We start from the raw sequence: 48,385 nt of genomic DNA on the forward strand, positions 1-48,385 counted from the left end.
ACACCCCGCAGATGCTCTTCTTCTCCGCGCTCGCCCTCCTCGCCGCCTCCCTCGTGCACATCCGCCGCGAGGCCAGGCACGAGGTCAGCGTCCAGCGGACCGTCACCGAGATGGAGCGCGGCAGGCGCACGCTCCTCGAGGAGCGGACGACCATCGCGCGCGAACTGCACGACGTGGTCGCGCACCACATGTCCGTGGTCGCCATCCAGGCGGAGGCCGCCCCCTACCGCGTCGAGAACCCACCCCCGGAGCTGGAGCAGGCCTTCGTCACGATTCGCGAGAACGCCGTGGCCGCCCTGACGGAGCTGCGCCGCGTCCTCGGTGTCGTCCGCGCGGAGGACTACGAGGCGCCGGACGCCCCGCAGCCCACGCTGGCCGACCTGGACCGGCTCATCGCGAACGTCCGCGAGACCGGCCTCGACGTCGAGAAGATCGTCACCGGAGCCGTCCGCGAACTCCCGCAGGGCGTCGAGCTCTCCGCGTACCGCATCGTCCAGGAGGCGCTGAGCAACACCCTGCGCCACGCACCCGGCGCCACGGCCCGCGTCGAGGTCGGCTATGTGCTCGGCGGCCTCGGCCTGCGCGTCGTCAACGGGCCCGCGACCGGCCTGGTCAAGCCCTCGCCCGGCGCGGGCCACGGCCTGACCGGCATGCGTGAGCGTGTCACGATGCTGGACGGCGAGATGACGACCGCGGAGACGGCCGACGGGGGCTACGAGGTCACCGTCTTCCTCCCGGTCGCTCACACGCAGGAACCCACCGGAGGCCAGGAATGACGATCCGCGTACTGATCGCCGACGACCAGATGATGGTCCGTGAAGGCTTCTCGGTCCTGCTCAACGCGATGCCGGACTTCGAGGTCGTGGGCGAGGCCGTCAACGGCCGCGAGGCGGTCGACCGCGTCCGCGAGCTCAACCCGGACGTCGTCCTGATGGACATCCGCATGCCCGAGCTGAACGGCATCGAGGCCACCCGCGAGATCGTCGCGGCCGACGTGACGTCGAAGGTCCTCGTCCTCACCACGTTCGACCTCGACGAGTACGTCTACCAGGCGTTGCGGGCCGGGGCCTCCGGCTTTCTGCTCAAGGACGCCTCCGCGCGCCAACTGGCGGACGGCGTACGGGTGGTGGCCGCGGGCGAGGCCCTGCTCGCGCCCTCGGTGACGCGCCGCCTCATCACGGAGTTCTCCAAGCTGGGCGAGACGCCGCGCCTCTCGGCGACGGTGCAGGCGCAGCAGTACGGCGAGCTCACCGAGCGCGAGACGGAGGTGCTCGTCCTCATCGCGCAGGGCCTGTCCAACGGCGAGATCGCCTCACGTCTCGTCGTCGCCGAGTCGACGATCAAGACCCACGTGAGCCGCGTCCTGGTGAAACTGGGCCTGCGGGACCGCACCCAGGCCGCGGTGTTCGCGTACGAGGCAAGGCTGGTCACACCGGGCTGAGCGCCACTACCGTCCCTCCATGGACGCGCCCGAGCACCCCTTCGCCCCCTGGTCCCCGGAGTTCGTCGCCGACCCGTACCCCGCCTACGCGCACCTGCGGGCCACCGGACGCGCGCACTACTTCGAACCCACCGACCAGTGGCTCGTCCCGCACCACGCCGACGTGTCCGCGCTGCTGCGGGACCGGCGCCTCGGGCGCACCTATCTGCACCGCTTCACGCACGAGGAGTTCGGGCGGCAGGCCCCGCCGCCCGAGCACGAGCCGTTCCACGTCCTGAACGACAACGGCATGCTCGACCTGGAGGCCCCGACCCACACCCGCATCCGGCGCCTGGTGTCGAAGGCGTTCACCCCGCGCACGGTCGAGCAACTCAAGCCTTACGTGGAGGAATTGGCCGACCGGCTCGTACGGGATCTGGTGGACGACGGCGGCGGGGACCTCGCCGCCCGCGTCGCCGAGCCGCTGCCCGTCGCGGTGATCGCGCAGATGCTCGGCATCCCGGAGAGCGACCGGGACCAGCTGCGGCCCTGGTCGGCGGACATCTGCGGGATGTACGAGCTGAGCCCGTCCGACGAGACCGCGGACCGCGCGGTCAGGGCCTCCCTCGCATTCTCCGCGTACCTGCGCGAACTCATCGCCGTGCGCCGCGAGAAGCCGGGCGACGACCTGATCTCGGGGCTCATCGCCGCGCACGACGAGGGGGAGTCCCTCAGCGAGCAGGAGATGATCTCCACCTGCGTGCTGCTGCTCAACGCGGGGCACGAGGCGACGGTCAACGCCACCGTCAACGGCTGGTACGCGCTCTTCCGGAACCCCGGCCAGCTCGCCGCCCTGCGCGCGGACCCCGGGCGCCTGATCCCCACCGCCGTGGAGGAGCTGATGCGGTACGACACCCCGCTCCAGCTCTTCGAACGGTGGGTCCTGGACGACATCGAGATCGGCGGCACCGTGATCCCGCGCGGCAGCGAGGTCGCCCTCCTCTTCGGCTCCGCGAACCACGACCCCGCGGTGTTCACCGCCCCCGCCGAACTGGACCTGGCCCGCGCCGACAACCCGCACATCTCCTTCAGCGCGGGCATCCACTACTGCATCGGCGCACCCCTGGCCCGGATCGAACTCGCGGCGTCGCTGGGCGCGTTGCTGCGCCGGGCGCCCGGTCTGACGCTCGCCGCGGAGCCGGAACGCAAGCCGAACTTCGTGATCCGGGGACTACGGGAGCTCGTCGTCGAGGTGTGAGTCCGGCACCCTCAGAACGCCAGCTGGGCGATCTCCTCCGCCACCACCGCGCACGCGTCGGCCGCCGGGTCGATCAGCGGGAAGTGCCCGACCTCTTCGAGCAGCGTCACCCCGACGACCTCGCCCGCCTTGGCAGCCGCGTCCGCGTACGCCTCGGCGACGGCCTGCGGCACGACGATGTCGGTGCGCCCCTGGACGACGGTCGTGGCGATGCCGGTCGGCAGCAGGGCCGCCGGGTCGGCGTGCGGCAGCCGCTCCTCGAACCTGGCCTGTCCACCGAGGAGTTGCAGGGACGCGTCCGAGCAGACGCCGAGCTCCTGCGCCGCCCGCAGGTCGGCGATGGGCGCGAGGGCCACGACACCGCGGAAGGGCGCCGGACGCCCGATGCGCCACGGGGACCCCTCGGGCAGGACATGGCGTGCGGCGGCCCACAGGGCGAGGTGCCCGCCCGCGGAGTGGCCGGTGACGACGGTGCGGCGCGTGTCGGCGGACGGCAGATGCTCCCGTACGAGACCCGGCAGCGCGTCGAAGGCGGCGGCCACGTCGTCGAAGGTCTCGGGCCAGCGCCCCGCGACGGGCCCCTCGCCCTGGGCGGGGATCGAACTGCCGCGGCGGTACTCGACATTGGCCACGGCGAAACCGCGCCGCGCGAGGAAGTCCGCGAAGGGCGTGATGTGCAGACGGTCGTACGGGGCACGCCAGGCGCCGCCGTGCAGCACGACGACCAGTGGGGCCGGGGCACCGCCGCCGGTCCGGGGTTCGTAGAAGTCGATCACCTGGTCGGCGTGTTCGCCATACGCGGCGGTGGTGTCGGGAGTCACCGCTGGGTGCGAGAAGGCGGCGTCGGCCTCGGCGGCATCGCGGGCCACGGCGGCGTCGTCCGGCATGCGAGAACCTCTCTGCGGGGTGGGTGCCAGGAGCTGGGGCGGGGTGTTCGTTCGATCTTCCCAGCGGGGTGTCCGTGTGATCTTCCCCTACCCCGCCCCTGCCCGGTAACGGCTGCCGCCGTCAGCTCACGGAGTCGCCCAGCGTCGTCGCGAGCACCCGCGCCGCCCGCTCGACGTCGGCGAAGCCCACGTACAGCGGCGTGAAGCCGAACCGCAGCACGTCCGGCGCCCGGAAGTCGCCCACCACGCCCTGCTCGATGAGGCGCCGCATCACGTCACCGGCGTCGCGGCACCGCAGGGCGACCTGGCTGCCGCGCTCCGCGTGCGCCTCCGGGGTGAGCACCTCGACCCGCCCCTCGGGGACATAGGCCCGCACGCACTCGACGAAGAAGTCCGTCAGGGCGAGGGACTTGGCCCGCACCGCCTCGATGGACACCCCGTCCCAGACGTCGAGCGCCGCGTCCAGCGCCAGCATCGACAGGATGTCCGGCGTACCGACCCGCCCCCGCAGCGCACCGTCCGCCGCCTCGAACTCCGGCCGCATCCCGAAGGGCTCGGCGTGCGAGTTCCAGCCGGGCAGCGGGGAGTCGAAGCGGGCCTGCAGATCCGCCCGTACGTAGAGGTACGCGGGTGCGCCCGGCCCCCCGTTCAGGTACTTGTACGTGCACCCGACCGCGAGGTCGACGCCGTGCGCGTCGAGCCCGACGGGCAGCGCGCCCGCGGTGTGGCACAGGTCCCAGACCACGAGCGCACCCGCGTCGTGCACGGCCGCCGTCAGGCCCGGCAGATCGTGCAGCCGTCCCGTGCGGTAGTCGGCGTGATTGAGCAGGACCACGGCCGTGCGCGGGCCGAGGACCTCGCGCACCTCGCCCGGGGCGACCGGCACCAGACGGCAGCCCGTCATCCGTGCGGCGGACTCGGCGATGTACCCGTCCGTGGGGAAGGTCGTCGCGTCAACGACGATCTCGTCCCGCCCCTCGCCCGGGTCACCCACCATGCGTACGGCGGCCACCAGCGCCTTGAAGACGTTCACGCTCGTGGAGTCGCCGACGACGATCTGGCCGGGGGCGGCGCCCACGAGCGGGGCTATGCGGTCGCCGATGCACTCGGGGGCAGTCCACCAGCCGCTCTCGTCCCAGGAGCGGATGCGCAGCTGCCCCCACTGCCGGGAGATGACGTCGGCGAGCCGCTCCTGCACGTGTCCGGGCAGGGCGCCCAGCGAGTTTCCGTCCAGGTAGACGGTGTCGTCGAGGACGAACTCCTCGCGCTTCGCGCGGAGTTCATCGTCAGCGTCCCTTTTTGCCGCTTGCGCCTTGAGGTCGGCCTCAGACATGGCTCCTCGCAGTCCACAGTTCGGGGAACACGTTCTTCTGCGCGCGCTTCTCCAGCCAGGCGACGCCGGCCGAGCCGCCCGTGCCCGTCTTGGAGCCCATCGCGCGCCGGGTCGCCACCAGGTGGTCGTTGCGCCAGCGCCACACCAGCTCGGCGACATCGGTCAACACCTCGCCGAGGCGCGCCAGTTCATGGCTCTCGTCACCTGCGTAGAGGTCCGTCCACACCTTCTCGACCTCGGGCGACGGCTCGTACTTCTTCGTCAGGTCGCGCTGAAGCACGGCGTCCGGGACGGCGTGGCCGCGGCGGGCGAGCAGGGCGAGCACCTCGTCGTACAGGCTCGGCTCCTGGAGCGCCTTCTCCAGCTCCGCGTGGACGCGCGGCGCGCCCCGGTGCGGCACCAGCATGGACGCGGACTTGTCGCCGAGCAGGAACTCCATGCGGCGGTACATCGCGGACTGGAATCCGGACCCCTCGCCGAGCGCACCACGGTAGGAGTTGAACTGGGCGGGGGTGAGCTGCGCCAGCGGGCGCCAGGAGGCGTTCAGCGCCTCCAGCTCGCGCAGGCTGCGCTTGAGCGCGGCCACGGCGGTGGGGATGTCGTCGCGGCGCAGGGCGTGCGACGCGGTCTCCCACTCGTGCACGATGACCGTGAACCACAGCTCCATGACCTGGGTGGTGACCAGGAAGACCATCTCTCCGGGATCATCGGAGCGCAGGTGCTGGAGGTGCGTGAGGACGTCCGCCTGGACGTAGTCCTCGTACGGGGTGGTCCCTGCGAAGTCGAGGTTCGGGGTGTCCACGTCTTGGGACATCGCGATCTCCTTGATACGTACTCCGGGTAGCGGTCCGCCCCTGCCGTTACCGACACGGGGGCCCCGGTCCCCACCGGCATCCTCCGCAACATCCCACAAAACGGCAAGACCTGCCTGGTCACAGCGGCGTCCAGGCAGGTCGTACGCGTGCGGGGGCTAACCCAGGGTGTCCGCCGCCGTCTGCGAGGAGTCCCGCAGGAAGCCGGCGCAGCGCTCGTACTCCTCCTGCTCGCCGATCGACTGCGCGGCGCGCGCGAGGGCGTGCAGGGCCCGCAGGAAGCCGCGGTTCGGCTCGTGCTCCCACGGCACCGGGCCGTGGCCCTTCCAGCCGCTGCGGCGCAGCGAGTCGAGGCCGCGGTGGTAGCCGGTGCGGGCGTACGCGTACGACTCGACGACGCTGCCCCGCTCGAACGCCTCGTCGGCGAGCTGCGCCCAGGCGAGCGAGGAGGTGGGGTACTTCGCCGCGACGTCCGCGGGCGCCGCCCCGTTCGCGAGCAGCTCGCGCGGCTCCGGGTCGTCGGGCAGGTGGGTCGGGGGCGGTCCCCCGAGCAGATCCTTGTGAATGGCCATGGGTTCCAGTCTGCGGCATGGCGCGACGCGAAGGGCCCGGTACCCCCTCCTGGGAGGGAGTACCGGGCCCTTCGGCGAGAGCGGCCGGGCTTGCTTGCCGGGCCTACTTCAGCTTCGTGCCCGTGGAACGCAGGTTCGCGCACGCCTCGGTGACGCGCGTGGCCATGCCCGCCTCGGCGGCCTTGCCCCAGGTGCGGGGGTCGTACGTCTTCTTCGAGCCGACCTCGCCGTCGACCTTCAGGACGCCGTCGTAGTTCTTGAACATGTGGTCGGCGACGGGACGCGTGAAGGCGTACTGCGTGTCCGTGTCGAGGTTCATCTTCACGACGCCGTTCTCCAGGGCGGTCGCGATCTCCTCGGCGGTGGAGCCGGAGCCGCCGTGGAAGACGAAGTCGAACGGCTGCGAGCCCGCGGCCTTGCCGTACTTCGCGGCGACGCCCTCCTGGAGGTCCTTGAGGAGCTCCGGGCGCAGGACGACGTTGCCCGGCTTGTAGACGCCGTGGACGTTGCCGAAGGACGCGGCGAGGAGGTAGCGCCCCTTCTCGCCGAGGCCGAGGGCCTCCGCCGTACGCAGCGCGTCGTCGACCGTCGTGTACAGCTCGTCGTTGATCTCGTGCGTGACGCCGTCCTCCTCGCCACCGGTCGGGGTGATCTCTACCTCGAGGATGATCTTCGCGGCGGCGGCCTTCGCGAGCAGCTCCTGGCCGATGGCCAGGTTGTCGGCGAGGGTCTCGGCGGAGCCGTCCCACATGTGCGACTGGAAGAGCGGGTCACGGCCGGCCTTGACGCGCTCGGCGGAGACGTCGAGCAGCGGACGGACGTACGTGTCCAGCTTGTCCTTGGGGCAGTGGTCGGTGTGCAGCGCGACGGTGATGTCGTACTTCGCGGCGACGATGTGCGCGAACTCGGCGAGGGCCACGGCGCCCGTCACCATGTCCTTGTTGTGCTGGCCGCCCAGGAACTCCGCACCACCGGTGGAGATCTGGATGATGCCGTCGCTCTCGGCCTCCGCGAAACCACGCAGGGCGGCGTGCAGCGTCTGCGAGGAGGTCACGTTGATGGCCGGGTAGGCGAACTTGCCTGCCTTCGCCCGGTCCAGCATCTCGGCGTAGACCTCGGGGGTTGCGATGGGCATGTGTCCGCTCCTTGTGATGTGCGGGTGTGTGCTTGGCCCTGACCTAAGGGGGCGACGTCATCGTCGCCCCCATCTTTCCAGATCCGCCGGTCGGCTCAGGCCGAACGTGGGTCCTCAGTCGCTGAGGCCGAGGTCGTCCTTGGAGTACGCGAAGAGGTACGGCACCCCGGCGCCGTCGGTGATCTTCTCGCCGGCGCCGGTGGCGCGGTCCACGATGGTCGCGACGCCCACGACCTCGGCGCCCGCCTCACGCACGGCCTCGACGGCGGTGAGCGGGGAGCCACCGGTGGTGGAGGTGTCCTCGACGACGAGTACGCGGCGCCCCTTGATGTCGGGCCCTTCGACCCTCCGCTGCATGCCGTGCGCCTTGGCGGCCTTGCGCACGACGAAGGCGTCCAGGCGCTTGCCGCGGGCGGCGGAGGCGTGCAGCATCGCGCCCGCGACGGGGTCGGCGCCCATGGTGAGGCCGCCCACGGCGTCGAAGTCCAGGTCGGCGGTGAGGTCGAGAAGCACCTGGCCGACCAGGGGCGCTGCCTCGCCGTCGAGGGTGATGCGGCGCAGGTCGATGTAGTAATCGGCCTCGAGACCCGAGGAGAGGGTCACCTTGCCGTGCACCACGGCCTTGTCCTTGATCTGCTGCAGCAGCGCGCCACGTACGTCGTCAGTCATGCCTGCCAGCTTAAAGCCGCGTACAGCGGCTCAGAGCCGCGTCCAGGTCCAGGTCGTCGACGCCTCCAGGGGCTCGATGGGGGTGACGAGGCGGGGCAGGGCGTTGAGCCCGTTGGGCGGGCCGGTCTGCGGCTCCACGCACACGGCGGCCTCCTGCTCGTCGTACACCACGACCCACTGCTCACGGCTCTTCACGGTGAGCGCGAGCTGCTCCGGCCAGGTCAGGGTGACGTCGACGCCGTCGGGCATCCCGAAGCAGTCGTCCCAGGGGCTGGGGAGGGGCGCGATGCGGTTGCCGGTGGGGAGGTGATCGTCACCGCGCTCTTCCTGCCAGGCGGGGGTGAAGTCGATCTGCACGTCCTCGCCCTCTCCCCCGAGGCTCCGGTTGAACCAGGGGTGCCAGCCCACCTGGGCGGGGAAGGAGTCGCCGTACGTCTCAATGCCGAGCGTGAGGGTGAGGGAGTCCTCGGTGAGGGCGACGATCTGCGTGACGCGGCCTTCGTAGGGCCAGGGGTCGGTCAGGTCGTACGTGAACACGGCCTCGCTCTTGCCCGCGCGGGCCGTGCGCCAGGCGGCGTCCCTCGCGAAGCCGTGGATGGCGTGGGGCGGGGAGTTGAGGGGCATCTGGTGGGCCGTGCCGCCGTTGCGGAACTTTCCCTCACGGATGCGGCCGGCCCAGGGGGCCATGGGGAAGCAGCCGTAGCGCGCCCCTTGCCTCAGCAGTTCCCTGCCGCCGAGCTTGAGGCTCCCCACTCGGCAGCCGTTGCCCGGCTGCACGACGACTTCCGCGTCACCCGCGGTCAGTGTCACGTCTTCTTCGCTACTCACGGGGTGAGCCTACGGTTTCAGCCCGTCCGGCGTTTGAGGACGAACTCGGCGAAGCCGGTGATCAACGGCAACCAAGGCCCCCGCGCCAGAGCGGGTTTTCGGGAAGGGGCGGGGTTGGGGATAAAGAATCAGCGCCTGCGCCGAAGCACGCGCCCCGCGACAATCGCCGAGGCCAGCACCACCGCAGCCGCAGGCGCCGCCCACCGCAGCGTGGCGGAACTGGACAGCGACTCGGCCGCCGGAGCGGGCGCGTACCGCCCACGCGGGGGCGCGTGATCGACCTCCTCGGCACTCCGCCCGATCATCGTCCGCCGCGCATGCGCCGCCTCCGCGGGCGGCACCAGAATCTCCTCGACGCCGTCCTCGCCGTCCTCGTCCTCCGCGTCGAACGACGACGGCGGCACATCCGTCTCGAAGACGGAGGCCACCTCGACGGACTCGGGTTCGGACTCGGCCGCCGCAGGCGCCGGCTCAGGCTCCGACTCCGGCTCACCCGCCCGCCCCAGCCCCTCCGCGAACCGCTCCAGGAGCCTCCGCACCGCCCCCTCCACAGCCTGTGGAGAAGCCTCCGTGACGCGCCCCTCTCCGGCGCCCGTCCCGGCGAAGACCAGCCGGGTCCCGGCGCCGCCCTCCTCCTCGGCGGATTCGAGCCGCACCGTCAGCGAGAGCTTCACGGTGCCGCCGCCCCGCACCTCCACGCCCTCGCCCTCGATCGCGAAGGAACCGTCGCCGCGCGAAGCGACCCGCGCCGCGCCCCGGTACGTGATCGTGTGCCCGCCGACCCGCACCTTGAGCCGGCCGGAGAGCGGCGACGCGGATTCATCGGCGTCGCGCTGCAGTCCGGGCACCGCCCCGGCGACCTGCTCGGGATCGCTCAGCACCTGCTGAAGGCGGTCGACGGCAACCGGAACGAACACCTCATGCTCCATGGCAGTCGAGCCTACCCACGTGGCCGAGAACATGTACGTCAGTTCGTCAGTTCGCGTACCGCGGGTGCACCAGTGTGGAGGGGGGCAGACCCCGCATCCGCGTCCGTTCGGCGGACTCCACGCTCACCCGCAGCAGCGCCGCCGTCCCGGGCGGCGGCGCCGCGAGGGGCGGGCGGGACCTGGCCGCCAGGACGAAGCCCCAGTCGCGGGGCGCGGACGCGCCGTCCGGCTCCGGTTCGGGGCCCGCCGCGAATCCGGAGAGCCTGCCGTCCACGCGATACGGCGCGGTGCGCAGCCCGGCCGCCCGGAGCGTGGCCTCCACTGTCCAAAAGACGTGGGGCCGGTCGGCCATCGGCCCGGCGTGCACGGCGAGGCGACCGCCGTCGGCCAGGGCCTGCGACGCCAGGCCGTAGAACTCCTGGGAGTAGAACTTGGCGCTCGCGGTGATGCCGGGGTCGGGCAGATCGGAGATCACCACGTCGTACGTACGAGGGGGTGAGCGCAGCCAGTGGAACGCGTCGGCGTGCACCACCCGCACCCGGGGGTCGCGGTACACGTGTTCGTTCAGCTCGCTCAGCGCCGGGTCCCGGCGGGCCAGCCGCACGACCCCCGGATCGAGTTCGACGACGTCCACCCGCCGCACCCCGGGATGCCGCAGCACCTCGCGCGCCGCGAGGCCGTCGCCGCCGCCGAGCACCAGCACGCGCGCGTGCCGACCGGTCATCGCGGGGCCGACGAGCGCCCGGTGGTAACGGTGCTCGTCCCGGCCGCTGACCCGCAGGCGCCCGTCGAGGTAGAGATCCAGAGAATCGTGCCTGCCGCCGGTCAGGACGACTTCCTGGACGTCGGTCTGCACCGCGACCCGGACGTCCTTGCCGTAGACCGCCCGGCGGGCCGCCGCCTCGAAGTCGCCGACGAGGACGGCGGCGGAGGCGAGCAGGCCGAGAACCGTGACGTTCGCGACGAGGAGGACCCAGCGGCCGCGCGCGCTCAGGTCGCGCCGGAACAGGCCGAACACGAGCGCGCTTCCCGCGATCACGTTGACCGCGCCGGTGATCAGCGCGCCGGTCAACTGGCCGAGCAGGGGGAGCATGAGGAAGGGGAAGGCGAGCCCGCCCACCAGCGCGCCCACATAGTCCGCGGCGAAGAGGTCGGACACGGCGCCGCTGGGGTCCTGCCGTCTGATCCGCTGCATGAGCACCATGAGCAGCGGCACTTCGGCGCCGATGAGCAGACCGATGGCGAGCGAGAAGGCGACGAGGAGATACCGCGAGCCGCCCGCCCAGACCTCGCCCTGATCGCCGGTCCAGGCGAACGCCGCGTACAACGCCATCGCGCTCAGTCCGCCGACCAGCGCGAGCGCCGCCTCGACCAGGCCGAACCCGGCGGCGGCCCGGCACCGCAGGCGCTTGGCGAGCAGCGAGCCGATGCCCATGGCGAAGACCATCACCGACAGGACCACCGACGCCTGGGTGACCGAGTCACCGATCAAGTACGAGGCGAGGGCGACGAGTTCGAGTTCGTACACCAGACCGCAGGCCGCGCAGATGAAGACGCCCACCAGGACGAAGAACCGTCCCGTCCTGGGCGTCACCGGTAAATCCGTTGACGGCTCGATCATCTTGGGAACGCTACGTCACCGGACTCGCACACCTGGTCACCCACAAGGGTGCATCTCGGCGTCAGAGGTGTATATGGGGCGCGACCGTCAGAGCACTGCCGGCATGCGCACACCCAAGCGGGTGCGGGTCGCCACGAGTTGCCCGTCCTGCGGGTAGGCGTGCCAGGTGCGCCATTGCACCGCGCCTTCGTGCCGCTGCGCCAGCATGGCCGTGAACGCGTGCGGGCTGCCGGGGAAGACCCCGGCGAGACCGTGCGGATGCTCGGCCACCAGGGCGAGTAATTCCTGTGCGCGGCCCGCGAACTGGCCGCGCGAGAGGGTCTCGACGCGCGCCGCGAATTCGTACTCCCACTCACCGAGGCGCTTGGAGACACCGAGCGGGAGCGGCGTACTGCTGCCGGGGATGCAGGCGACGGTCTCGGAACAGGTGCCCTGTTCCTCTTCGAGGAGCACTTGGTGCGAGGCCCCGAGGAGCCTCAACTCCATTTTCGCGTCGGCAAGCTCCAGTTCGAGTGTGGCCAGCGCGGGCAGCGGCTCGCGCCCAAGGGTCCAGGCGAGGTCCGCGGCGCACGTGTCGGTATAGACAGTCTTCAGGGTCGTGAGCATGGGTCGGCTCCGCTAACACGCAATGGAGGGAGTGCCGGCGCACCCGGTCGGAGAACGGGTGGTCGGAATGCCGGCTCGTGCCCACGCGAACGTCCCTGGTGTCCAAGTCGTCCGTTCGAGGGCGGTGCTGACGGTTAAGAGGGAATCATGGACTGCTGCCCTGCCACAGCGCTTTTACCCAACTTCGGAGGGTTTCCACCCCCGCGGGGGCTGCACAGTTCAACTGTTCAATGGGTCAACGACGAAGTGCCCGGCAGGAGTTGTCTCCCGCCGGACACTTCAACAGATGGACGGACCAGCTGCCCCGTGTCAGCTGCCTCCGCCACCGCCACAACCGCCGCCGCCGCCACACGAAGAGCTGCTGCCGCAGGACGAACCGCCGCCACAGGAGCTGCCACCGCTGTCACCGCCACCGGCCCACCAACCGCCGCTGGAGCCCGACGAGCCCGACGACCCGGAGTACGTGCCGCTGCTGCTCCCCCGGCCGGCATACACCGCGAGTGCGATAACCAGGACCACCGCGACAAACACGAAGACCAAGATCATGACCTTCACGCCCCTTTCGTTCCCCCGAAGCAGGCCCCCCGTGGGTCCGCCTTTTCTGTACCGCTCGTGCATGTTGTTCTCGTGTGAAAGGGGAATGCCCTCGCGTAACCCGGCCCAAAGCAGAGTTGAGCGAATCCAGAGGTTCGGCGCAGGATGGCGGCCATGACCTCCACATCCGGGAGCGGGCGCCCGCTGCTCAATCGCCGCCTCGCCGAGTTCGGGACCACGATTTTCGCCGAGATGTCCGCGCTGGCGGTGAAAACGGGGGCCATCAACCTCGGCCAGGGCTTCCCCGACACGGACGGCCCCGAGGAGATCCGCGAGGCCGCGGTCCGCGCCCTGCGCGACGGCCGCGGCAACCAGTACCCGCCGGGCCCCGGCGTCCCCGAGCTCCGCGCGGCGGTCGTCGCGCACCAGCAGCGCAGGTACGGCCTCGCGTACGACCCCGACCGCGAGGTCCTGGTCACGGCGGGCGCCACCGAGGCGATCGCCGCGTCCCTGCTCGCCCTGGTCGAGCCCGGCGACGAGGTCATCGCCCTGGAGCCGTACTACGACTCGTACGCGGCGTCGATCGCCCTGGCCGGCGGCAGGCGGGTCCCTGTGACGCTGCGCCCGGACGCGGCAGCGGGCCGCTTCCGCCTCGACCTGGACGAGCTGCGGGACGCGATCACGCCCCACACCCGGCTGCTGCTCCTGAACACCCCGCACAACCCGACCGGCACGGTCCTGACCCGCGCCGAGCTGGCCGAGATCGCGCGGCTCGCGGTGGAACGCGACCTGCTCGTGGTCACCGACGAGGTCTACGAACACCTGGTCTTCGACGACGGCGAGGGCACCGAGCACATCCCCCTCGCCTCCTTCCCCGGCATGCGCGAGCGGACGGTGACGATCGGCTCGGCCGGCAAGACGTTCTCGTACACCGGCTGGAAGGTCGGCTGGATCACTTCCTCGCCGGAGCTCGTGACGGCGGTCCGCTCGGCGAAGCAGTTCCTCACCTACGTGTCGGCGGGCCCCTTCCAGTACGCCATCGCGGAGGCCCTTGCCCTGCCCGACTCGTACTTCACGGACTTCCGCGCGGACATGCTGGCCAAGCGCGATCTGCTGGCGGCGGGGCTCGCGGACGCGGGCTTCGCCGTCTTCCGCCCGGCCGGCACCTACTTCATCACCACCGACATCCGCCCCCTCGGCGAGAGCGACGGCTTCTCCTTCTGCCGTTCACTTCCGGAGCGCTGCGGGGTGGTCGCGATCCCCAACGCGGTCTTCTACGACCACCGCGAACAAGGCGCACCCTTTGTCCGCTTCGCGTTCTGCAAGCGCACAGGCGTTCTGGAGGAGGCGGCCTCCCGGCTCAAGACGCTGGCCGCCTGACAGCCGGAGACGTGGTCGGCCAGGACACCGGTGACCGGTGCCGCCGGGGCCGGCGACAGCACCCCCGGATCATCAACGACAGGGGCAAGGAGTCATACCGGCCCCGAAGGCCACGAGCCCGAACCGGGCTCTATGACGGGAGTAATGGGCAGGCGGTGTTGCCCGGTCAGCGGCGCCGCTTGCGGCCGCTCTTGCCTGAGGAGCGCCGCGCCTTCCGGGCGCGGGCGACGCGGGCGCCGTGGGTACCCAGTGCCCGTGCCGCCAGCCGCCTGAGCTCGTCGAGTCCGGCCCGGTCCGGGTGCGCGGAGTCCAACGCGGCGGCAACCGCGTCCCTGGCCCGGGAGCCCTGGGCGCGCAGCGCCTCCTCGGCGCCGTCCCCGCCGCCCGCCAACTCCACGAGCTGAAGCAGGCTCTCGGCGAGCACCAGCAGAGACTCTGCGTCGGTCATGTCCTGTGGGGACAGCAACTCACGGTGCGCCAGCGCGTTCAGCGCCAGCGGCGCCAGCTGTGTGTCCCGCCGCAGCGTGCGCAGCAGCCGCTCGCCCTCACCGTCCGGCAGCGCCGCCGGCAGCACGTCGAGCATCGCCTGCGCACGCGTGCGGAAGGTCATGGTCCTTACGGCGTCGGTCAGTTGCCGCAGGGCACCTTCCCGCTCGCCGCGTGCTGTGATCCAGCCGGCCAGCTCCGTGCGGGCGGCGTCCGGGTCGTAGTCCTCGGCCAGGACCCCCAGCAGGCCGGCCGCCGGCGCCTGGGTCAGTTCACCGACCAACGGTGCGTCCCGGCCGGCCGCCAGCAACCGCTGTCGTACGGCCCGGGTACCGAGCTCGGTGAGACGGATGAGTTCGACCGGTCCGGCGGTCATCTCCTCTCGCCGGGCATCGGCACGCTCCCGCGCCGCCAGGTCCGTTGCCGCCCCGGCGACGCCCAGCAGCTCCGCGAGCTCGGGCGGCATGTCCGCGAGCATCTCGGGACCGGCATCGGAGAGGTCGACGTCGAGGAACACCGGATCGGCCATCCCACGGGCACGCTCGATCGCGCCCAGGTCGTCCAGCAGGTCGAGCACCGCGTGCAGGTCCCGGTCGGCGTGCTCGAACCACGTCCGGTGCTGAAGGTCCGACCCGGCGTCGAGCTGGAAGGAGCTCCGATAGGCCAGGTGTACGGTGTCGCGCAGCCGCGGCCAGGGCATCGGGTACGGCAGGCTGTAGAGCGTGTTCAGCACGTCGTCCAGGATGTCCTCGTAGACGTCGAAGAGCATCGACTCGATGTGCCAGCCGCTGCGTGCCCCGATCAGGGCCTGCCGCAGCTCGAAGCACGCGTCGAAGGCGCGCAGCCACAGCCTGAGCGGGTCGGCCAGCACCGGCCGGGCCTTGGCCACCGCGTACAGACGCCCCTTGACCACCCGGACCAGCCGTGCCTTCTTCGCCCACTCCACCAGCAGTCCCAGCCGGGGCAGGTCGGCAGAGGAGCGCACCCCCTCGGCCTTGTCGCCGGTACCGAGTACGTCCACCAGCTCGCGGGCCTCCGCCAGCCGCAGCCGTCCCGTCGCCGTCACCGGGCGGCCGCCCTGCCCCGCCCATTCGGCGAGTCCGCGCAACTGCGCGACGGCCGTCGACGCCTCGGCCCGTCGGCGCAGTTCGTCGTCCGGGGGAAGCATCACGGGCAACTGAGGCTCGGCCCGGGCCACGCCGGACAGCGCGCGGCCGGTCAGCCGCCCTTCCATGATCGCGGCGAGAGCCTGCTGGTCGTAGACGACCTCCCCGCGCTGCGCCCGGTCCGCGAAGCGCTGGAACGCGGCCCCGTCCTGGACGTCCACGCCCTGCTCGGCGGCCGTCATCGCCCAGAACTTCGCCAATCCCCAACGCGTACGGTCCGTCATAGCCGCGAGATGCTGTTCCGCGACCCTGTCGACCGCGGCAAGGGAATCCTGGAGTGAGGGGCCGCGCGGGTCCGCCAACTGCGCGGTGTGCAGATAGCGCAGTAGCGTGCGCAGTGTGCCCGGGGCGTCGGCGCGTTCCTGCCCGGGAAGCTCGGTGACCTGCTGGGGAAGCCAGGAAAGCAGTAGCTCCTCCACATGGCCCGACTCCCACAGCCCCAGTCGGCCGTCGGCAGTCGCCAGGTGCCGGTAGTCCAGCGCCGCCTCGGCCATGTACCCGTCCACCGGCAGACCCTGCTCCCCGGCCCACCGAACCAGGCGATCGACCAGCAGCCCACGCGCCGCCTCGAACTCCTCCTCGGCCTCGGGCTCGAACCGCATCCGCATGAAAACCTCGTCCGCCTGTCTGCAGCAGTCGTTGCCGTGCCACGCTACCGCCGAACCGTTGCCGGCAAAATCGGACTTCGGAGCGGCAGTCGCGGCAGCATCCGGGTTCCGGCGCGCGGAACGCCCGCTCGCAGCCCTCGACCGGACCCTCACGGACAAGGGCCCGGTGAGTCCGTAAGGCGGGCTGCGGCCAGGAGTCGGCTGCCTCAGTGACGGTCGTGCCCGGCCTTCAACTCGCCTATGAAATAGGCCCACGAGCCGGCTTCGAAGCACAGTGCGGGGCCGTGCGGGGTCTTGCTGTCACGGACCGGGACGATGCCCCGGAATCCGTCGGCCACCTCTACGCAGTTGCCGCCTTCCTGATTGCTGTAGCTGCTCTTGCGCCAAGCGGCGCCGTTCAGATCGGGACGGGACCTTCGCTGCACGGTGGTTGTCCTCCATCACGGATCGGATCATGTCCAGAGACATGAGCGGGGGCAGAGCTGCCGCCCGCACACGATCGTAGGACAGCGAAAAGCGTCTGATCTCGTCCGGATCCTCGATGAGTTGGCCGTAGTGCGCTCCTTCTGTGTAGGCGCCCTCCGAGTCGTCCGGCATGGTGAGCACCGTGAGCGAGCCGCCCATGACTTCGTGCTCGCCCTGGTCGAACGGCAGTACCTGCACGGTGATGTGCGGCTCCGCCGCTGCGTCGACCAACCGCGCCAACTGCGCACGCATCACCTCGAGGCCGCCGACCGGTCGCCTGAGTACCGCCTCGTCGAGAACTACCCACAGTTCAGGTCGATCCGGCGAAGTAAGCCGCCCCTGCCGCCCCATGCGAAGCCTGACTCGTTCCTCCAACTGCTCTGTAGTGCCGAGCGTTCGGCCGACTCGCAGCACAGCCCGCGCATAGTCCTCCGTCTGCAACAGACCCGGCACCACATGAGCCGCGTACTCACGGATCGTCACCGCCCGCTCCGAGTACTCCATGAACCTCCGTGACCAGTCCGGAAACGCCTCCCGGTACACGTAGGGCCACAGCTCCACCAGCAAGTCGTCCGCGACGAGAGCGGCATCCAGCGCACGCGCCAGTTCCAGCGTCGGTTTCGCTCCGGATGCCCGCTCGATCTGCGTGATCCGCGTGCTCACCACGTGTGTCATGGCGCCGAGTTCGGCCTGGGTCAGTCCGGCCGCCGTGCGGAGCTTGCGCACCCGCGTACCGAACAGCGCCGCCATCGACGTACTGGGGTCAATTCCGTTGGCCAAAGCGTCACTTCCGTCCTTACGGCCTGAAAAGTAAGGCTGTGTCACCTGTCGAGCGTAGGGCGACCGGACGACTCTTGGACACGGAACGTGACGAAGCGCGTACGTCACGGGATGACCCGGCTCGACAGCGAAGGACGGACAAGCCGTGCTGACAGGAACGATCACCCCGGAAGACGAGCCCTTCGCGCTCGCCCAGCAGTTCACGTCCTCTCCACGAGGCGCGAGGCTCGCCCGGCGTCTCGCCGTCCGGCGTATGGAGGAGTGGGGCTACCCACCCGCGTCCGACGCGTCATGCACGGTCGCCCTCGTCGTCGGTGAGCTCGCGGCGAACGCCGTACAGCACGGGCGGGCTCCCGGACGTGGCTTCGGCCTCCGGCTCGACCTCGAAGCGGCTGCGGGCGTCGTGCGCGTCGAGGTCGCGGACGCCGCCTCCGAGAAGCTGCCGCTCACGGCCTCTCCCTTGTCGTGCTCCGAGGGGGAGTCCGGTCGGGGGTTGCTCATGGTGGACGTCCTGGCCGTGCGATGGGGGACGGCGCCACGCCGGCCCCTCGGCAAGACGGTGTGGGCGGAGGTGCCCGTCCCGGTCACGAGCCCCGGCACCGGCACCGAGACATGACGAGAGCCCGGTCGGACCACCCGTGGTGGGCGTCCGGCCGGGCCCTCGTCGCGACGTGGCTCAGGCCTGGTCGTCGCCGGGCTTCTCTTCACCCTCGGTGCCGTCGACCTCGGCCTCCAGGCCGAGCTGCTCGACCAGCCAGCGGTCGAACTCGATCGCGGCGCGCACCCAGCTCACCGTGGACGACACGAAGTGCTCCAGCGCGACGCCCGTGCCGATCAGCATCTGGGCCTCGCCGATGAGGCGGACGGTGCCGTCGTCGTGGGTGTGCGTGTAGACCTTCGGCCACAGGGTGCGGCGGTTCCAGTCGTCGATGGCCTCGAGGATCTGGGCCTTCTCCTCGATGCCGTGCGCGCGGTCGTAGAACGTCCGCACCGAGAAGACCTGCTGGTCGTCCTCGCCACGGAACATGAAGTACGTGCGGAACTCCTCCCACGGCGCCGCGAGGTCACCCTCTTCGTCGACGACGTGCTTGAGCTCCATCTGGTCCAGGAGCTGCTTGACCAGGTCCTGGTCGGGGACAACGGGGCCCGCCGGTCCATCGCCCTGCTGCGGTTCGGGCTGTCCCCCGAAATTCGGAATCGAGGACGGGTCGATGCTCACGTGCTTAGTCCCTTCGTACGGATTCCGCCATCCTGCCCCATGTCGGGCGGGGGCCCGCAACCCCCGCCCCAGATGTGACCGGGTTATGCCGTCTCGGCCGTCGCCGGACCGACGATCAGACCGTCCTCGAAGGTGTCCACGCGGACCGTGTCCCCGTCCTTGACCTCGCCCGCGAGGATCTCCTTGGCGAGCCGGTCGCCGATGGACGTCTGGATGAGACGCCGCAGCGGCCGCGCGCCGTACGCCGGGTCGTTGCCCTCGTCCGCCAGCCAGGCCAGCGCGTCGGGCGAGACCTCCAGGGTGAGCCGCCGCTCCGCGAGCCGGGCCGCGAGGCGGTCGATCTGGAGCTGGGCGATGTGCGCGAGCTCGTCCTTGCCGAGCGCGGTGAAGACGACGAGGTCGTCGAGCCGGTTCAGGAACTCCGGCTTGAAAGAGGCACGTACGACTTCCAGGACCTGCTGCTTCTTCTCCTCCTCGGAGGTCAGCGGCTCGACCAGGTACTGGCTGCCGAGGTTGGAGGTCAGGACCAGGATGGTGTTGCGGAAGTCCACCGTCCGCCCCTGCCCGTCGGTGAGCCGTCCGTCGTCGAGGACCTGGAGCAGGACGTCGAAGACCTCCGGGTGCGCCTTCTCCACCTCGTCGAGCAGCACGACGCTGTACGGGCGCCTGCGCACCGCCTCGGTGAGCTGGCCGCCCTCCTCGTAGCCGACGTACCCGGGCGGGGCGCCGACCAGCCTGGCCACGCTGTGCTTCTCGCCGTACTCGCTCATGTCGATGCGGACCATGGCGCGCTCGTCGTCGAAGAGGAAGTCCGCGAGGGCCTTGGCCAGCTCGGTCTTGCCGACACCGGTCGGGCCGAGGAAGAGGAAGGAGCCGGTGGGGCGGTCGGGGTCGGCGATCCCGGCCCGGGTGCGGCGCACGGCGTCGGACACCGCGCGCACGGCCTCGGTCTGGCCGATGAGCCGCTTGCCGAGCTCGTCCTCCATGCGGAGCAGCTTCTGCGTCTCGCCCTCGAGAAGCCGTCCGGCCGGGATGCCCGTCCAGGCGCCGACAACGTCGGCGATGTCGTCGGGGCCGACCTCCTCCTTGACCATGGTGTCCTTGGAGACCTCCTCCTCGGCCTCGGAGGCGACCTCCAGGTCGTGTTCGAGGGTGGGGATCTCGCCGTAGAGCAGCTTGCTCGCGGTGTCGAAGTCGCCGTCGCGCTGGGCGCGTTCGGCCTGGCCGCGCAGCTCGTCGAGCTTCTCCTTCAGCTCACCGACGCGGTTGAGGGACTGCTTCTCCTTGTCCCAGCGCGCGTTGAGCCCGCGCAGCTCCTCCTCCTTGTCGGCGAGGTCGCGCCGCAGCCTTTCGAGGCGCTCCTTGCTCGCGGGGTCGGTCTCCTTGCTGAGCGCGAGCTCCTCCATCTTCAACCGGTCGACGGAACGCTGCAGTTCGTCGATCTCCAGGGGGGAGGAGTCGATCTCCATGCGCAGCCGGCTCGCGGCCTCGTCGACGAGGTCGATGGCCTTGTCGGGCAGGAAGCGCGAGGTGATGTACCGGTCGGAGAGCGCGGCAGCGGCCACGAGGGCGCTGTCGGCGATCTGGACCTTGTGATGGGCCTCGTAGCGCCCCTTGAGGCCACGGAGGATCGCGATGGAGTCCTCGACGGTGGGCTCGTCCACGAGCACCTGCTGGAAGCGGCGCTCCAGGGCGGGGTCCTTCTCGATCCGCTCGCGGTATTCGTCGAGGGTGGTGGCGCCGACCATCCGCAGCTCGCCGCGGGCGAGCATGGGCTTGAGCATGTTGCCGGCGTCCATGGCGGAGTCACCACCGGCTCCGGCACCCACCACGGTGTGCAGCTCGTCGATGAAGGTGATGATCTGCCCGTCGCTCTCCTTGATCTCGGAGAGGACGGTCTTGAGCCGCTCCTCGAACTCACCGCGGTACTTCGCGCCCGCGACCATGGCGCCCAGGTCGAGGGAGACGAGGCGCTTGTTCTTCAGCGACTCGGGGACGTCGCCCTTCACGATGCGCTGGGCGAGCCCTTCGACGACGGCGGTCTTGCCGACACCGGGTTCGCCGATGAGGACGGGGTTGTTCTTCGTGCGCCGGGACAGGACCTGCACCACACGCCGGATCTCCTGATCACGGCCGATGACGGGGTCGAGCTTTCCCTCCCTGGCGGCGGCGGTGAAGTCGGTGCCGAACTTCTCCAGGGCCTTGTACTGACCCTCCGGGTCCGGTGTGGTCACCCGACGTCCTCCCCTTGCCTTCTCGAACGCGTCGAGCAGTTTCTTGGCGGTGGCCCCGTGCTTGCCCAGGACCTCGGCGGCGGAGCCGCCCTTGGCGGCGATGCCGATCAGCAGATGTTCGGTGGAGAGGTAATCATCGCCCAGCTCCTTCGCCCGCTGTGAGGCGTCGGCGATGACCGCGAGCAGGTCGCGGTTGGGCTGCGGCGGTGCGACGGTCGATCCCGTGACGCTGGGCAGGCCGCTCAGCGCCCGTTCGGCGTCGGCTCGGACGGCGGCCTGGTCGGCCTCGACCGCGGCGAGCAGGTCGGTGATGTTCTCGTTGTCCTGCCCCTTCAGCAGCGCGAGCAGCAGATGCGCGGGGGTCAGGTCGGGATGCCCGTCCTTCACGGCCAGGTTGCTGGCCGCGTTGATCGCGTCCCGGCTCCTGTTGGTCAGCTCGGCGTCCACGGGTGTCGTCTCCTCCTTGCGATCCGTATGTCCGGCGGGTCTCCCGTCCCACCTGACTTAAACAGCGTACATAAAGTTGAGTCTATTCCACTCAAGGGGAGAGCGGGGCGTCCGAGCGGCTAGGTTCCACTCCATGGCCATGGATCCACACCACCCCACCCCCGCCTACCTCAGCTTCTGGCGTGAACGGCACCTGTGCACGCTGACGACGCCACGACCCGACGGCACCCCGCACGTGGTGCCGGTCGGCGTGACGTACGACCCGGAGGCGGGTGTGGCCCGCGTACTCGCGAGCAGGACGAGCGCGAAGGTGCGCCACATCCTGGCGGCCGGGGAGGCGGGAGCGCGGGTGGCGGTCTGCCAGGTCGACGGACGGCGCTGGGCGACGCTGGAGGGGCGGGCGCGCGTGCGCGTGGAGGCGGCGGAGATCGCGGAGGGCGAGCGTCGCTACGAGGAGCGGTACGGGCGGCCACCGCGGCCGAATCCGCAGCGGGCGCTGATCGAGATCACGCTGAAGCGGGCGATGGGCCAGAAGGCTCTGCTCACACCATGATCACGGTGGCGTTGCTGCCCCCCACACACACCACAGCGGCGCCACCGTGTTCAGGTCCACGGTGGCGCCGCTGCTGGGGGAAGCACCTGCGCGATGTACAACGACGGGGGATCGCGTCAGGCGCTGCGGGGGGTGGCTGTGATGGCTCTTGTAGTGGTGGAACTCTGCTGGTCCTGCTGCTGCCGGCCGCCCGGCTGCCCCGGCTCACCGACCAGCTGGTGATCGCGTCGGTCAAGATTGACGAAGACCATCCCGTACCGGATGGCGCACCGCACGGGCTGGGGGGCTCCACGCGGCTTGCGAAGGCACCGGTAGGCCCGGATCTCCTCCTCGTCGTCCCGGGTGACGACCACCGGCTCACCGAGAAGCGTGACCATCAACGAGTCGCCGGCGTGGGGTATCGCGGTGGCGAGATCGATGAAGTGCCAACCGGAACGGTAGGCGGTGGCCATTTCTCGGCGGAAGGTGCGGTCGTCGGGGGGAGTACTCATGCGCCTGCTCCCGCCGCCGGGGCGACGTTCCAACCCAGGTCCGTCGTCGGCGCTGAAACGGAATTCGTACTCGTCGGCTCGCTGTTCCACCCGAGATCGAGAGTGCTCAGCGCACCCAACGTCAGCCCTGCGGAGAAGGTGGTGACAAGCACCGAGCGAAGCATGCGCTTAAACATGGTCGGCTTCGTCCTCACTTGGTAGGTTCCTCTCCCCCGGCACAACAAGACGATGTCTCAATCGAGCACGTCAAAGCCACAGGGTGGATGCATCATGTTCCTGCACGTACAGGACCCTGGGGGGTGGAGATTTGCTTACAACAGGTGCGAAACCGACACATCCTCACCCTGCCGTCCCCCTTTGTGACGAGGGGTCAAGGTTGTACGCGAGTGCTCTCAGCAACGGTCGCCTGCCGCGCGAGGAGGCCGAGAACGCTCCCTGTCTACTGGAATCCGCTCTTCTCCACCCGGATCCGGACGACGCGAACTGGCTGCGGCCCGTTTCGCCGTCCGCGGCGCTCGCACAGCGGCTCCACCCCATCGAGCAAGAAATCAAGGACCGCCGGGTCCTGGCCGTTCAACTGGCCGATATTTTCGAGCCATTCATGGCCATCGCCGCACGTGAGGAACCGGCTACCCACGCGATAACCGTCCTGGAGGGCGAGGCCCGGATCAACGCGGCCATCGAACGCGCGACGGAGGAGTGCCGTACGGAGGTGCTCACCGTCCAGCCGGGCGGCGGCCGCAGCGAGCAGACCCTCAACATCGCGCTGAAGCGCGGGCAGAGCGTCCTGGACCGCGGTGTCTCGATGCGCACCATCTACCAACACACCATGCGGCACAGCCAGGGCACCCTTGCCTACGCGGCGCGCATGGCCCAGGAGAACGTGGAGATACGGACCCTGGAAGAGGTGATCGACCGGATGATGATCTTCGACCGGGGGATCGCGCTCATCCCAGCCCGTGCCGATCGCGCCGTCGCCCTGGAACTCCGCCATCCCGCCCTGGTCGAGTACCTGGCCAAAGTCTTCGAGCAGCAGTGGCAGTCGGCGACCCCGCTCCTCGAGGAAGTTCCGTACGCTCCCTCGACCGACGGCATCACCGGTGTGCAGCGCACCATAGCCAAGCTCCTCATCGAAGGTCACGTGGATGAGGCCATCGCCCGCCGCCTGGGCATGAACGTCCGCACCTGCCGCGCCCACATAGCCAAGATCGCCGCCGCCCTGGGCAGCGGCAGCCGCGCGCAACTCGGCTTCCTGATCGCCCAGTCCGGAATCCTGGACCAGGACCGCCCCAGATGACGGCGGAACCCCACTCCCACGCCTCCGGTGAGCTGTGCGAGCAGGGGGCAGAGCTGTACATCCAGGCCCTACGGGAGAATCGCGTCGCGAGCCGGGATGCCGAGCCGGTCCCATGTCTGGTCGACTTCGGCCTGCTGTACCCGGACGAGTCAGACCCGCAGTGGCTGAGACCGAGGGCCCCCGCCGTCGCCCTGCCGCAGCTCCTGGCGACGGCCGCCGAACACATCGCGGATCAACGCCGCCGTGAGGCCCGACTGGCCGCGGCGTTCGAGCCGCTCATGACGATCAGGACAGGCACCGTCCCGGCTGCGCACGACTCCGCCATCACCGTGCTGAGGAGCCTTTCTCAGATCAACGAAGCCATCGACCGGGCGGTGGAGGCGACTTCGGAAGAAGTCCTCACGATCCAGCCCGGTGGTGCCCGGCCGGCAGACCTGCTGCCGGACGCCGTCCCACCCGAGCAGTCGATGCTCACCCGAGGGGCCCGGATGCGGACCCTCTACCAGCACACGACGCGCCATTCCCTGGCGACCCTGGCCCACTTCGAGCAGCTCGATGGCGACGTCGAAGTGCGCACTCTGGACGAGGTGACAGATCGGCTGCTCGTCTTCGACCGCACCGTTGCGTTCATTCCCGCCACCACGGACCGCTCCATCGCCCTGGAACTGCGTCATCCCGCCGTCATCGACTTCCTCGTCACGACGTTCCACAGCCTGTGGCGCCTTGCGACGCCCATGTTCCCGAACACGGAACCGCAGCCCACGAAGAATGGCATCACCGCCCGCCAGCGCGCCATAGCCACTCTCCTCATCGAGGGCCTGACCGACACCGAGATAGCCACCCGGCTCGGCATGAACGTCCGCACAGTACGCGTCCACATCGCCAAACTCGCCACCACGCTCGGCAGTGAGAGCCGCACCCAACTCGGCTATCTCATAGGCCAGTCCGGGATTCTCGACCGCTAGCCATGAGAACGGAAGCACGGAGAAAAACACACTCCAACCGTGCCGCCCCCTCCGAAAAGCGCTTGGCCCCTGCATAGAATCGCGTCGCTTCAACCAGGACAGGAGGGAGCGCGCATGGCCGTGCAGCACGTACCGCACACCGTCGAGCAGCTCTGTGGGGCCGGCTTGGACGTCTATACCCGCGCTTTGCGTGCGGGCCGCATCCGGAGCGAGGACGCGGAGGAAACTCCCTGCCTCATCGATTTCGGTCTCCTTCACCCGAGCCTGGACGACATGCGGTGGCTGCACCCCACTGCTCCCGCCGTCGCCCTGCCCCGCCTGCTTCGCACCTTCGAGGACCGCATCGAAGACCAGCGGCAGCTCGAGGCACGGCTCACCTCGGCGTTCGAGCCCTTCATCGCCCTGGACGCGGAGCCCGAATCCGCAGAAGAGGCACCCGCCATCACCGTCCTGGACGGTTTCGAGCGCATCAACGCGGCCATCGACCGGGCCATGCGTGACGTCACCGAGGAGTTCCTCGCCGTCCAGCCCGGCGGCACCCGCCCTCCGGAGGCCTTGGCCGAAGCGTTTCCTCGAGACCAGGCGATCCTCAGCCGCGGCTGCCGCATGCGCACGCTCTACCAGCACACGACGCGTCATGCCCTTCCCGTGCTCGCGCACTTCGAGCAGCTCGACGGCGACGCCGAGGCCCGCACCCTCGACGAAGTCACCGAGCGCCTCTTCGTCTTCGACCGAACGGTGGCCTTCATCCCGGCCAGCAGGGACCGCAGCATGGCCCTCGAACTACGCCATCCAGGCCTCGTCGAGTACTTCGCCACCTCCTTCTGGCGGCTGTGGCGCCTGGCCACCCCCCTGTGGCCCCAGGCCGCTCCCCAGCCCTCCGAGAACGGCATCACGCCCCGCCAGCGCGCCATAGCCACCCTCCTCGTAGAGGGCCTCACCGACGCCGAAGTCGCCGCCCGACTCGGCATGAACATCCGCACGGCCCGCGTCCACATCGCCAAACTCGCCACCACCCTCGGAAGCCGCAGCCGGGCCCAACTCGGCTATCTCATAGGCCAGTCCGCAATTCTCGACCCCGAAGCCTGAGCCATCGAGAACGCGAACCATCCCACCCATGCGCCCGCATCTGCCCCATTTGCGCCCGCCTCAGTGAGATGCAGTGCAACAAGATGACGCTAGCGACGCACCCGCCGACCGCCGCAAAGTGATGTCGGCGGGGAGTCCCGATCGGGTCGATCCGCCAAGCGATCGGCCTTGCCGAACGACCTTGTGCAGGGCCTCACTTCCATCGTCGATCCCCAGGGGGAAATGGAAATGAGTTCTTTTGTAAGCCGAATAACAACCACCAAGGCCGCGAAGGGTTTTGTCGTGGCGGCTTTGGCGGTCACGGCCATCGGCCTTACGGCTCCAGCGTCGAGCGCCTCCAACGAGCGCTCGTGGACTGACGGTTGCCGAGGATACTGGTACTCGACCGCCGGTCACGGTTACTGCAAGAAGGCAAACACGTGGTACTCCGACGGCTGGTACACCGGCTACAACTGCAGCAGCGAGATTGACACGCAGCACTACGACACGCTGCGCAACGGCTACAGGGGCAAGTACGACACCCACGAGTGCACGTTCAACATAACCAGCACCGACGTACACCACTAGCACCGGCGCTGCGGTGGGCCCACCGTTCTGGTGGGCCCGCCGCGCGATTTGGGAACCCAAATCTATGACGACTCATCCCATCGCCCGGCTGACGAACCTCACGCAGGGGTACGGTGACCGGCGCATCATCGAGGGTCTCGACCTGTCCATTCAGCCTGGCGTCACCGGATTGCTGGGGCCCAACGGGGCTGGAAAGACCACCCTGTTCCGTACTCTCGCCACGATCGCGCCACCGCGGAGCGGCGGACTTGAGCTCTTCGGCAAACCCGTCACCAGCGAACGCGATGTCCGGCGGGTTCGTCCTCGAATCGGCTATCTCCCACAGGACTTCGGCTTCTATCCCGCCTTCTCCGTCACCGATTTCGTCCGCTACTGCGCCTGGTTGCGAGAGGTCCCGTCCAAAGAGGCCGGATCGGCGACCGAGGAGGCGCTGGCCGCCGTCGGGCTGAGCAACCGGGCCCGCGACCGTATGAAGTCTCTTTCCGGTGGCATGCTCCGTCGAGCCGGTATCGCCGCAGCCATCGTCGGCTCCCCTTCCCTGCTCCTCCTCGACGAGCCCACCGTCGGTCTCGATCCCGCGCAGCGCCTCGACTTCCGTGACCTCATTCGGTCCCTCGCCCGCGCCGGTGCGGCCATCGTGCTCAGTACGCATCTGGTGGAGGACGTGGGTGCCGCTTGCGACTCCGTCCTCGTCCTCAGCGAAGGCCAAGTGGTCCACAGCGGTACGCCTCAGCAATTGGCCGCGCTGTCCACGCCCACCGCCCCCGGAGACAGCCCGCTGGAGCGCGGCTACATGACGGTTCTGGGGAGCCGCAGAGGTAACCGCGGGGGAAACCGCGGGTCGACCGAGGAAGCCGCATGCTGAACGCCTACCGCATCGAACTGCGCCGCTCGCCCCTGCTCACCGCCTTCCCCGTGATGATCGCCGTGGACCTGCTGGTGCTCTTCGGGCGCTCCCGGTACTGGATCGGCGTGTGGCCCGAGGCCAGCGTCGCCGCACAGATCGTCACGCTCTTCCTGGTGCCCGTCCTCGCCGGCGTCTCCGCCTGGCAGGCCGGACGTTCCTCCCGGGCGGGCATGCCCGAGTTCCTTCTCGCGGCCGCCCGGCCGGTCTGGCGGATCGAGGCCGCGCGGCTGGCCGCCACCCTCACGCTCGGCTTCCTCGCGTACGGGATCGGGTGCCTCACCGCTGCGGCCGTCTCGTTCGGCGACGCGGGACCGGGCTTCCTGTGGCCGTCCTACCTGCTGCTCGGCGCCTCGACCCTGATCATTTTCGCGTCCGTGGGACATCTGGCCGGCCGCTGGTTCCCCTCGGCGGGATTCACACCCGTCGTATGCGCTCTGGGCTGCTTCATCAGCATGTTGGCCCTGCCGTTCAAGTTCAACGTCCTTGCGGGGCCGCCGGACACCCACATGAATCCGCTGCCGGTCGCCCTTCGCCTCCTGTGCGCTCTCGCTCTCGCAGTCCTGGCGGTGACGGCACCACCGCTGAAGAGAAGGGCCGAGCGCCAGACGCCCCGCCGGGAGCTGCCTCGGCACATACGCGCTGTCGCCGTCGGGTCGGTGGCCTGTTCCTTCACCGCGCTGGCCGCGGTCCCGGCCGCCGGCGAACTGCGCGTGGAGCGTCCGGCCTCGGCGACCACGCCGCTGTGCGACCGTGCCGACGACGGCGCCCCGCGGGTGTGCGTCTGGCCCGAGCACCGGAAGTATCTGCCGGAGCTGACGCGGATGGCTCAGCGTCTCGACCAGACCCGTCAGTCCTGGATCAAGTTGCCCGCCACGTTCTACGAATTCGGCCTCCGGCGGACCGACCTGGGGGACCGGGGATTCGACATCGCCGAAGGGCACGTACGCACCGCGGCGATTGCCATGTCCGACCAGGTGTTCACCGAGTCGTTCGGTGACTGCAGCCCGCCCGAGGACGAGCGCCGTGCGTGGCAGTCCATGGACAACATCGCACTATGGCTCGAATATCAGGCCGTGGGACAGGACCCGGCCGTCGCCGACGAGGGACTCCACATGGAAGGAGTCGACACCGCCCAGCGCGAGGCGACCAAGGCTGTGCGGATGCCGTCCGCCGAGCAGCAGAAGTGGGTCGAGCAGGAGCGCAGCCAGGTCCTTCGTGAGAGCTCGTGGTGCAAGCCTGATGCATGGCGCTGATCTGCTCCGCTACGCAAGAGTCCACCGGGCCGCAGCCGTCCTGGCCGGAACGGCCGTCGTCGCGCTGCTGTCAGCGGTCTTCGGTGGTACCAACATCGCGCTTCCCTCCATCGGCAGCGGAGGAGTCACCACAGGCGTGCCCTACCGGCATGAGCTTCCGCTCCTGTCGGCTGTCTTTCTCGCCGCCGCCCTCGACGGAGCCATGTCGGCACACGACGCGATGGGTGCGGCCACGATGCACCGGCTGCGCGCCGCCTACTGCACCGCGCTCACGTCGACGGTCTGCGCCTTCTCGTTCGGCGCGGAAGCCCTCGCCAACGGACCGGAATCCGGGACCGTCTTCGTCCGGTCCCTCTTGATCTGGCTGGGCCTCGCCCTGCTGTCCGCCGCCGTGCTGGGGCAGCAACTCGGCTGGGTCATCCCGCTGACCTCGGTCCTCTTTCTGGTCTGGTTTCCGCTCAACTGGTGGGACTGGACCGCCAACCCGGCCACTGACCTCTTCAGCTGGGCTGTTGCCGCCATCGCTCTGAGTCTCGGAGTCGCTTCGACCGCGGCAACTCCCTGGCGTAGGAAGGCCTTCTTCCGCAGAACGGCGACGGCCTTCACCCGCGCCGCGCCCCCGTGATCGCCTCGCTGATCGTGAACCCCTTGGCAGGCCCCTCGGGGATCGCGACCTCCGTGCCGTACGGGACTCGGTGGACGCCGATCCAATCCGCCTTCTCCGGCTGCGGCTCTGTCAGGATGGTGACGGTGTCTTCGCCGTCGTAGTCGTCGATGATCACGTATACGGGGATCCCGGCGCGGGCGTACTCGCGACGCTTCTTCACCCTGTCGCGCTCTTGGTTGCGTGTTCCAGGAGAAACCACTTCGACGACAAGACGCACGGCTGCAGCGGTTACCCCGACTCCGTCTGCGGTCACGTAACGCTCCCTGTCGCGGGGCACGACGTACAGGTCGGGAATCCATACTCGCCCCTCGTGAACGATGTTCCCGTCGTTGCGTGCGACGAAGTCACCGCCGCTCAGGAATACCACCAGCTCGTCCCGGAACAGATTGGCGGTCTCGGCATGCGAATAGCGACCGGTGGGCGACACCTCGATGGCTCCCTCGATGATTGCAGCGCGGTAGCCCTCGGGGAGTTCCATCGCCTTCCATGCCTGCCACAGCACCTCGTCCAGCTCGACGGCGGACGGGGCCGGCTCGGTCTCGGTGTCAGGCATGGTCTTGGGCCTCTCAGCTGCAAGAGCGGTCATGATGGCGCACCTCCGTGTGGGCTCGGCGTCCTCGCGGCACAAGCAACGCGATCACAGTAGGTACGTGGGTGGGGCCGACCAGGGGAATCTCCCCCGGTCACCCGATGCGGTGAGGGCGGAACGGTTCCCCCGCCCCGGCTTCCCCCAGCTCGAACCAGACCCCCTTCGCGTACCGCCCCGCCCTGTCGTCCGCGACGCCCCACGTGTCGGACAGGTCCGCGACCAGGGCGAGCCCCCGCCCCCAGCAGGCGGCCGCCCCGGCTGCGGGGTGCGCCACCACGATCGGGGGGTCCGGGCTCTCGTCGAAGACGGTTACCCGTAGGCGGGTGAGGGTCAGGAGGATGCGGAGCATCGCGGAGCCCTTGGTGTGCAGGTGCACGTTCGTGATGAGTTCCGAGGTGCAGAGGGTCGCCGGCATGGCCAGCGCTTCTCGGTCCAGGGTGTGGAGCACCGTGCGTACGAAGTCCCGGCAGACCTTGGGTGATGTCGCGTCGCCCCGGTTGAACAGGCTGTAGTCGTAAGCGAGTTGGGCGGGGCGGTAGGCGGTGGCGTGGGGGCGGTCTGGTGGCATGACGGTTGCTCCCGTCGGGAGGGGGTGAGGGGCCCTGCCGGGCGACGATGGCGTTGCCCACGCGTGCCTGGGGGGTGCGGTGGGTGCCTTTCGGCTTGTGGGCAGGGGAGACTGGGCGGCTCCGGTGAGTGACCGATGCCACACAGAGCGTAGAGTCAGGGGGCGTTAATTGACAACCTGATCGACGCTTTCAATGGACCAACTCCCTTGTGCGAGGCAGACTTTGGTGACGCCATCGAGGAGACATCCGTGGGACTGCGCACCATCATCAGCGAACGCCAGCGGCGGCTCGGCTGCGAGCTCAAACAACTGCGCGAGCAGGCGGGGTTCAGTGCTGGAGAAGCTGCCGAGCGGGTCGGTATGGGCCGAGGGCAGCTGAGCCAGATCGAGACCGCGAAGACGACCATCCTGACGGAGCGGCTGCGCGAACTCGCCGACCTGTACGGCTGCACCGACAGGGCATACATTGAAGCCCTGGTAGAGCTGTCCGAATCCACGGGCAAAGGCTGGTGGAGCGCTTACAGGAAGCGCATGCGGCAGATCTCGCTCAACTTGGCGGAGCTGGAAGCCGGAGCCGTAGCGCTGCGGACGCACCAGTCACTGTTCATCCCCGGGCTGTTCCAGACACCCGCGTACGCGCAAGCCATCTTCGCCAGCCCGAAGCTGGGCTTCGAGAGCATCGAGGGCGCCCTGGACTTCCGGATGGAGCGGCAGCACATCCTCACCCGTGAGGATCCACCAACCGTCCACGCCGTGATCCATGAGGCTGCCCTGCACATGCGGTTCGGCGGAACCGAGGTCGTTCGCGCGCAGCTACTGAGGCTTCTCGAGCTGGCTCGCCTGCCCCATGTGACCATCCAGGTATACCCGTTCAGCGCTCAAGCGTACGCAGCTCTGAGCGGCAACTTCGTTCACGTCATTCCCAAAGTGCCGGAGTTGAGCACACTCATCCTGGAGCAGGCCGCCGGGCCTCAGTACGTTGGCGACCGTGATCAACTGGACCGGTACAGCTCGCTGTTCGAGCGACTGGCCGAGAACGCCCTCGCTCCCATCGACGTATCGTTGGCCCCCGAAGCACACTCAGTGAAGGACTCGCTGGGCCTCATCCAGCACCTGCTCTACACCCTTTAGGAGGCCACGGTGCCCGAACTGCATTGGCAGAAGTCCTCGTTCAGCGGTGGCCCCGAGGGCGAATGCCTCTACGTCGCCACCGCCCCCGACGGAACCATCCGTCTGCGCGAGAGCGACACCCCGGAGACGATCCTGACCACCGCCCCCCGCACCCTCGCCGCGCTACTGAAGGCCCTCTCCGAAGAGGGCTAGGCGGCGTCCCCGCCGCACCACTCCCGCAGCAACGCCTCCCTCTCGCTCCCCCGGGGCGAGCCCCCCTCCCGTGCTCGTCCCCACTGCGCCATCGTCGCCAGCGTCGTGCGCAGGGTGGCCTCGCCCTGTGTCATGCGGGTCAGGAGCGTCTGGGACAGGTCGTACTCCGTCTGGGAGTAGCCGGCGGCTGTGGCGGCGATGTAGGCCGCCAGCTCGGTCTCGCCGGACGGTGATGTGAGACGTACCGTCATCAGCGGCGCCTCGTCCGCGCCGCCCAGGCCCACGGTGAGGGCCAGGTCCACCAGCGTGACCACCTGCCGCTTCACGGACTTGAGCAGCACGGCGCCCTGGCCCTTCAGGGACTTCACCGGCACGTCCTCCACCGTCAGGGCGCTCACCTCGTCCCAGGGGTAGAACCCCGACTGCTTGTCGCCGAGGGCCACGATGCCCTCCGGCGTCAGCCGCACCCCCGCCGCCAGGCCGGACGGCTTCGCGCCCACGTACACATCGCCCTCGGCGATCCAGAACAGGCCCACCATGGCCATCGTCGCTCAACTCCCCCGGAGAATCCGTCCGACTACGCGCAGGGGCCGGGAGGTTGCCACCTCCCGGCCCCTGCTCAGACTACTAAGCCCCTAAGAGCTACCGCGCTACTGCTCCGTCGTCCTCTTCGGGCGCCACACCACCAGCGCGCTCGCCTGCTGCACGTCCTGGTACGGGACCAGGTCGCGGCGGTACGACGCGTGGACCGCCGCCTCGCGCTGCTGCATCGCGGCAGCCGCGCCCTCCACGGCGCTGGACAGCTCCACCACTCTCGCCTGCAGCGCCGCGACCTGGTTCTCCAGCTCGATGATGCGCTTGATGCCGGCGAGGTTGATGCCCTCTTCCTGCGACAACTGCTGCACCGTGCGCAGCAGTTCGATGTCGCGGGCCGAGTAGCGGCGGCCACGGCCCGCCGTGCGGTCCGGGGAGACCAGACCGAGGCGGTCGTACTGCCGCAGGGTCTGCGGGTGGAGGCCCGAAAGCTGGGCGGCCACCGAGATGACGTAGACCGGCGTCTCGTCGGTCAGTTGGTACGCCCGCCCAAAAGTGGACTGTCGACGACGGCCGTCCATCTCATGCTCCCTTCGCGGCCTGGAACAGTTCTGCCCGCGGATCGTCGTCCGCAGTCGCCTCGCGGTACGTCTCCAGGGCTTCCCTGGCGGAATCGGAGAGGGTGGTCGGGACCGACACCTCCACCGTCACCAGCAAGTCGCCCCGCGAGCCGTCCTTGCGGACCGCGCCCTTGCCCCGCGCCCGCATCGTACGACCGTTGGGCGTGCCCGGAGGCAGCTTCAGGGTGACCGGCGGGCCGCCCAGGGTGGGGACCTTCACCTCGCCGCCCAGTGCCGCCTCGGCGAACGTCACCGGCACCGTCACCGTCAGGTTGTCGCCCTTGCGGCCGAAGACCGGGTGGGTGTCGACGTGCACGACGACGTACAGGTCGCCCGCCGGGCCGCCCCGCTCACCGGGGCTGCCCTTGCCGCGCAGGCGGATGCGCTGGCCGTCCGAGACGCCCGCCGGAATCCGCACCTGCATCGTGCGCGACGACTTCGCCCTGCCCGACCCCTTGCAGATGTCGCACGGGTCCTGGGCGATGAGCCCACGGCCCTTGCAGTCCACGCAGGGGTCGGTGAGGGAGAAACCGCCGCCTCCGCCCCGCGTGACCTGGCCCGTGCCGACGCAGGTCGGGCACACGCGCGGTGTGCCGTTCTTGTCGCCGGTGCCGGAACAGGCCTTGCAGGGCGCCTGGGAGGACATCCGGAGCGGGACCGTGGCCCCGTCCACCGCCTCCGTGAAACTCAGCGTGACCTCGGACTCGATGTCCTGGCCGCGCCGGGGCTGCGTACGCGTGCCCGCGCCGCCCGCACCCGTGCCGCCTCGGTTGAACAGGCCCCCGAAGACGTCACCCAGACCGCCCCCGAAGCCGCCGGCACCGCCCGCTCCACCGCCGCCCTGGGCGCCGCCTCCGAAGAGGTCGCCCAGGTCGAAGTTGAACGAGCCGCCGCCGGGGCCTCCGGGACCGGCCCTGAAGCCGCCGTTGCCGAAGAGAGCACGCGCTTCGTCGTACTCCTTGCGCTTCTTGGGGTCGCCGAGGACGTCGTTCGCCTCGGAGATCTCCTTGAAGCGCTCTTCGGCCTTGGTGTTGCCCTTGTTGGCGTCCGGGTGATTCTCGCGTGCGAGCTTCCGGTAGGCCTTCTTGATCTCGGCTTCGGTGGCGTCCTTGGGGACGCCGAGGACCTTGTAGTAGTCCTTCTCGATGAAGTCCTTGGTGCTCATCCCCGACGTCCCTCCTCTCGCTTCACGGCAACTCCGATGTGTCAGCCCTCGTCCGGGCCGCCACCGCTCTCCTTGTCCTCCGCCTTGTCGGCGGAGTCCGTGGATGCGGCGGTCTCGGAGTCACCCTTGACCGTCTGCGCGCCCGGCTGCGGCTCGGCCACGGCCACCCGCGCGGGGCGGATGGTGCGCTCCCCGATGCGGTACCCCGGCTGCAGGATCGCGACGCAGGTCGTCTCGGTGACGTCCGGTGCGTAACTGTGCATCAGGGCCTCGTGGATCGTCGGGTCGAAGGGCTCGCCCTCCTTGCCGAACTGCTGGAGGCCCATCTTGGCGACGACCGTCTCCAGGGCCTCCGCGACCGACTTGAAGCCGCCGACCAGCTCGCCGTGTTCACGGGCGCGGCCGATGTCGTCCAGGGTCGGCAGGAGCTCGGACAGGAGGTTCGCCGCGGCGATCTCCTTGACCGTGACCTTGTCCCGCTCCACACGACGGCGGTAGTTCTGGTACTCCGCCTGCAGTCGCTGGAGGTCCGCCGTGCGCTCGCCGAGCGCCGTACGCACCTGGTCCAGCTGGGCGATCAGACCGACGTCCTGGGCGGACGGGGCGGACTGAGCCGACTGGCCCGACTGGGCGGATGCCTTGCTTGCGTCCCCGGCCGGGGCCGCCGTGCCCTCCTCGACGGAGGGCTCGGCGGCCTGCGGCGCCGCGTCATCAGGGGTGGCGCCGGAGGGGACGTCAGGCTGCTCGGCGTTCTCGCCGAAGCCCGGAGTCTCCTCGGTCATGCGGCGCCGCCCTTCGAGTCACCGGGCTTCTCGTCGTCGACGATCTCGGCGTCGACCACGTCGTCGTCCTTGGACATGTTCGGGGCCTCGGCGCCCTCGGCACCCGGGGCAGCGCCCTCGGCACCGGCGGCCTGCGCGTCCGCGTACATGGCCTGGCCGAGCTTCTGCGAGACGGCGGCGACCTTCTCGGTGGCCGTGCGGATCTCGGCGGTGTCCTCGCCCTTGAGCTTTTCCTTCAGCTCTTCGACGGCGGACTCGACCTCGGTCTTCACGTCACCCGGAACCTTGTCCGCGTTGTCGGTGAGGAACTTCTCCGTCTGGTAGACGAGCTGCTCGCCCTGGTTGCGGGACTCGGCGGCCTCGCGGCGCTTGTGGTCCTCGTCCGCGTACTGCTCGGCCTCCTGGCGCATGCGGTCGACCTCGTCCTTCGGCAGCGAGGAGCCGCCGGTGACGGTCATCTTCTGCTCCTTGCCGGTGCCGAGGTCCTTGGCCGTCACGTGCATGATGCCGTTGGCGTCGATGTCGAAGGCGACCTCGATCTGCGGGACACCGCGCGGGGCCGGCGGCAGACCGGTCAGCTCGAACATCCCGAGCTTCTTGTTGTACGCCGCGATCTCGCGCTCGCCCTGGTAGACCTGGATCTGGACGGACGGCTGGTTGTCCTCGGCCGTCGTGAAGATCTCGGAGCGCTTGGTCGGGATCGTGGTGTTGCGCTCGATGAGCTTGGTCATGATCCCTCCCTTGGTCTCGATGCCGAGGGACAGCGGGGTGACGTCGAGGAGCAGGACGTCCTTGACCTCGCCCTTGAGGACACCGGCCTGGAGGGCGGCGCCGATGGCGACGACCTCGTCCGGGTTCACGCCCTTGTTGGCGTCCTGGCCGCCGGTCAGCTCCTTGACGAGCTCCGCGACGGCGGGCATACGGGTCGAGCCACCGACGAGAACGACGTGGTCGATCTCGGAGAGCTGGATGCCCGCGTCCTTGATGACGTTGTGGAACGGCGTCTTGCAGCGCTCCAGGAGGTCGGACGTGAGCTGCTGGAACTGGGCGCGCGTGAGCTTCTCGTCCAGGTGCAGCGGGCCCTCGGCGGACGCCGTGATGTAGGGCAGGTTGATCGTGGTCTCCGTGGAGGAGGACAGCTCGATCTTGGCCTTCTCGGCCGCCTCGCGCAGGCGCTGGAGCGCCATCTTGTCCTTGGAGAGGTCCACGCCGTGGCCGTTGTTGAACTGCTTGACCAGGTAGTCGACGACGCGCTGGTCCCAGTCGTCACCACCGAGGTGGTTGTCGCCGTTCGTGGCCTTCACCTCGACGACGCCGTCGCCGATCTCCAGGAGGGACACGTCGAAGGTGCCGCCACCGAGGTCGAAGACGAGGATCGTCTGGTCGTCCTTGTCGAGGCCGTACGCGAGAGCGGCGGCCGTCGGCTCGTTCACGATGCGCAGGACGTTCAGGCCCGCGATCTCGCCGGCCTCCTTCGTCGCCTGACGCTCCGAGTCGTTGAAGTACGCCGGGACGGTGATGACCGCGTCGGCCACCTTCTCGCCCAGGTAGGACTCCGCGTCGCGCTTCAGCTTCTGCAGGATGAACGCCGAGATCTGCTGGGGGTTGAACCCCTTGTCGTCGATGTCCACCTTCCAGTCAGTGCCCATGTGGCGCTTGACCGAGCGGATGGTCCTGTCGACGTTCGTGACCGCCTGGCGCTTGGCGACCTCGCCGACAAGCACCTCGCCGTTCTTCGCGAAGGCGACGACGGACGGCGTGGTCCTGGCGCCCTCGGCGTTGGTGATGACGGTGGGCTCGCCGCCTTCAAGAACGCTGACGACAGAGTTAGTCGTGCCCAGGTCGATGCCGACCGCACGTGCCATTTCGGTTCCTCCAGATGTACTTCTTGAGTGGATCTGACTCAACCATGCATCAGCGCTTCGCTGGAGTCAACAGAGATGAGTCGAGGAGGCTCAACTCTTATCCGGCGCTTACGCGCAACCCGGGCTCCGCCGGTTCGCCGCCTGCGGGTCCGCCGTGGCTGGTCGCGCAGTTCCCCGCGCCCCTTTGGGGCGCCCCCACAGGGGCGCCGCGCGGCAAGGGTTGCCTGAGCGACGCAGATCACCGCCCTGCTGGCTACAGTGCGGCTGAGTAAGTGGGTAGTCTCAGACGGACTGCATAAGTTACCGCTTAGTAATAGTTCGCCTCGCAGGCCCGAGGAGCCCCCAAATGCAACTCGCCGCGATCATCGTGTCGCTGGTCCTAATCGCGGTCGGCGTCGCGCTGTTCGGCCGTGCCATCGTGCAGATCTACCAGTACATGCGGCTCGGCCAGCCCGTCCCCGCCGGTACCCGCACCGATCAGCCCGTGCAGCGCACCGTCACCGTGGCCAGGGAGTTCCTCGGCCACACCCGCATGAACCGCTGGGGCGTCGTCGGCGTCGCGCACTGGTTCGTGGCGGTGGGCTTCTTCTCGCTCCTCCTCACCATCGTCAACGCCATCGGCCAGCTCTTCAAGGCCGACTGGATGCTGCCGATCATCGGTGAGTGGGCGCCGTACAACATGTTCGTCGAGTTCATCGGCACGATGACGATCGTCGGCATCCTGACGCTGATCGTCATCCGGCAGCTGAGCAAGCCCGACAACAACCCGGGCCGCAAGTCCCGGTTCGCGGGCTCCAAGAAGGGCCAGGCGTACTTCGTCGAGGCCGTCATCCTCATCGTCGGCATCTGCATCTTCACGCTGCACGCCCTCGAGGGTGCCCAGCACCACGTGGACAGCTACGAGGCGTCGTTCTTCATCTCGTACCCGTTCGTCTCGTGGTTCGCCGGCATGGATCTCTCCACGCTGCAGAACCTCACGTACTTCTTCGCCATGGTGAAGATCGCGACGTCCTTCATCTGGATGATCACCGTCGCGCTCAACACGAACATGGGCGTCGCCTGGCACCGCTTCCTCGCCTTCCCGAACATCTGGTTCAAGCGCGAGGCGGACGGCTCCACGACCCTCGGCGAGCTGCAGCCCATGACGTCCGGCGGCAAGCCGATCGACTGGGAGGACCCGGCCGAGGACGCCGTCTTCGGTGTCAGCCAGGTCGAGCAGTTCTCCTGGAAGGGCCTCCTCGACTTCAGTACGTGCACCGAGTGCGGCCGCTGCCAGTCGCAGTGCCCCGCCTGGAACACCGGCAAGCCGCTCTCCCCGAAGCTCCTGATCATGTCGCTGCGCGACCACGCGCACGCCAAGGCCCCGTACCTCCTCGCGGGCGGCGGCAAGGACATGGAGGGCAACGAGAAGGCGACGGAGGAGCAGCTCAAGGACGTTCCGGCGGCCGCGATCGCCGAGGCCGAGCGCCCCCTCGTCGGCACCGCCGAGGAGAACGGCGTCATCGACCCCGACGTCCTGTGGTCCTGCACCAGCTGCGGCGCCTGCGTCGAGCAGTGCCCGGTGGACATCGAGCACATCGACCACATCGTCGACATGCGCCGCTACCAGGTGATGATCGAGAGCGCGTTCCCGTCCGAGGCCGGGACGATGCTCAAGAACCTGGAGAAGAAGGGCAACCCCTGGGGTCTGGCCAAGAAGCAGCGCCTCGAGTGGCTCAAGGAGCTCGACTTCGAGGTGCCGGTCGTCGGCAAGGACATCGAGGACCTCACCGAGGTCGAGTACCTCTACTGGGTCGGCTGCGCGGGCGCCCTCGAGGACCGGGCGAAGAAGACCACCAAGGCCTTCGCGGAGCTGCTCCACATGGCGGGCGTCAAGTTCGCGATCATGGGCGGCGACGAGAAGTGCACCGGTGACTCCGCACGCCGCCTGGGCAACGAGCCGCTGTTCCAGCAGCTCGGCCAGGAGAACGTGATGGCGCTGAACATGGCGTTCGGCGAGGAGCTCGACGACGACGGCAAGGTCACGCCCGAGTCGGCCAAGCCGAAGACCGCGAAGAAGATCGTCGCGACCTGCCCGCACTGCCTCAACACGCTCGGCAACGAGTACCCGCAGCTCGGCGGCGACTACGAGGTCATCCACCACACGCAGCTGCTCCAGCACCTCATCGACGAGGGCAAGCTGATCCCGGTGACGCCCGTCGAGGGCCTCATCACCTACCACGACCCGTGCTACCTGGGCCGGCACAACAAGATCTACACGCCCCCGCGCGAGATCATGTCCGCCGTCCCCGGCCTGCGCCAGCAGGAGATGCACCGCCACAAGGAGCGCGGCTTCTGCTGCGGTGCCGGTGGCGCGCGGATGTGGATGGAGGAGCGGATCGGCAAGCGCATCAACACGGAGCGGGTCGACGAGGCGCTCAGCCTCAACCCCGACATCGTGTCGACCGCCTGCCCGTTCTGCCTGGTGATGCTCACCGACTCCGTCAACGGCAAGAAGAACGACGGCAAGGCCCAGGAGTCCCTCCAGGTCGTGGATGTCGCGCAGTTGCTGCTCGACTCCGTGAAGACCCCGGTGGACCCCGCCGGGACGGCCGAGACCGCGGACGAGCCGGAGCCCGAGCCGGTGAAGTAACCGCTTCTGGCGTACGTGAGGCCGGTTCCGCCCCTCGGGGCGGGACCGGCCTTTCGTGTCATACGGAAGGGGGGCATCATGTGCTGGTTGTTGTCGGGTGGGGCGGTCGGGTCGGGAGTTGGGCATGCGGAGTGCCGGGATGCGTGGCATACGTGGCGGCAGACGCGGGGGCGCCGCGCGGCGCCGGAGTGTCATGGGCACGGCAGCCGCCGTGAGCTGTGCGCTGCTGCTCGCCGGGTGCGGCGGCGGTGACGAGGCGGCCAAGCCCGACGCCCGGCACAAGCCCGTCAGCATGGCCGGCAAGGGCGCCCCCCAGCAGCCCGTCCCCCAGGGCAAGGGCAGCAAGGCCGACGACGACTTCAACGGGGACGGCGCCCCCGACCTCGTACTGGACGACCTGGTGCACAGCGGCCACGGCGACGACGCGGGCATCGGCGTCGTCTACGGATCGGAGAGCGGACTGCGGCCCGGAGCGCGGCAGTTGCTGAGCGCGCGGGCCAACGGAGCGCGTACGAAGGGCGAGCTGCCCGCCGCCTTCGAGTCGGAGGCGGCCTGCGACCTCGACAAGGACGGCTTCACCGACCTGCTGGTCTCCACCGACCCGCCCTACGACGGTCTGGGCCAGCCGCCCGTACCCCTGCAGATCCTCTTCGGCTCGCCCCAGGGCCTGAAGGGCAAGGCCGTGAAGGTGAAGGTGCCCAAGCAGTCCCGCATCGGCAACGACTGGTCCGACCAGCCGGTGTGCGGCGACTTCGACGGGGACGGCGCGAGCGACCTCGTCCTGCACGCGAGCGGCGCCCGGCTCACCTTCCTGCGCGGCCCCTTCAAGCGGACGGGCGCCCCGCGCGCGGCGGGCAAGCCGCTGGCCGCGCCCGGCAACGACCTCGTGACCGGCAGGGCCACCGACGTCGACCGCGACGGCTACGACGACGTCCTCGTCCGCAAGGCGGCGAACGCGTCCGGCGCCGCCGCCGGAGCCCTCGTCCTGGGAGGTCCGAGGGGCCCCGTCGAGACCGGGGTGCTCTTCCCCGCGGGCACGGACACCGCGTTCGGGCGCTTCGGCAGGGGCAAGGGCACGGACGCGGCCGTCGCGGGCCCGAAGGGCGTCGCCCTGCGCTATGACGTGCCCGGCACCGCGCGCGCCACCATGGAGTCCAAGAACGTCGCCGTGGACACGGGCGACCTCGACGGCGACGGCCTGAGCGAGCTGATCCTGAGCGGCGGGAGCAGCGGGGACGGCGGCGGCACGGGCGAGGTGCGGGTCTTCAGGGGACGCACGACGGCGCTCGACAGCAACGCATCGGCGCTCGTGGTCCCTTCGGCCAAGGGCACCACTCAGGTACTCGCCGTCGCGGACTTCGACGGGGACAAGCGGGCCGATCTGGTCCTGCGGACGTACCGGGGAGACGGCGAGGACACCATCGGGGTCTATCCGGGGGTGGAGACCGACCTGGTCTCCCGCAAGGCCCGGCTGACGTTCTCCAGCGCGGAGTTCCTCGCGTTGGGGGACGGCGGCTGAGGGGTTCTGCGGTCGGCTGACGGGCCCGGCGTTCACCCACCGGACACCTGGCCTCTCCCGTCGCACAACCATTCGTACGCCCCGCATGTCACATCCCCGGAAGCAGTGCTCCGAGCAGTTCTCCACGCAGTCCTCCACTCCCGGGAGTCCCACGTGCGCGTACGTAATCTGGCCATCGCCGCGAGCGTCGCGGCCCTCGCCGCCACGGGCCTGACGCTGCCCCTCGCGGGCACGGCGAGCGCCGCGTCGACGCTCAAGGACGACTACAACGGCGACGGCTACCGCGACCTGGCCGTCGGGACGCCCCGCTCCAACTCCGTGACCGTGACGTTCGGTTCGGCCTCCGGTCTCTCCGAGGGCCGCTCCGTGACCGTCACCCAGGACACGGCCGGAGTGCCCGGAGTCATGGAGGACGAGGACGAGTTCGGCGAGAACGTCACCAGCGGCGACACGAACGGCGACGGGTACGCCGACCTGATCGTCGGCGCCCCCGGCGAGCAGGTCGAGGGCAAGCCCTCCGGCTCCGTCACGGTCATCAAGGGCGGCAAGAACGCCTTCACCTCCGGCGGCCACGTCCTGAACGCCCCCGGGGGAACAGCGGGCCGCTTCGGCGAGGCCACCGTCTGGACCGACTTCGACGACGACGGCGCGCCCCAGCTGGCCGTGATCAGCGGCGACAACTGGTGGTACTACTCCGGCGCCCAGGGCCAGGCGTACGGCCTTGAGGTCGACTTCATCCCCGAGGGCGCCCACCTGGACGGCATGGTCGCGGGCAACTTCAAGCGCAAGGACGGCATCGGCCTCGTCCTGTACGGGGAGCGCGCGGACGGCGGCGCCTGGACCGCGCACATGAACGGCGGCGCCGGTGACTACGGCTACCGGGCCGAGATCCTCGGCGAGGGTGCCGACGCCACGGCCACGCGCGACGCCGCCGCCACGGGTGATGTCAACGGCGACGGCTACGCCGACCTGGTCACCGGCAACCCCCGTGATGCCAAGGGCGGTTCGGTCACCGTGCGGTTCGGCGGCGACGGCAAGTTCGGCGCCCCGGTGACGTACGACCAGGCCAGTGCGGGCATCCCCGGCGCCGACGAGGCGGACGACGGCTTCGGCTGGTCCGTGGCCGCGGGCGACGTCACGGGCGACGGCCTCGCGGACCTCGCGGTGGGCGCGCCCGGCGAGGAGGTCGGCACGGTGGACGGCACCGGCAGCGTGACGCTCCTGAAGTCCATCGCGGGCACGTTCACCTCGGGCAAGGCCTGGCATCAGGAGACCGCGGGCGTACCCGGCGTCGCCGAGGCGGGCGACAGTTTCGGCGCGTCCGTACGCCTCAAGGACATCAACAGGAACGGCAAGGCGGATCTGGCCGCCGGGGCGGTCGGCGAGGACATCGGCACGACGGTGGACGTCGGCGCCGTATGGGTCCTGCGCGGCACGACGACGGGCCTGACGTCGTCGTACGCGGCGTCCTTCAACGGCACGGACTTCGGCCTGGGCGCCACGAGCTTCGGCGAGACGCTGCGCTGAAGCAGCCTCGGCGAGACCCTGCGCTGACAGGCGGGAAGGGTAGAACCGACCGAACCCCCCTATCGCACCCGCAACACCCGTAACACTCCCAACACCCCCAACACCCGTCCCCCATACAACCCTTGACCCCCTCCGTGAGTCTCCCGTTCGCCAACAAGGCGTGACGCCAGGGACAAGGCCCGGCAAACACGCCTTGTCGGCACCACATCGACTGCGGATGTCCGCCAGACATCCCCGCATGCAGCAGGAGACCCACGGAATGGCCAAGCACAAGCGCACTTCCCCGCTCGCCCGATCCAGACGCGGCCGCCTCGCGGCGGCCACGGCCACGGCCGCCGCGCTGACGGGCGGACTCCTCACTCTCACGGCCACGACGGCGACCGCCGCGCCCGCGGCGGCCACCCAGCCGGACGACGCCGACTTCAACGGCGACGGCGCGGCCGACCTCGCCACTTCCGCCGCGGGCGCCACCGTCGGCGGCAAGGGCGGCGCGGGTCAGGTCGTCATCACGTACGGCGGCGCCGAGCAGCGCCACGTCACCTACAGCCAGAACAGCGCGGGCGTGCCCGGCACCGCCGAGACGGGCGACGTCTTCGGCGCCGACACCGCGTACGGGGACTTCGACGGCGACGGCTTCGACGACCTCGCCGTCGCGGCCCCCGGGGAGGACGTCGGCTCGGACGTCGACGGCGGCACGGTCCAGGTGCTGTGGGGCTCCCCCGGCGGCCTGTCCGGCGGCGCCACCATCACGGACCCGCGGCCCACCAAGCACGACCGGTTCGGCGCCCCGATGCAGGCGGGCGACTTCGACGGCGACGGCAAGGACGACCTCGCCGTGGGCTCCTCCTCGGGCGCCGCCACCCTCGACATCTTCGACGGCGGGATCTCCCGCAGCGGCGCCACCGGCGACCGCTACACCGTGCTCCCGCCCATCCACAGCGGCGAGGACGCGGGCCCCTTCAACCTGCACTCCGGGGACGTCAACGGCGACGGCAAGGACGACCTGCTCGTCAACGGCTTCTCCACCGCCGACGACTACAACGCCAACCTCTGGCTGCCGGGCAGCGCGAACGGCGTCACCACGAACGGCGTCCAGCGGCTGCCCGCCGGTTACATCACTGACGTGGGTGACACGGACGGCGACGGCTACGGCGACGTCATCATCGGCCTCACCTGGGACGAAGGCATCGCCGGCGCCCATAAGGGCGGCACCGTGTACGTCGTGAAGGGCAACGCGAACGGCCCGTACGGCGACAGCCAGGCCATCACGCAGGACACGGCGGGTGTCCCGGGCGGCAGCGAGAACGGCGACTCGTTCGGCGCGGAGCTGGACCTCGGCGACATCAACGGCGACGGCCACCTCGACCTCGTGGCGAGCTCCCCCGGCGAGGACCTGGAGGGCGTCTCCGACGCGGGCTCGGTCACCGTCATCTACGGGGCGGCGGACGGCTCCGGCCTCTCCACGCAGGATTCCGTGCTCTACAGCCAGAACACCCCCGGCGTCCCCAACTCCAACGAGAAGAACGACTTCTTCGGGTCGGACGTCCACATCGACGACCTGAACGCGGACGGCCGGGGCGACGTCTCCGTCGGCGCGTACGGCGAGAACGGCTCCAACGGCGCGGTCTACGTCCTGGACTCCCTCCCGGACGGCTCCCTCGCGGGCACCTCGGGCGTCTACACGTCCACGGTGGGTGTCTCCTCGGCGGGCACCCCCCGCTTCGGCGCCAACTTCGCGGACTGACCCGCCCTCCTCCTCACCCCCTCTCAGTACACCGGGCCCGCACCCCTCCGTGCGGGCCCGGCCCTTCCCCCGGAGCTTCCGTGCGCATACGCACCTTCATCCTGGCCGCATCCCTGGCAACCACCGGCCTGCTCGCCCTCCCCGCGACAACGGCCACCGCGGCCCCCGCCAAACACACCGACGACTTCAACGGCGACGGCTACCGTGACCTCGCCGTAGGCATGCCGGAGAAGACCATCGGAGGCAAGAAGCGCGCCGGAGCCGTTCTGGTGACCTTCGGCTCGGCCTCCGGGCTCACGAGCAAGCGGGTGTACGTCACCCAGAACTCCGCCGGTGTTCCCGGAGACGCGGAGACGGACGACCTGTTCGGGACGGAGCTCTCCAGCGGCGATCTGGACGGCGACGGATACGCCGACCTGCTCGTCACCAGCGAGGGCGAGAGCGTCGGCGACCTCTCCCTTCGTGGTGCCGTCACCGTCCTGTGGGGCGGCCCCACGCCCCTCGGCAGCGGCACGAACCTCGCTGACCCGGGCGCCTACGACCAGCAGTTCTACGGTGCCGACACCGCGGTCGGCGACTTTGTGGGCGACGCCGCACCCGAGGTGGTGATCGCGGACGCGTCAGGTCTCTGGCTGCTCGACGGGACCTTCAGCCGTACGTCGCTTCCGGTACCGGTGCCGATGGACACCCGCGGAAGCAACAACGGCGTGGGCTGGGGCACGTTGGCGGTGGGGAACTTCTCGGGCGGCGGCAAGGACGAACTCGCCGTCACCGTTCCCGGCACTACCGTGATCTACGGCAGCGGTCCGACGGGCGAGGCCTCGGAGTTCTACGACCGCGCGGCACTCGCGGGCGGCACCACCTCGGCGGCAGGCGACCTGAACGGCGACGGCTGTGACGACCTCGCCGTGGGCCTGGCCAATCCCGACATGTACAGCAGCGGCGTCACGGACCCGAGCCGCGAGGCGGGCTACGTCATGGTTTTCCACGGCGTCGAGGAAGGTGACGCCACCGGCGGGCTCAGCCGCACCCGCCACACCTACCACCAGGGCACCGCAGGCATCCCGGGTGACAACGAGGCCGGCGACCAGTTCGGCGCCGACCTCTCCATCGCCGATGTCACCGGAGACGGCCGCGCGGAGCTCGCGGTAGGTGTCTCGTACGAGTCCCTGGACGGCCGCACCCGCGCCGGTGACGTCCTTGTGCTGCGCGGCGCCGCCACCGGCGTGACCACGTCCGGCGCGAAGCGCTTCTCGCAGAACACCGCGGGGGTGCCGGGCGCAGCGGAGTCGAACGACGAGTTCGGTGCGCAGCTCCGGCTCGCCGACTTCGACCGCGACGGCAAGGCCGACCTCGCCGCGACGGCTCCGTACGAGGACTCCGGGAACGGCGCGGTGTGGCAGCTGCACGGGGCAGGCTCGAGTCTCTCGACATCCGGGGCCGACGCCTTCAGCGCGGCGGACTACGGCCTCGCGGCCGGCTCGCAGCTGGGCGATGCGGTCAATGAGTGAGTAACGGCGGGGCGTGGGTGCAGGGCAACCCTTACCCAACCCCGGGTGTCACACAGGTGAACAAGTACAGCTGACTCGCCACGTCCGGCTTTCCGCCAACTCCCCGTACCCATGAACAAGTTGGAGCCCCTCGTGCCCCTGCGCCCAACCGCCCGCACCCTCGCCCTGGCCGCCACCACGGCCCTCGCCGCCACCGCCCTGACCCTCCCCCTCGCACCCCCCGCCACCGCAGTCCCCGCCCCCGCTCCCCTCACCGCCGACTTCAACGGGGACGGGTACGACGACCTATTCGTCGGTGTGCCCAGTGGCAGTGTCGGTGGCGAGGCCAAGGCGGGGTACGTGAGCGTGGTGTTCGGTGGGGAGTACGGGCCCGGGCCGCACGGTGTGCGGCGGATCACGCAGGCCACCGTCGAGGTGCCCGGCACCCCGGAGTCCGGTGACCGGTTCGGCGGTTCCGTCGTCGCCGCGCACATCGACGACGACCAGTACGCCGACCTCGTCATCGGCGCCCCCGGCGAGGACATCGACGCCAAGACCGACGCCGGTTCCGTCACCGTCCTGTACGGGACCGGCGACGGCTTCGCCCTGGCCAACACCGCCGCCCGCGGCGCGAAGTCCGGTGACGTGTACGGAAACGCCCTCGCCGCCGCCGACTTCACCGGTGACACGGACGTCGACCTCGCCATCGGCGGCAAGGACCAGGTCGTCGCCAACTTCAACCCGCTCACCGCCGACACCCAGCCGGTGATGGGCGACCGGATGGGCGGCCGGGCACCCGTCATGACCACCGGCGACTTCAACAACGACAGCCGCCCCGACCTGGCCCTCGGCTACTACACGAAGAACCAGCCCTACACCCAGTCCCACCTCCGCCTCTACGGCTGGAACAAGGAGGAGGGCACCATGGCCAACTTCTGGAACAACTCCAACGGCGCCGCCAACGCCCTCGCGTCCGGCGACTTCAACGGCGACGGCTTCGACGACCTCGCCGTCGGCAACTGCCGCGAGATCGCCGACGAGAACATCGACGACCCGTGCGGCCCCGAGGAGCTCACCAAGGGCGGCGGCATCCACATCCGCTTCGGCGACGCCAACGGCAGCTTCGGCTGGGAGCAGCAGACGTTCAACCAGGACACCGCGGGCATGCCCGGCGTCGCCGAGACCGGTGACGGCTTCGGCGACGCGCTCGCCGTGGCGGACATCGACGCCGACGGCCACGACGACCTGATCGCGGGCGCCCCCGGCGAGGCCATCGGCAGCGCGGCGAAGGCGGGCAGCGTCACCGTCCTGAAGGGCGACGAGATGGGCCTGCTCGACCCGGCGGGCGCGGCGAACCCGGGAACGGTCGCGTACCAGCAGAACTCCCCCGACATCCTGGGCGTCGCCCAGGCCGGTGACCTCTTCGGGGCGGCGCTCGCCTTCGGTGACCACAACGGCGACGGCGTCCCCGACCTGTCCGCCGCCGCGCCCGGCGAGAACTCCGCCGCGGGCGGCGTCTGGGATCTGCCCGGCGCCAAGGCGGGCGGCTCGGTCGTCACCCCGAACTCCCTCGGCCTTCCCGCCTCTTTGGACCCGTACGCGTACGGAGCGGTGCTCGGGCGCTGACGGGCCTCAGCAGCACCAGGGACCCTGGGGCAAACCCCTCAGGGTCCCCCTAGGGGTTGTCACAGGTCAGCGGCAAAGCCTCTCTCCTCCCGAGGAGGGACGACCCGGGCCCTCCAGACCAGGTACGTTCGATTCGTGGCTGGATTCAGGATCGGACGCGGCCGGGACAACCGCACCCCGCAAGCGCGACCCCAACAACGACCGCGGCAGGAGCCGTACGGGCAGCAGGCCCCCCAGGGCCAGCAGCCCCCGTACGGCTACCCTCAGCCGTCCTCGCAGCAATACGGCGGGCAACAGCCGCCGTACGGCCGGCCCCAGGGCGGACAGCCCCAGGGCGGCCGCGGCCAGGGCGGATACGGCGGACAGCAATGGCCGCAGGCGGGCGGCAACCACGGGGAGCCGGAGTACTTCGGCGGGCAGCCGAACCCGGGGCAGGGCGGTCAGGGCGGCTTCGATCCGTACGCCGCCAACAACCCCGGTCACACCCAGGCCTTCTCCGTGGGCGAGGACCCGTACAACCAGGGCGACACCTACCGCGCGGGCCAGGCTCCCGCGCCGGTGGGCCCGCGCCTGCACTGGAAGGACCTGCTGCGCGGCATCGTGCTGCGCCCGGGGCCGACCTTCCTCCAGATGCGCGACTACGCGATGTGGGCCCCGGCCGTCATCGTGACGTTCCTCTACGGCCTGCTCGCGATCTTCGGCTTCGACGGCGCCCGCGAGGACGCCATCAGCGCCACGCTCTCCACGGCCGTGCCGTATGTCCTGACGACGGCCGTCGCGATCACGATCAGTGCGTTCATCCTGGGCGTGGTCACGCACACCCTCGCCCGCCAGCTCGGCGGCGACGGCGCGTGGCAGCCGACGGTCGGCCTCTCCATGCTGATCATGTCCATCACGGACGCGCCCCGCGTGGTCGTCGCGATGTTCCTCGGCGGCGGCCAGCCCTTCGTCCAGCTCCTCGGCTGGGTGACCTGGATCGCCGCGGGCGCGCTGCTCACCGCGATGGTGAGCAAGTCGCACGACCTGCCGTGGCCGAAGGCGCTGGGCGCGGCGTCGATCCAGCTGCTCGCGCTGCTCGCGATCATCAAGCTGGGCACGTTCTAGTACGTGAGACGAAAGAAGGGCCCCGGGGGGGGGGGGCCCCCCCCCCGGCCCCCGCCCGGGGGGGGGGGGGGGGGGGGGGTATTAACAAAAAAAACACCCCCACACACAAAACAATAACA

Annotated in this window: 45 protein-coding genes (1 of these 45 cut by a window edge); 22 read left to right on the top strand and 23 right to left on the bottom strand. The window is 69.9% G+C overall.

Annotation, left to right across the window (positions count from 1 at the left end; translation table 11 throughout):
* The 3 genes in view from ACWFRU_RS28060 to ACWFRU_RS28070 are tightly spaced (at most 19 nt apart) and all read left to right on the top strand, a layout consistent with a single transcriptional unit that may run on beyond the window.
* Positions 1–776, top strand: the 3' portion of a protein-coding gene (locus ACWFRU_RS28060) for a sensor histidine kinase (protein WP_453690952.1). It extends 496 nt beyond the left edge of the window; the window shows 776 of its 1,272 coding nt (coding positions 497–1,272); its start codon lies beyond the left edge, outside the window; the stop codon is at positions 774–776.
* Entirely contained in the window at positions 773–1,441 is a 669-nt protein-coding gene (locus ACWFRU_RS28065) for a response regulator transcription factor (RefSeq protein WP_363210464.1), read from the top strand. Before ACWFRU_RS28060 ends, ACWFRU_RS28065 begins: the two co-directional genes overlap by 4 nt.
* A 19-nt stretch (positions 1,442–1,460) precedes the next feature.
* The gene (locus tag ACWFRU_RS28070; protein WP_453690908.1) at positions 1,461–2,678 is read left to right on the top strand and encodes a cytochrome P450; all 1,218 of its coding nucleotides are present in this window, start codon (positions 1,461–1,463) and stop codon (positions 2,676–2,678) included.
* Positions 2,679–2,689: 11 nt separating this feature from the next.
* Here the strand turns inward: ACWFRU_RS28070 and ACWFRU_RS28075 are convergent, their stop codons facing one another.
* From ACWFRU_RS28075 to ACWFRU_RS28120, 10 genes are all read right to left on the bottom strand, one after another.
* Positions 2,690–3,565 (bottom strand): alpha/beta hydrolase, encoded by an 876-nt coding sequence (locus ACWFRU_RS28075; protein ID WP_453690909.1) that lies wholly within the window; start codon positions 3,563–3,565, stop codon positions 2,690–2,692.
* A 121-nt stretch (positions 3,566–3,686) separates the two neighbouring features.
* Positions 3,687–4,898: a kynureninase gene (gene kynU, locus ACWFRU_RS28080; RefSeq protein ID WP_453690910.1), complete on the bottom strand. Its 1,212-nt coding sequence runs from the start codon at positions 4,896–4,898 to the stop codon at positions 3,687–3,689.
* Positions 4,891–5,712 (bottom strand): tryptophan 2,3-dioxygenase family protein, encoded by an 822-nt coding sequence (locus ACWFRU_RS28085; RefSeq protein WP_453690911.1) that lies wholly within the window; start codon positions 5,710–5,712, stop codon positions 4,891–4,893. Before ACWFRU_RS28085 ends, kynU begins: the two co-directional genes overlap by 8 nt.
* 156 nt (positions 5,713–5,868) lie before the next feature.
* Positions 5,869–6,282 carry a DUF3151 domain-containing protein gene (locus tag ACWFRU_RS28090; RefSeq protein WP_266864068.1) on the bottom strand — a complete coding sequence of 138 codons (414 nt, stop codon included), beginning with the start codon at positions 6,280–6,282 and terminating at the stop codon, positions 5,869–5,871.
* A gap of 103 nt (positions 6,283–6,385) precedes the next feature.
* Positions 6,386–7,417, bottom strand: a complete 1,032-nt coding sequence (fbaA, locus tag ACWFRU_RS28095; RefSeq protein ID WP_453690912.1) for a class II fructose-bisphosphate aldolase — start codon at positions 7,415–7,417, stop codon at positions 6,386–6,388.
* Between the two features lie 114 nt (positions 7,418–7,531).
* Positions 7,532–8,086: an orotate phosphoribosyltransferase gene (pyrE, locus tag ACWFRU_RS28100; protein ID WP_361466389.1), complete on the bottom strand. Its 555-nt coding sequence runs from the start codon at positions 8,084–8,086 to the stop codon at positions 7,532–7,534.
* 30 nt (positions 8,087–8,116) lie between these two features.
* On the bottom strand, positions 8,117–8,914 hold the full coding sequence (locus ACWFRU_RS28105) for an aldose epimerase family protein (protein WP_453690913.1): 798 nt from the start codon (positions 8,912–8,914) through the stop codon (positions 8,117–8,119).
* Positions 8,915–9,042: 128 nt separating this feature from the next.
* Positions 9,043–9,843, bottom strand: a complete 801-nt coding sequence (locus tag ACWFRU_RS28110) for an SRPBCC domain-containing protein (RefSeq protein WP_453690914.1) — start codon at positions 9,841–9,843, stop codon at positions 9,043–9,045.
* Between the two features lie 46 nt (positions 9,844–9,889).
* Positions 9,890–11,464, bottom strand: coding sequence for a polyamine aminopropyltransferase (locus ACWFRU_RS28115; RefSeq protein WP_453690915.1), 1,575 nt, complete (start codon positions 11,462–11,464; stop codon positions 9,890–9,892).
* 87 nt (positions 11,465–11,551) lie between these two features.
* Positions 11,552–12,070, bottom strand: coding sequence for a DUF2617 family protein (locus tag ACWFRU_RS28120; protein ID WP_453690916.1), 519 nt, complete (start codon positions 12,068–12,070; stop codon positions 11,552–11,554).
* Between the two features lie 699 nt (positions 12,071–12,769).
* Here ACWFRU_RS28120 and ACWFRU_RS28125 point away from each other — a divergent pair.
* Positions 12,770–13,984, top strand: a complete 1,215-nt coding sequence (locus ACWFRU_RS28125; RefSeq protein ID WP_453690917.1) for a pyridoxal phosphate-dependent aminotransferase — start codon at positions 12,770–12,772, stop codon at positions 13,982–13,984.
* Positions 13,985–14,150: 166 nt separating this feature from the next.
* Here ACWFRU_RS28125 and ACWFRU_RS28130 read toward each other — a convergent pair whose 3' ends face one another.
* The 3 genes from ACWFRU_RS28130 to ACWFRU_RS28140 all read right to left on the bottom strand — a co-directional run bounded on the left by ACWFRU_RS28130 (position 14,151) and on the right by ACWFRU_RS28140 (position 17,459).
* Positions 14,151–16,244 (bottom strand): hypothetical protein, encoded by a 2,094-nt coding sequence (locus ACWFRU_RS28130; protein WP_453690918.1) that lies wholly within the window; start codon positions 16,242–16,244, stop codon positions 14,151–14,153.
* 206 nt (positions 16,245–16,450) lie between these two features.
* The gene (locus ACWFRU_RS28135) at positions 16,451–16,582 is read right to left on the bottom strand and encodes a DUF397 domain-containing protein (RefSeq protein ID WP_453690919.1); all 132 of its coding nucleotides are present in this window, start codon (positions 16,580–16,582) and stop codon (positions 16,451–16,453) included.
* The gene (locus ACWFRU_RS28140; protein WP_453690920.1) at positions 16,545–17,459 is read right to left on the bottom strand and encodes a helix-turn-helix domain-containing protein; all 915 of its coding nucleotides are present in this window, start codon (positions 17,457–17,459) and stop codon (positions 16,545–16,547) included. The genes ACWFRU_RS28135 and ACWFRU_RS28140 overlap by 38 nt, the downstream gene beginning before the upstream one ends.
* Positions 17,460–17,634: 175 nt before the next feature.
* Between ACWFRU_RS28140 and ACWFRU_RS28145 the strand changes: the two genes are divergently transcribed.
* Positions 17,635–18,105, top strand: a complete 471-nt coding sequence (locus ACWFRU_RS28145) for an ATP-binding protein (protein WP_453690921.1) — start codon at positions 17,635–17,637, stop codon at positions 18,103–18,105.
* Between the two features lie 60 nt (positions 18,106–18,165).
* On the opposite strand, the gene ACWFRU_RS28150 is transcribed toward ACWFRU_RS28145, so the two are convergent.
* Together ACWFRU_RS28150 and clpB are read right to left on the bottom strand one after the other, a co-directional pair.
* Entirely contained in the window at positions 18,166–18,708 is a 543-nt protein-coding gene (locus ACWFRU_RS28150) for a type III secretion system chaperone family protein (protein WP_363210453.1), read from the bottom strand.
* Positions 18,709–18,791: 83 nt separating this feature from the next.
* A complete protein-coding gene (clpB, locus tag ACWFRU_RS28155) occupies positions 18,792–21,389 on the bottom strand; it encodes an ATP-dependent chaperone ClpB (RefSeq protein WP_453690922.1) in 2,598 nt (865 codons plus the stop codon).
* A gap of 133 nt (positions 21,390–21,522) precedes the next feature.
* Here clpB and ACWFRU_RS28160 point away from each other — a divergent pair, with 133 nt between their 5' ends.
* Positions 21,523–21,942, top strand: coding sequence for a pyridoxamine 5'-phosphate oxidase family protein (locus tag ACWFRU_RS28160; RefSeq protein WP_453690923.1), 420 nt, complete (start codon positions 21,523–21,525; stop codon positions 21,940–21,942).
* Positions 21,943–22,058: 116 nt separating this feature from the next.
* On the opposite strand, the gene ACWFRU_RS28165 is transcribed toward ACWFRU_RS28160, so the two are convergent.
* On the bottom strand, positions 22,059–22,433 hold the full coding sequence (locus tag ACWFRU_RS28165; protein WP_365828690.1) for a hypothetical protein: 375 nt from the start codon (positions 22,431–22,433) through the stop codon (positions 22,059–22,061).
* Positions 22,434–22,740: 307 nt separating this feature from the next.
* On the opposite strand from ACWFRU_RS28165, the gene ACWFRU_RS28170 reads away from it, so the two are divergent.
* The 7 genes from ACWFRU_RS28170 (at position 22,741) to ACWFRU_RS28200 (ending at position 29,136) form a co-directional block, all read left to right on the top strand.
* Complete coding sequence (locus ACWFRU_RS28170) at positions 22,741–23,730, top strand: helix-turn-helix transcriptional regulator (protein ID WP_453690924.1); 990 nt, start codon at positions 22,741–22,743, stop codon at positions 23,728–23,730.
* The gene (locus tag ACWFRU_RS28175) at positions 23,727–24,695 is read left to right on the top strand and encodes a LuxR C-terminal-related transcriptional regulator (protein ID WP_453690925.1); all 969 of its coding nucleotides are present in this window, start codon (positions 23,727–23,729) and stop codon (positions 24,693–24,695) included. The genes ACWFRU_RS28170 and ACWFRU_RS28175 overlap by 4 nt, the downstream gene beginning before the upstream one ends.
* A gap of 114 nt (positions 24,696–24,809) precedes the next feature.
* The gene (locus ACWFRU_RS28180; RefSeq protein WP_453690926.1) at positions 24,810–25,784 is read left to right on the top strand and encodes a LuxR C-terminal-related transcriptional regulator; all 975 of its coding nucleotides are present in this window, start codon (positions 24,810–24,812) and stop codon (positions 25,782–25,784) included.
* Positions 25,785–25,952: 168 nt separating this feature from the next.
* A complete protein-coding gene (locus ACWFRU_RS28185; protein ID WP_453690927.1) occupies positions 25,953–26,351 on the top strand; it encodes a hypothetical protein in 399 nt (132 codons plus the stop codon).
* A 64-nt stretch (positions 26,352–26,415) separates the two neighbouring features.
* Positions 26,416–27,216, top strand: coding sequence for an ATP-binding cassette domain-containing protein (locus ACWFRU_RS28190; protein ID WP_453690928.1), 801 nt, complete (start codon positions 26,416–26,418; stop codon positions 27,214–27,216).
* Positions 27,210–28,511, top strand: coding sequence for a DUF7224 domain-containing protein (locus tag ACWFRU_RS28195; protein ID WP_453690929.1), 1,302 nt, complete (start codon positions 27,210–27,212; stop codon positions 28,509–28,511). The genes ACWFRU_RS28190 and ACWFRU_RS28195 overlap by 7 nt, the downstream gene beginning before the upstream one ends.
* Complete coding sequence (locus ACWFRU_RS28200; RefSeq protein ID WP_453690930.1) at positions 28,498–29,136, top strand: hypothetical protein; 639 nt, start codon at positions 28,498–28,500, stop codon at positions 29,134–29,136. Before ACWFRU_RS28195 ends, ACWFRU_RS28200 begins: the two co-directional genes overlap by 14 nt.
* Here ACWFRU_RS28200 and ACWFRU_RS28205 read toward each other — a convergent pair.
* Both ACWFRU_RS28205 and ACWFRU_RS28210 read right to left on the bottom strand, forming a co-directional pair.
* Positions 29,114–29,764: a Uma2 family endonuclease gene (locus ACWFRU_RS28205; RefSeq protein ID WP_453690931.1), complete on the bottom strand. Its 651-nt coding sequence runs from the start codon at positions 29,762–29,764 to the stop codon at positions 29,114–29,116. The genes ACWFRU_RS28200 and ACWFRU_RS28205 overlap by 23 nt on opposite strands.
* Positions 29,765–29,861: 97 nt before the next feature.
* Positions 29,862–30,335, bottom strand: a complete 474-nt coding sequence (locus tag ACWFRU_RS28210; RefSeq protein WP_453690932.1) for an ATP-binding protein — start codon at positions 30,333–30,335, stop codon at positions 29,862–29,864.
* Between the two features lie 249 nt (positions 30,336–30,584).
* On the opposite strand from ACWFRU_RS28210, the gene ACWFRU_RS28215 reads away from it, so the two are divergent.
* Together ACWFRU_RS28215 and ACWFRU_RS28220 are read left to right on the top strand one after the other, a co-directional pair.
* Positions 30,585–31,466, top strand: a complete 882-nt coding sequence (locus tag ACWFRU_RS28215) for a helix-turn-helix domain-containing protein (protein WP_453690933.1) — start codon at positions 30,585–30,587, stop codon at positions 31,464–31,466.
* A gap of 9 nt (positions 31,467–31,475) precedes the next feature.
* Positions 31,476–31,658 carry a DUF397 domain-containing protein gene (locus ACWFRU_RS28220; RefSeq protein WP_453690934.1) on the top strand — a complete coding sequence of 61 codons (183 nt, stop codon included), beginning with the start codon at positions 31,476–31,478 and terminating at the stop codon, positions 31,656–31,658.
* Here ACWFRU_RS28220 and ACWFRU_RS28225 read toward each other — a convergent pair.
* From ACWFRU_RS28225 to dnaK, 5 genes are all read right to left on the bottom strand, one after another.
* The gene (locus tag ACWFRU_RS28225; RefSeq protein ID WP_453690935.1) at positions 31,655–32,203 is read right to left on the bottom strand and encodes a hypothetical protein; all 549 of its coding nucleotides are present in this window, start codon (positions 32,201–32,203) and stop codon (positions 31,655–31,657) included. The two genes, ACWFRU_RS28220 and ACWFRU_RS28225, sit on opposite strands and share 4 nt — an antisense overlap.
* A gap of 105 nt (positions 32,204–32,308) precedes the next feature.
* Positions 32,309–32,773, bottom strand: coding sequence for a heat shock protein transcriptional repressor HspR (locus tag ACWFRU_RS28230; protein WP_453690936.1), 465 nt, complete (start codon positions 32,771–32,773; stop codon positions 32,309–32,311).
* Position 32,774: 1 nt separating this feature from the next.
* Positions 32,775–33,977: a molecular chaperone DnaJ gene (dnaJ, locus tag ACWFRU_RS28235; protein ID WP_453690937.1), complete on the bottom strand. Its 1,203-nt coding sequence runs from the start codon at positions 33,975–33,977 to the stop codon at positions 32,775–32,777.
* Between the two features lie 41 nt (positions 33,978–34,018).
* Positions 34,019–34,759 (bottom strand): nucleotide exchange factor GrpE, encoded by a 741-nt coding sequence (grpE, locus tag ACWFRU_RS28240; RefSeq protein WP_453690938.1) that lies wholly within the window; start codon positions 34,757–34,759, stop codon positions 34,019–34,021.
* Positions 34,756–36,624 (bottom strand): molecular chaperone DnaK, encoded by a 1,869-nt coding sequence (dnaK, locus tag ACWFRU_RS28245; RefSeq protein ID WP_453690939.1) that lies wholly within the window; start codon positions 36,622–36,624, stop codon positions 34,756–34,758. The genes grpE and dnaK overlap by 4 nt, the downstream gene beginning before the upstream one ends.
* Positions 36,625–36,970: 346 nt before the next feature.
* Between dnaK and ACWFRU_RS28250 the strand changes: the two genes are divergently transcribed.
* From ACWFRU_RS28250 to ACWFRU_RS28280, 7 genes are all read left to right on the top strand, one after another.
* Positions 36,971–39,256, top strand: coding sequence for a (Fe-S)-binding protein (locus ACWFRU_RS28250; RefSeq protein ID WP_453690940.1), 2,286 nt, complete (start codon positions 36,971–36,973; stop codon positions 39,254–39,256).
* A gap of 139 nt (positions 39,257–39,395) precedes the next feature.
* Entirely contained in the window at positions 39,396–40,775 is a 1,380-nt protein-coding gene (locus ACWFRU_RS28255; protein WP_453690941.1) for an FG-GAP repeat domain-containing protein, read from the top strand.
* Positions 40,776–40,928: 153 nt separating this feature from the next.
* Positions 40,929–42,302, top strand: coding sequence for an FG-GAP repeat protein (locus ACWFRU_RS28260; protein ID WP_453690942.1), 1,374 nt, complete (start codon positions 40,929–40,931; stop codon positions 42,300–42,302).
* Positions 42,303–42,561: 259 nt separating this feature from the next.
* Positions 42,562–44,046 (top strand): FG-GAP repeat protein, encoded by a 1,485-nt coding sequence (locus ACWFRU_RS28265; RefSeq protein ID WP_453690953.1) that lies wholly within the window; start codon positions 42,562–42,564, stop codon positions 44,044–44,046.
* A gap of 80 nt (positions 44,047–44,126) precedes the next feature.
* The gene (locus tag ACWFRU_RS28270) at positions 44,127–45,557 is read left to right on the top strand and encodes an FG-GAP-like repeat-containing protein (RefSeq protein WP_453690943.1); all 1,431 of its coding nucleotides are present in this window, start codon (positions 44,127–44,129) and stop codon (positions 45,555–45,557) included.
* 132 nt (positions 45,558–45,689) lie between these two features.
* Positions 45,690–47,162 carry an FG-GAP-like repeat-containing protein gene (locus ACWFRU_RS28275; protein WP_453690944.1) on the top strand — a complete coding sequence of 491 codons (1,473 nt, stop codon included), beginning with the start codon at positions 45,690–45,692 and terminating at the stop codon, positions 47,160–47,162.
* A 135-nt stretch (positions 47,163–47,297) separates the two neighbouring features.
* Positions 47,298–48,266, top strand: coding sequence for a Yip1 family protein (locus ACWFRU_RS28280; RefSeq protein WP_453690945.1), 969 nt, complete (start codon positions 47,298–47,300; stop codon positions 48,264–48,266).
* Positions 48,267–48,385: the final 119 nt, after the last annotated feature.

This window comes from Streptomyces sp. NPDC055099 (assembly GCF_053607685.1).

Excerpts from the sequence above, each read along its gene's own strand:
- kynU (WP_453690910.1), bottom strand. The coding sequence starts at position 4,898 with ATGTCTGAGGCCGACCTCAAGGCGCAAGCGGCAAAAAGGGACGCTGAC.
- ACWFRU_RS28070 (WP_453690908.1), top strand. The coding sequence starts at position 1,461 with ATGGACGCGCCCGAGCACCCCTTCGCCCCCTGGTCCCCGGAGTTCGTC.
- ACWFRU_RS28165 (WP_365828690.1), bottom strand. The coding sequence starts at position 22,433 with ATGAGTACTCCCCCCGACGACCGCACCTTCCGCCGAGAAATGGCCACC.
- ACWFRU_RS28180 (WP_453690926.1), top strand. The coding sequence starts at position 24,810 with ATGGCCGTGCAGCACGTACCGCACACCGTCGAGCAGCTCTGTGGGGCC.
- dnaJ (WP_453690937.1), bottom strand. The coding sequence starts at position 33,977 with ATGAGCACCAAGGACTTCATCGAGAAGGACTACTACAAGGTCCTCGGC.
- dnaK (WP_453690939.1), bottom strand. The coding sequence starts at position 36,624 with ATGGCACGTGCGGTCGGCATCGACCTGGGCACGACTAACTCTGTCGTC.
- ACWFRU_RS28255 (WP_453690941.1), top strand. The coding sequence starts at position 39,396 with ATGCGTGGCATACGTGGCGGCAGACGCGGGGGCGCCGCGCGGCGCCGG.
- ACWFRU_RS28140 (WP_453690920.1), bottom strand. The coding sequence starts at position 17,459 with ATGGCGGCGCTGTTCGGTACGCGGGTGCGCAAGCTCCGCACGGCGGCC.
- ACWFRU_RS28130 (WP_453690918.1), bottom strand. The coding sequence starts at position 16,244 with ATGCGGATGCGGTTCGAGCCCGAGGCCGAGGAGGAGTTCGAGGCGGCG.
- ACWFRU_RS28200 (WP_453690930.1), top strand. The coding sequence starts at position 28,498 with ATGCATGGCGCTGATCTGCTCCGCTACGCAAGAGTCCACCGGGCCGCA.
- ACWFRU_RS28250 (WP_453690940.1), top strand. The coding sequence starts at position 36,971 with ATGCAACTCGCCGCGATCATCGTGTCGCTGGTCCTAATCGCGGTCGGC.
- ACWFRU_RS28075 (WP_453690909.1), bottom strand. The coding sequence starts at position 3,565 with ATGCCGGACGACGCCGCCGTGGCCCGCGATGCCGCCGAGGCCGACGCC.
- ACWFRU_RS28210 (WP_453690932.1), bottom strand. The coding sequence starts at position 30,335 with ATGCCACCAGACCGCCCCCACGCCACCGCCTACCGCCCCGCCCAACTC.
- ACWFRU_RS28265 (WP_453690953.1), top strand. The coding sequence starts at position 42,562 with ATGGCCAAGCACAAGCGCACTTCCCCGCTCGCCCGATCCAGACGCGGC.
- ACWFRU_RS28160 (WP_453690923.1), top strand. The coding sequence starts at position 21,523 with ATGGCCATGGATCCACACCACCCCACCCCCGCCTACCTCAGCTTCTGG.
- ACWFRU_RS28195 (WP_453690929.1), top strand. The coding sequence starts at position 27,210 with ATGCTGAACGCCTACCGCATCGAACTGCGCCGCTCGCCCCTGCTCACC.
- ACWFRU_RS28175 (WP_453690925.1), top strand. The coding sequence starts at position 23,727 with ATGACGGCGGAACCCCACTCCCACGCCTCCGGTGAGCTGTGCGAGCAG.
- ACWFRU_RS28230 (WP_453690936.1), bottom strand. The coding sequence starts at position 32,773 with ATGGACGGCCGTCGTCGACAGTCCACTTTTGGGCGGGCGTACCAACTG.
- grpE (WP_453690938.1), bottom strand. The coding sequence starts at position 34,759 with ATGACCGAGGAGACTCCGGGCTTCGGCGAGAACGCCGAGCAGCCTGAC.
- ACWFRU_RS28110 (WP_453690914.1), bottom strand. The coding sequence starts at position 9,843 with ATGGAGCATGAGGTGTTCGTTCCGGTTGCCGTCGACCGCCTTCAGCAG.
- ACWFRU_RS28115 (WP_453690915.1), bottom strand. The coding sequence starts at position 11,464 with ATGATCGAGCCGTCAACGGATTTACCGGTGACGCCCAGGACGGGACGG.
- ACWFRU_RS28090 (WP_266864068.1), bottom strand. The coding sequence starts at position 6,282 with ATGGCCATTCACAAGGATCTGCTCGGGGGACCGCCCCCGACCCACCTG.
- ACWFRU_RS28205 (WP_453690931.1), bottom strand. The coding sequence starts at position 29,764 with ATGACCGCTCTTGCAGCTGAGAGGCCCAAGACCATGCCTGACACCGAG.
- fbaA (WP_453690912.1), bottom strand. The coding sequence starts at position 7,417 with ATGCCCATCGCAACCCCCGAGGTCTACGCCGAGATGCTGGACCGGGCG.
- ACWFRU_RS28225 (WP_453690935.1), bottom strand. The coding sequence starts at position 32,203 with ATGGCCATGGTGGGCCTGTTCTGGATCGCCGAGGGCGATGTGTACGTG.
- ACWFRU_RS28065 (WP_363210464.1), top strand. The coding sequence starts at position 773 with ATGACGATCCGCGTACTGATCGCCGACGACCAGATGATGGTCCGTGAA.
- ACWFRU_RS28190 (WP_453690928.1), top strand. The coding sequence starts at position 26,416 with ATGACGACTCATCCCATCGCCCGGCTGACGAACCTCACGCAGGGGTAC.
- ACWFRU_RS28085 (WP_453690911.1), bottom strand. The coding sequence starts at position 5,712 with ATGTCCCAAGACGTGGACACCCCGAACCTCGACTTCGCAGGGACCACC.
- pyrE (WP_361466389.1), bottom strand. The coding sequence starts at position 8,086 with ATGACTGACGACGTACGTGGCGCGCTGCTGCAGCAGATCAAGGACAAG.
- ACWFRU_RS28125 (WP_453690917.1), top strand. The coding sequence starts at position 12,770 with ATGGCGGCCATGACCTCCACATCCGGGAGCGGGCGCCCGCTGCTCAAT.
- ACWFRU_RS28120 (WP_453690916.1), bottom strand. The coding sequence starts at position 12,070 with ATGCTCACGACCCTGAAGACTGTCTATACCGACACGTGCGCCGCGGAC.